This window comes from Nostoc sp. DedSLP03, assembly GCF_034530815.1.
Taxonomy (GTDB): Bacteria; Cyanobacteriota; Cyanobacteriia; order Cyanobacteriales; family Nostocaceae; genus Nostoc.
On record NZ_JAVRCK010000070.1, the window covers coordinates 1 to 46,789 of the forward strand.

Genomic DNA, 46,789 nt, shown 5'->3' on the forward strand with positions numbered 1-46,789 from the left:
ATTAGATTCCTCTCAGCCCTTATGTCAAGCCTAGTTGAGATGCTCTTACCCTGCTAATGGGGGGTAGAGACCTGGTTGGTCAATTTCACGATCGCGGGCTACTTGATGAGGTAATTGTTCAGATTGCGTCAGTTACACTTGGTAGCGGAGCATCATTGCTACCACGTAAAATCGTTACGCCCCCATTAAAACTTTTATCTGTAAAGATCTATGGTAATACCTTTGCGGAGCTTCATTATGAAGTTTCTGGCTCACACTGATTATACGAGCGTCTTATCTGTCGTTACAAATTAATCAGAGTAAACTACCCACACTGACCCGAAGCGGGTACAGTGTAGGCTTATAAAATCATTTTAGCTTTGGGTCAACAACAGCTGGATGGTACTATCCGTGTCGCCGGGAAAATCTATTACTGCTAATATCCGTTTAAACGCTGTTTTGTGTTGTCATAATTTTAATTAAATACTTTTAAAAGTTAGCTAAGAACATTTTTTATTAGTTTTTAGCAGGCTTTTGCTTTAGTGTTAACTTTTTAGATTCTGTATTTATACAAAGGAAGAATTATTATAAAAATCTATGTAAATATATAATTGAAATTCATTAGTCTTTAGCTTCTTCAAGACAACAGAAGAGAGTGTGTGAGTCGGCAGCTAGGGCTGTACTTGCAAGTACCTTAAATGATTGCTATGGAAGGGAAAATGAACTACTTTGAGGGTGTTCTCAAAATTTTGTGTCAACGCTATATCTGCTCCTTAATGCCATGCTGAGTACTCAGTTGTGACAGCTTCTCTAGAGCCTTTGCCCACAAGGGAATATGCCATCGTGCTGGGCGGGGCAGGCGATAGCGCTCAAATAGGATGATCGAGCTTATCGTCGCCATCAGAGCCAAGTGTGCGTGGATAGAAGTCAGAGGTAAGAGCATGAGCGCCCAGCAAGCGCCTATGCACCAGAAGCCTTTGACTATTCCATAGTGCAGACAGTCTCTAACTGCTGCCAGTCCGAAGACGGAAAGACGAGGTGTCCAATGGCATTGGTTTAGGCAAACCTGCTTCCACGGGCTGGACTGCCATAAAACCACCAAAACCAGGGTAAGTCCAGATGCAACAAGCCATTTGTCATCAGTAATCAGCTGAAGCAAGAGGGCAGCTAGTATCAACACCATACCTGCCAGCATCCAGATAGAAACATAGCCAATCAAGAACAAAATAACCGCACTCAAACGCCGTCGAGCCAAGCTGCGTACCCAAAGGTGACGGATTGGCTCGGCTAATAGAGGAGACATCATGGCGACTAGCATGATCAGCCAGTACCACCCCATCAGAGTCAACGAGTGGAAATTTAGAGGGCTATATCCGTTGCCCTTGCTGGCGATGAAATGGGCTGATATGCCGAAATGGTGTCCTTGCACCAACATCGCCACCCAACCTAAAAGGGTGATAGTGATGAGTAGTGGAAACGGAGGTTCAGCGAGAACTATTAGATACAAGCTTAGTCGCATGATAAATTATCCGCCTTATTGCCCCTGTCGATAAATACTCACTCGCTCCACCGTTACCTGGTCGTTGGGCGTAAGTGTATTGCGCGAGAAAAACTCGACCTTCAGATTTGATACATCAAGTCCTTGTGAAAAATGAAGTGCATCGATGATATCAGTTATTTCTAGGACTTTGGTCAATCCTTTTCCTCCATGAGGTTGGTCGCGGCGCGATGCGCTACTCACTCCGAAAAATGAAATGCTTCCAGCGTACAGTTCAGGATAATCAGCTGGGTTAGCACCATCAGGTAAATTGATGTAAATATCGAGTATAACAGCGTCATGAGCAGCACGGATATTTTCCAGATTGAGGAAGATGCGATCTGGTTCTTGTACTGAAGCATCTGAGGAGCCACGGGACTCAAGAGCAGCGAAGCTTCTCTTTATCTTCTTCAATGTGGGATTATCTACTTGAACCTTGGTTGAGGCTCTCTTTTGTAATAAATCTAATTTGACGTTGTTGGCAGCAAGGAGTTCTACATTTCCAGCGTTATCCGCATCGAAGGATTTCACAGACTCTGTATCTAACGGTGAGTCAAGGCGCTCAAGTCTCTGACGAATCCGAGTAGTACCTTTTAGGGGGTCTGATATATCATCATAATTGTAATTGAGACGGGGCACTGAGGTCTGCAATACATCCTTTGATGTAAACTTCCAACTTTGGTTATCGGGGAATGGTAGGATAAATTCACGATCTAGCGGACCATCTAGCCAAGCACTTTCTGTCGGGTTTTGATGGCGGTGATTACGCTGTAGCCAAACCTCCCAAAGGCGATCAATATTGGCGTGATGCAGCCAAAATATAGGGTCAAGACCTGCTGTATCTGGGTCACTCATTAGACCAAGGTTATTAAATTCACTCTGGGGATCAAACTCTCCCAGTATACCGCCGATATCAACATGAATGACATCGTGTGGCTGGCTCTCCAGAACTCCATGAACCTCGCCTGCATGGGAAAACGCCGTTCTCACTCCACCGAAGCCGGGTGAGCCACCTGATTCTACCCCGGTAAAATCGGTTTCTACCAAAGTCTTTTTCAGTTTAACATCCTGTGGAGGTATGACGATCGGGGAATTGGCCTGGCCGAAGGGAAGCCCATAACGTTGTTTCACGAAAAGGGGATTGGGGCTGCCATCGGGCAAAGTTTCATTAGAGAACGCTGGCGGCAATTTACGTGCATTCAGGTTCTTTGTATCACTGTAATTCCAGTAGGGTAAAGCCCAATCATTGGGGCCACCGAGTTTGATAATGGCATCGCGGACGATCGCTTCTAGTGACGCAAGATACCCACGATGCCAAGGTAAGAAGTACCAACTCCCGTGCTGACATTGCGTCCAGTAACTGTCTCGCACCGACTGTTCCGGTAGCCGATCGCTATCATTCAGGTAGCCATTATTCTTCCATTTGTTGCTCTCGAAGCCATGAATGGCGGCCAGAAACTGCCAGCTGGTTGGATCGTTGATGGGTCTAGTCTTAAGCACACCAACACCTTTGGCATACCAGTACAGAGGCTGATTGTTAAAATCTCCGCCATTCGCCCAGACGCTTTTCCTAACAAAAACCATAACGCTCCTCTTTCAGATTGATTGACTTTTGGTAGGGATAAAGCCAGAACTTAATCTGCGTATTTCCCCACTTTCTAAACCAATTACAAATAGCCAAGATAATATAAAGCAATCTACGTATCCCATAATTTGATCGGAAAGATTGCATTACTTTTACTGTGGATAATTCTTGTAGGTTGCAGATCCTACTTGACTCTATCAGTACAGTAGAAGATGATATTTGAAAAGCGATCTGTCGAGTAAAAATCGCTCTCTAATGTTTTTTACTCTGCCAGGATTGCTATTTTACTCAAGCATTTGGCATTAAATTTAACTTCTGATTCCCTTTCTAACACCCTCTTAACACCACATTACAAGAGTGTGCTTAAACAGACAATATATTTCTTTTTTTCTTAATATTTAAAGTTAAGTAAAAATAACTTTAAGTGTGATTTTATACAATTTGTAAGAAACACAAGTAAAAGCAAAAAAATGTGGAATTTGAGGAACCCAAAACTTTACTAAATAGGGCTGTTAACTGAAAAATATTTTCTCACTAAGGAATATTTTCAAATTCTATAAAGTGGGTTAAGGCTCTAATTGAGGCAATAAAACCCCATAAATTGACACTCTCTCTATTCGCTGCCTAAGAAATTAGAAAATGATAGAATATTTTTTAGTTGGATTTTCTTATTGCCCTTGTCGATAAATACTCACCCTCTCCACGGTTACGTTGTAGTTTGGCGTAAGTGTATTGCGTGAGAAAAAATCGACCTTCAGATTTGATACATCAAGTCCTTGTGAAAAATAGAGCGTATCAATAATATCAGTGATTTCTAAGACTTTAGTGACTCCTTTTCCTCCATGCTGCTCGTTACTGCGTAATGCGTTACTCACTCCGAAAAATGAGACACTTCCAGCGTACAGTTGAGGATAATCATCTGGGTTAGCACCATCAGGCAGATTGATGTAAATATCAAGTACAATAGCGTCATGAGCCGCGCTGACATTTTCCAGATTGAGGAAGATGCGGTCTGTTTCTTGTATTGAAGATTCAGCAGGCTCAAAAGCTCTGAAGCTTCTCTTAACTTTCCTCAAGATCGGATTGTTGATTTGAACCTGCGTCGAGGCTGTGCGTCCAGTTAACTCCAGCTTGACGTTGTTGGCTCCCAGAAGTTCTACATTTGGCTGGTAATTCACATTGAAGAAGCTCATATAATCTAAGTCTAAGGGCGATCCCAGCCGCTTAAGTCTCCAGCTAATCGGATTAGCACCTTTTAGTAGGGTTGATAGGTCAGCATACTTCTAATTTAACTTAGGTACGCAGGTCTGTAACACATCCTGTAGTGTGAACTTCTAGCCTTGGCTAAAGGTCAAAGCTTCAATAAATTTACGGTTTAGCCAAGCTCCTTAGCGCTCTTCCATCACTCTCATGGTTGTTCCAGACTACTATGAATATGAGGATTCTCTATTTTACTCTGCTTAGAGTGATGGAAGAGCGCTTATCCCGATTTTTCCTGCCTAAAACTGAGCAAGAAAAGAACAAAGTTGTCAAGGTTAATCTTGAACTTCCTGCTGCATAGTCTGAAACTTCTCTACCGACAATGATTGATTGAGATAGCTAAAAGCCCAGTTATGAGATGACTGGGCTTTTTTGTATACGATGTCTTATTGCCTGATAACAAATACAAGCGCATCAATTAGCCCGCGCTTAAGTCTTACATACTATGGAACATTATTCTGCTCAAAGGGTGAGGAATCGTTCTCCTCAATACTTGATACTTGAGTCTTGAATTGCAAAAACTATCAAAACAACTAAGTGATGAAAGACGATCGATTAGAGATGCAAGACCCCCGGCAGCAATATCCCGCTCCGCCCTTTCCTCAACAACCGCAGTCCGTACCAGGACTTACTCAAAAGATGCAGCCCCAACCGGATCACGGTGAGCAGAGCTACATTGGATGTGGAAAGCTTGCAGGTCGGAAGGCATTAGTCACCGGAGCAGATTCTGGTATCGGGCGTGCTGTTGCGATCGCATTTGCGCGAGAAGGTGCTGATGTCGCTATCGGCTATCTTAAGAGCGAAGAGGCTGATGCAATAGAGGTGATCCAATTGATTGAACAATCAGGGCGCAAAGCAGTTGCGCTTCCGGGTGACATCACCGACGAGCATTTTTGCCAAAAGCTGGTGACAGATGCAGTGCAATCTTTGAACGGTTTAGATATTCTGGTGAACAATGCTGGCGCACAGACATCTTACCCATCAATTAGCGACATCACGACTGAGCATTTCGATAAAGTGATGAAGACAAACCTCTACGCGCTATTTTGGATTACCAAAGCTGCCGTTCCACATCTTAAACCCGGAGCATCAATTATTAACACCACTTCGATTCAGGCATATCAACCTTCAGCGAGTCTGCTTGACTATGCGATGACCAAAGCCGGCATTGAGAATTTCAGCAAATCTCTCGCTAAACAGATGATCGAGAAGGGAGTGCGCGTTAATGCAGTCGCACCCGGTCCATTCTGGACTCCGCTACAGCCGAGTGGTGGTCAGACCCAGGAGAAGATCGAGAAATTTGGTTCTGAAGTTCCGCTCGGAAGACCTGGGCAACCTGTGGAAATTGCTCCTGTGTATGTGTTGCTTGCTTCCCAAGAAGGCAGCTACATCACCGGAGAAGTTTATGGTGTAACAGGCGGCATCGGGATTGCCTAGTTCAAAAGACATCTTGGTTGGCAAAAGTAACTTTTGCTTTCCGGTTGGGGTGCATGTTAAAGGGGAAGAGAAAATTCTAGACCTTTACCTCCGCCCCTTATCCCCAGAGGGGACCCCACCTTCCCCATTCCCCTTCTCCCCGCTTTCGTCATGAAAGCGAACTACTACGCTAAAATAACCATTCTCCGCAGCCGCTCAGGAAAAAGAATATAACTAATGGCTAACCTCAACCTCATTTCAGAATATAAAAGCTTTGGTGGCAAACTCGGTTTCTACAGTCATCACTCCTCCACTTGTAACGCCCAAATGCGCTTTACCATCTATCAACCACCACAAGCAATCTCATTTCCTGTACCGATTCTTTATTTCCTCTCTGGATTAACTTGCACGGAAGAGAATTTTATGGCGAAGGCGGGAGGAGTGCAGCGCTTTGCTGCTGAGTACGGTTTGATATTGGTTGCACCAGATACCAGTCCGCGTAATACTGGCATTGCAGGTGAGGATGATGACTGGGACTTTGGCACTGGTGCAGGTTTTTATGTTGATGCTACAGAAGAACCGTGGCGACAAAACTACCAAATGTATAGTTATATCGTCCAGGAATTACCTGCTTTAATTACTGCAAATTTCCCCACCCAACCTGATAAACAAGGTATTTTCGGTCATTCGATGGGAGGACATGGGGCACTTGTCTGTGCAATGAGAAACCCAGAACTCTACAAATCAGTATCAGCTTTTGCACCGATTACTGCACCTATGCGTTGTCCTTGGGGTCAAAAGGCTTTGGGTGGTTATCTTGGCAGCAATCAAGAAAATTGGCGTGCTTATGATGCTAGTGAATTAGTCAAGCAAGTAGGTTATCACAGTTCAATTCTTATCGATCAAGGGACTTGCGATCAATTTTTAGCTAAACAGTTACTGCCAGAGGTGTTTAAGCAAGTTTGTACAGATGTTAACCAGCCGCTAAACTTGCGTTACCAAGAAGGCTATGACCACAGTTATTATTTCATCGCCAGTTTTATTGAAGATCATATCCGCCACCATACGATCGCCTTTAAAAAACTAGACCAGAAAACAGGAATTCAGATTTGACACTTTTCTTAAGTTTTATATTGTAACCTGAGTTCGGGATCAGGAAAGGGACAGGTAGTAAGCTGAAAATAGCGTTTTTTTTACTGCTGGTAGGTGTAATATCAGCTTACCTGCTTTGTATACCAATTAGATAGTTAGAGATCTCTCCAACTTTTCAAACAGCCTCTTAGTGCATAAGCTGGGCAAAAATACTTCTATATAAGTTATGTAAGAGTAAATGCAGGTTATACGGAAGTAAATCATCGCCTTTGTAAATATATTTTGATTAATTTTTGAGAAAACTTGTTAAATATTTACTGTTTTAGCCATCAGTTTATTTCAAGTAAATTCAAGGTGTATTTGTATATGAGTTTAAAAGATAAAATAGAAGATATTTTCCCCCTCACTCCCTTACAGAAAGGACTATTATTTCATTCCTTATACGAACCAGAATCTGGCGTTTATTTTGAGCAATTTCATTGCCGTTTAGAAGGAGATGTTTCTGTAATTGCAGTGCGCCAAGCATGGCAAAGTTTAGTTGAGCGCCATTCAATTTTACGGACTGCGATTATCACCAAAGGGCAAACCGAACCCGTACAAGTTGTATTTCGCAATCTCGTATTTAAAATAGCAGAAGAAGATTGGCGTGGTTTGAGAAACTCCACGCAAAAAAACCGAGTAAGAGAATTTCTCCAAGCAGATAGACGACAAGGATTTATTCTTAATCGTCCGCCTTTGATGCGAGTAACCTTAATTCGTCTAGGTGAAGACTGCTGGGATTTAGTCTGGAGTCACCACCATATAATTTTGGATGGTTGGTCTTGGCCGATACTACTACGTGAATTCTTGATGTTGCATAAAGCAGCTAAAGAAAATGTAGAAGTTTCTCTACCAAGCGTGCGTCCGTATGGTGATTTTATAGCTTGGTTAAAACAGAAAAATCCCCAAGAGGGTGAATCATTTTGGCGTGAATATATGGGTGGCTTTGAAAGTGCTACTCCCTTATTAATCATGTCCAAAACCAAGCTAGGTAGTACTTTTAAGAATGGAGAAATCAAACATCAATTATCGCCCGAAAATACGGCTTTATTGCAGAAATTAGCCCGAAATTGTAGCGTCACCCTCAACACCGTGATTCAGGGAGCTTGGGCGATATTACTTAATCGTTATAGCCGCAACACAGACATAGTTTATGGAATTACAGTAGCGGGACGCCCCCCAGAACTACCAGAAGTAGAAGGGATGATTGGGCCTTTTATTAATACTTTGCCGTTTCGCGTCTTGATATCTGGAGAACAAACCCTTGATTCTTGGTTGCAAAACCTGCAAGCACGCACAGCCTTAATGCGTCAGTTTGAACATTCCAGCCTATCAGATATCCAAGGATGGAGTGATGTTCCACGAGGACAACCACTGTTTGAAAGTTTGCTAGCTTTTGAAAATTTTCCGGCTGATAAATCGTTAAAATCTGCTGATTTTGGGTTGAATGTTCCTGAATCGTCTTTTTTTGAAACTACCCATTATCCCTTGACCCTAGTAGTTGTTCCGGGGGATGAACTCTCACTAAAATTAAGCTACAATGCGAGTCGCTTTGATGCGGTGGCTATGGAATTATTGCTAGAGCAATTCTGCCATTTACTATTCAATATGGCAAATAATGCCCAAGCGCCTTTGCAGTCTTTAACACTAATTGGTCATGAGGAATCGGTAATTGATAATAGGCGAACTACCAATTACGAATCACCAATTACCATCAGGGAAGTGTTTGCAGAAACTGTAAGCAAATATCCAAACCGCATTGCTCTAACATTTGAGAATCAAAGCTTTACTTATGAAGAACTAGACCGCCGTTCTAACCATATTGCTCGATATCTGCAAAAGCAAGGTATTGGTTCAGATAAACGCGTGGTGATTTGCCTTGAGCGCTCTCCAGAACTGATAATAGCCATGTTGAGTGTAGTTAAGGCAGGGGGTGTTTATGTTCCTGTCGATCCGACTTATCCTGGCGATCGCATCGAGTTTACCATTTCTGACTGTGAAGCGGAACTAATTCTCACCACAACTACCATCAGTCGCCAACTTCCAGAATCCATACTGAAAATTTGTCTGGATGGAGAAGATGCGCCCTATTTAACTCAAAGCAATGAACCTTTGATAGAAGATAGCCTTGACCCAGATTCAGGGGCTTATATTATCTACACATCTGGTTCAACAGGAAAACCCAAAGGCGTGTTAGTCACCCAGCACAACGTTACCCGACTATTTTGCAGCACCCAGCACTGGTTTGAATTCAACGAGCAGGATGTTTGGACATTCTTCCATTCCTTCGCCTTCGATTTTTCCGTTTGGGAGATTTGGGGAGCTTTGCTTTATGGCGGACGACTGGTAATCGTTCCTTATTGCGTCAGCCGTAACCCCGAAAGCTTCCTTCAGCTACTTGACAATGAGCAAGTTACTGTTTTGAATCAAACTCCCTCAGCTTTTGCTCAATTACTAGCAGCAGAATCGGGTGAGAGAACCTCGCCCCTACGGTACATCATTTTTGGCGGCGAAGCCCTGAATCTACCAAGTCTGCGTCCCTGGTTTGAACGTCATGGAGAAAATCAGACGCGCTTGGTGAATATGTACGGGATTACAGAGACAACAGTCCACGTTACTTATAGACCTATTAGCAAAAAAGATGTAGACGACTCATCTGGTAGTTTAATTGGTCAACCAATCCCCGATTTAAGTCTCTATATCTTAGATTCTAATGGTAATCCCCTACCAACCGGAGTGATTGGTGAAATTTATGTTGGCGGTGCTGGAGTGGCGCGTGGTTATCTTAACCGACCAGAACTAACCGCAGAAAGGTTTGTTGAGGATACCTTCTCAGTAGATTCACTATCGCGGTTGTATCGTACTGGTGATTTGGGGCGCTTTCTCCCTAACGGCGATTTGGAATATCTCGGACGCATAGATTACCAAGTCAAAATTCGCGGCTTCCGAATTGAAATTGGCGAAATCGAAGCCGTTATTTCCCAGTTCCCTGATGTCCAGGAAACTATTGTTTTAGTTCATTTGGAAGCTCAAAGCAATCAACAACGCTTAATTGCTTATGTAGTTTGTACTCCTGGGAAGCAACCAACCATTGAAACGCTGCGAAATTATTTGCAGCAGCATTTGCCAGATTACACGATCCCGTCGCAGATTGTTTATCTGGAGCGATTACCACTGACAGCCAACGGCAAAATCGATCGCAAAGCGCTACCCGCACCAGAAATTAAACGGGAAAATCTCGAAGTTGCCTTTGTTCCTCCCGCTACACCCATTGAGGAAATTTTAGCTGACATCTGGCAACAAGTTTTAAGTGTAAATCGCGTCGGACGATTTGATAATTATTTTGTTTTGGGTGGCGATTCTATCCGCAGTATTCGCGTTGTTTCTCTCGCCCAAACTCAGGGATTAAACTTAAAAATAGAGCAAATTTTTGCTCATCCTGTGCTATCAGATTTAGCCAGATTGTTGGTACAATCGGAAGTAGTAGACAGCAATAAAATTGATGAAGAACCCTTCGCCTTAATTTCACTAGCAGATAGAGAAAAGCTCCAAAATTGGGCTGAAGATGCCTATCCTTTGGCGCAACTGCAAGCAGGAATGCTCTTTCATGGTGAATATTCACAAAGTTCTACAACTTACCATGATGTTTTCAGTTTCCGAATTCGTATACCTTTTGATCTCCAAGTTTGGGAAGCAGCTTATACCCAAATGTTTGCCAGACATCAGATATTACGGACGGCATTTTATTTAGCTGAATTTAGTCAACCGATTCAGGCAGTTGTCAAAGAAGTATCTGCCAAAGTTATTTTTGAGGATTTAACTAATTTATCACCATCAGCACAAGATGATTATCTAAAAATATTTATTGGCACAGAACGGGAGAATCGCTTCGATTACAAGAGTGCGCCATTAATGCGTTTTCATATTCACCTGCTGGATGAAAATGTGATACAAGCATCTTTGACTTTGCATCATGCCATCATGGATGGATGGAGTTTAGCTAACTTTCTATCAGAATTAACAGGCTTATACCTGCATCTACTCGATCGGGGTGTGCCTGCACTACCACCTCCACCAGCTTTAAAATACTCTAGATTTATCACCTTAGAAAAACAAGCTTTGGCTGATAGTAATCAGCAAGAATTTTGGCAAAATAAACTGGCACAAATTCCCTTCACTAGACTACCACGCTGGCCGGATGTGGTTTCCCTAGAACCAAAAATGGGGAAATTTGATCTAACTTTATCAGAGACAATTTCCCACAGTTTAAAAGCTTTATCTAAGCAATTGGGTGTGACTCTGAAAACGTTATTACTAGCAGTTCATCTCCAAGTTATTGGTTTTTACTCTGGCGACACAGAAGTGGTTACTGGATTGGTGAGCAATGGGAGGCCGACAGAAAATGACAGCGATCGCGTTTTAGGATTATTCTTAAATACATTGCCATTACGCTTATCATTAGCGAGAGGTTCTTGGGTTGACTTGATTGCAAAAACTTGGCGTGCTGAACAAGAGTTAATGCCAAATCGTCGTTTTCCTTTGGCAGAACTGCAAAGGTTAAATGAAAATCAACCTTTATATGAAACTTCTTTTAATTTTGTTCATTTCCACATTTACCAAGGACTGCTAAGTTGGCAGAAAGTGGAATTAATCCAGTCAGAATCATTGGATGAAACAAATATTCCTTTTGCTGTCAGTTGGAGTGAGGAAGTAGCTGCGGGACTTCTCTCATTTAATATCACCTACGATCGGCAAAAATTTGATGATGAGCAAATCAAGAACATTGCTAACTATTGTCAAAGAAGTTTAGAGGCACTAATTGCAAATCCACAGGCCGATCGTGAATTGGTCATAGATAGTCCAATTCCTAATGCCCAATTCTCAATTCCCAATTTCCAATCCCCAATACATGAAATTTTCACCCAACAAGCCGCAGAAAATCCCGATTCTATCGCTGTTATTTGTCAGGGAGAAAGTTGGACATATGCCCAATTAAACCAAAAAGCCAATCAGTTGGCGCGATTTTTGGTTAAGTTGGGTATTAGTGCAGAACAGCCTGTAGGTATTTGTTTGGAACGTTCTTTAGACATGGTTTGCTCTATATTGGCGGTTCTGAAAGCAGGTGGTTGTTATGTACCAATTGACCCTGATTATCCGGCTGTCCGCATTCAGTCGATGTTGGAGGATGCTAATGTTAGTTTGCTGCTGTCTCGTTCTGATTTAGAAATCTGGAATGGGAAAAACGAACCGCAGAAAAACGAGAGTACAACCAATTTTTTGGCTGATTCTTGTCAAGTTATCTGTGTTGATATTTATAGCGAAGAAATTGCAGTTCAATCTGTTGAAGATTTACAAATTCCGGTTTTGGCTGATAATATCGCCTATATCATATTTACATCTGGTTCCACTGGACGACCAAAAGGTATTGCGATTTCCCATCAGGCTTTAGCCCAGCATCAGGCTTGGTTTTTAAAGACTTTTGGAGTGAATTGTGACGATGTAGTGTTGCAAAAGACACCATTTAGCTTTGATGCTTCGGTGTGGGAATTTTGGACACCTTTGATGGTAGGAGCTAAACTCGTAATGGCGAAGCCAGGAGGTCATCAAGATCCGGCGTACTTAGTCAAAACTATTCAGCAAGAAAATGTGACTTTGCTGCAATTAGTGCCGAGTCTTTTAGAAATGCTTGTTGGTGAACCGGGATTTTCTGAATGTTCATGTCTGCGTTTAGTTTTCAGCGGTGGTGAACCACTAAAAACACGGGTGTGGGATAAGTTTAGAGATGTTGCATCTAACTTCTCTAGATTGGTGAATCTTTATGGGCCAGCGGAAACAACTATTGATGTTGCTTTCCATCGTTGTAAAGAAAACGAAATTACCGACGTTATTCCCATTGGCAAACCAGTCACTAACACTCGTTTATATATCCTAAATTCTCATCTGCAACCTGTGCCTATTGGTACACCAGGTGAATTATTTGTGGCTGGCTCTCAATTAGCTCGTGGTTACTGGAATGCTCCAAGAATAACTGCCGAAAGCTTTTTACCCGATCCATTTGTTGAAAATGCGGGCAGTCGGATGTATCGCACAGGCGATCGCGCCCGCTATTTACCTGATGGTAGGATTGAGTTTCTCGGACGTGCAGATCAACAAGTCAAGATTCGAGGTTTCCGCATCGAAACTGGCGAGATTGTGGCAGCTTTAGAAAAACAAGCTTGGATAGTTCGGGCTGTGATTAAAGCTATTGCTACTCCTGGTAAACCCAATCGACTAATTGCTTATTTGGAACTGAAAACACCGCCGACATCCTGGCAAACAGTTTTGCGATCGCAATTATCTGCGCTGCTCCCTGATTATATGATTCCTTCGGTGTTTGTTAGTCTCGATGCTTGGCCTTTACTACCAAATGGGAAAATTAACCTCAACGCCTTACCCGCTCCTCAAGATGAAAATACAGTTACTCGTGAGCAATACATTGCCCCACAAACCAAAACTGAAGAGATTTTAACTAAACTTTGGCAGCAAGTACTACAAGTATCCCGTGTGGGGATTAAAGATGACTTCTTTGAACTAGGAGGAGATTCAATTCTGGCGCTGCAAATTATTGCTAAAGCCCGGGAAGTTGGACTTTATTTCACGCCGCAAGATTTGTTTAAAAATTCCCAAGTGACAGCACTGACACCTTATATTAAAACCACAGCAAAATTCCCAAATTCTTTCTCAATTCCTGTCGGCAGTGCAGTTCCACAAACTCCGATCCAACAATGGTTTTTCCAGCAATCACTACGTCATCCTGAACACTGGAATCAGGCGCTTTTCTTGGATGTCAAACCGGAATATAATGCATCACAATTTCAAACTGCTTTAAGTCATATTGCTACCATTCACCCAGCTTTTCGCCTGCGATTTTGCCAAACTGAAGCTGGATGGATACAATGGTTAGACGATGATAGTCATATTTTCAATTTTGATATTGTTGACCTGAAAGGTACTTCCAACGTAGAACTATCAGAAAAACTACAAACAATCACCTCTGAATTTCAGGCTCAACTTAATTTAGAAAATGGCCCTCTATTTCGTGCTGTCTACTTCCAGACTGACGAAAATATATCTGATAAGCTATTACTAATTATTCATCACCTCATTGTTGATGGTGTTTCTTGGCGCGTCATTTTGCAAGATTTAGCTATAGCTTGTAATGCCTTGCAAACGGAACAGGAAATTTCTTTATCTGCTCATAGTGTCGGTTTCCCTCAATGGACTCACCATCTACACACTCTGACTGAAAATTCTGATTGGGAAGAAGAAGTAGCTTTCTGGAAAACACAACAAGTTTCTAATTCCGAATTACCTCTTGATTTTCCTGATGGCATAGCAGATAACACAGAAATTTCTGCTACCCAAATAGAATGCAATTTCAGCGAAGATGAAACTGATAGTCTCCTTTATGAATTGCCACGTACTCACAAAGTTAGGATTCAGGAAGTTTTGCTGGCAGTTATTTTAGAAGTGGTAACAGAATGGACAGGTGAATCAAAAATATTAATTGCCCTAGAAAGTCACGGACGGGAAAGCGATTCTACTGCTATTGATGTCTCTGATGCTGTGGGCTGGTTTACATCTCTTTTCCCCTGCAAACTAGAGAAAACTCAAAAGAGCAAATTCAGCAATTTAGAAAGCGTCAAAGAACAGTTGCGGAACTTGCCAAATAATGGCTTTACTTACGGTATCCTCTCTCAAAAATCCGAATTCGCGTCTATCTTACCGTCAATTCCCCAAGGCATTCTGTTTAACTATTTGGGACAATTTGATGAAAACCTTTCCCAAGCAGCACCCTTTACCCCAGCTAGCGAAGATGTCGGATTATCTCGACACCCAAAAAATAGGCGTGCTTTTCAACTAGAAATTACTAGTTTAATTGCTAACGGCAAACTCCAAATGCGGTTTGGTTTTAGCAAAGCTTTACATCGAGAAGAAACGATTCGCCGTTTAGCAGATAATTTCTCCAAACATTTACAGACTTTGTTAGCAAGTAGCCGCCATCAAGAATACAGTTTAACACCTGCTGATTTTCCCCTCGCTAACCTGAATTCCGAACAACTGGTTATTGCTTTGGCGGGAACTACTGATGTGGAAGATATTTATCCTCTGTCCCCTGTTCAGGAAGGAATACTTTTTCATGCAAATTATGAATCACAAAAAGATATTTACCTGCAACAGGTGAGTGGTGAAATTGAGGGATTTCTGAACGCAGAAAGTTTTAAAAAGGCTTGGGAATCTTGTATTAACCGCCATCCTAGTTTACGTGCTTCCTTTGTCTGGCGCGATTTACCCCGACCGTTGCAACGCATTCACCGCCAAGTTAATTTGCCCTTTGTCTGCGAAGATTGGCGCGAATGCGATATTGATGAAGTAGCAAGAAAATGGTCAAATTTGTTAACAACAGACCGCCAGCAAAGCTTGTCAACAGAAATAGCCCCACTGATGCGGATGACTTTAGTGAGAACCCAAGAACAGAAATGGCAATTTCTCTGGACTCACCATCATTTACTTTTAGATGGTTGGTCATTACCGCTGGTTTTCCGGGATGCGATCGCATTTTACCAAGCTAAAACAGAACGCCCGAATTTACCACAACCACCCATTTACCGAGACTTTATTGCTTGGTTGCACAAACAAGAATCTGGTTTGGCAGAATCTTTCTGGCGCAAAGAATTAAGCGGTTTGCAAGAAGCAACTACTTTGGGTATTAAAAAATCCTCCCCTGATGATTACCAAACCTTACAAACTACTATTCCCAAAGAAATTTACACCCAACTCCAAATATTTGCCCAGAAAAATCAAGTAACATTAAATACTTTGGTGCAAGCTGCTTGGGGCATTCTTTTGAGCCGATATAGTGGTTCTGAAGATGTGGTTTTTGGTGTCACCGTGTCCGGACGTACTACGGAATTATCAGGTTTTGCCGAGATGGTGGGTCTATTTATTAACACCTTGCCTTTGCGTCTGAAATTAGATGCAGCCACACCCTTGAAGCTGTGGTTAATAGAATTGCGCGATCGCCTCTCGGCAATTAATGAATATTCCTTCACTCGTTTAGTAGATATTCAAGGATGGAGTAACATTCCTAGAGGAGAACCGTTGTTTGAATCCATTGTGGTTTATGAAAATTACCCAGTGGAAGAAAGTCTGCGTCAAAATCCAGGAGAATTGGCGATCCATGCTGTTGAGTCTGTGGAGAAAAATCATTACCCGATCAGTCTATATGCCTTACCAGGAGATGATTTGACGCTGAAAATCGCTTTTGGGGAGCAGATTGGGAGTGCAAAAGCGCGAGGAGATATATTAGATCGTCTCACACACATACTAACCAGTTTTGTTACCGAAAAACCGCAATTCATCGGTGAAATTGGTCTGTTATCGAAAGACGAAGTAGGTGAGGTAAATCACCCAGTTACCCATTCCCGATTACCCATTACTCCAATATATGAATTATTCAGTCAGCAAGCCGCTCAGACTCCGGATGGAATTGCTGTTTTCCCCTCCCTAACCTACGCAGAATTAGAACGTAAATCTAATCAAGTTGCTCGCGCCCTGCTGCAACTTGGTGTGATGCGAGAAACCTTAGTGGCGGTTTGTTTAGAACGTCATGCAGGTTTGCCGATCGCACTGTTGGGAATTATGAAAGCAGGTGCGGCTTATGTACCACTAGATCCTACCTTCCCCCGCGATCGCCTGGAGTGGATGCTAAAAGACAGCGCCGCGGCTGTAATCGTCACTGAAGATCGAATTGTGTCAGCACTTCCAGCATCATCTGCAAAGGTTCTGTTGCTAGATTCGGTTTCGACTCAATCAGATACAGCACCACCTGCCGTTGTTGGTAACAATCACTTAGCTTACGTTATTTATACATCTGGTTCTACTGGACGACCCAAGGGAGTACAAATTCAGCATGAATCTCTGGTGAATTTCCTGTTCAGTTTCCAAGAAAAACTGGGACTGACTGCTGCTGATACTCTGGTTGCAGTCACTACAGTTTCTTTTGATATTGCTGGACTAGAACTTTTCTTACCACTAATTAGCGGTGCCAGATTAGTCTTAGCTGACAAGGATACCACCAGAGATGGATTTAAGTTAGCTCAATTACTGCAAACATCCCAAGCCACGGTGATGCAAGCTACTCCAACTACCTGGAGATTGCTCTTGGCTGCTGGTTGGCAACCAAGTGATGATTTTCGCGTTCTTTGTGGTGGAGAAGCTATCCCAGTTGATTTAGCCGCCTCTCTTCTCAACTTGAAGGTGAATCTGTGGAATGTTTACGGGCCGACGGAAACCACAATTTGGTCTACCATCAAAGAAATTAAGCTGCTACAGGATGCATATTCCATCGGTAGGGGAATCGCCAACACGTCAATTTATATTTGGGATAATGCTGGTAATCCCGTTCCAGAAGGGATTGTAGGTGAGTTGTTGATTGGGGGAGCAGGATTAGCACGGGGTTATCGCCAAAGACCGGATTTGACGGCCCAAAGATTTGTCCCCAATCCCTTGGCTGCAAATCCCGGTGAGCGATTATATCGTACTGGTGATTTGGCGCGTTGGCTACCGAATGGTGAAATTGAATTTTTGGGACGTAGCGATTACCAAGTGAAAATCCGTGGTTTCCGCATCGAACTGGGAGAAATTGAAACAGTTTTAGAAACTCATCCTGCGATCGCTCAAGCTATTGTCCAAGCTATTGACGATACTGTAGCAGGTAAAAAGCTTGTTACATATTTAGTTGTCAAATCTGAAGCTGAAAAACCCACTCTCGAAACTTTGCAATCATATATATTGGCAAAACTGCCTGATTATATGCTGCCTGACTCTTGGGTGTTTCTAGATGCGATGCCTCTAACACCTAATAATAAACTCGATCGCCTTGCTTTACCGTTACCAAATCAGTTCGATGGTCAAGTTGATTATACAGCGCCGAGAAATGCGATCGAAGAAGCATTAACCTATATTTGGCAAGAAATTCTGCAAGTCGAGAGGGTGGGAATTATAGACAACTTTTTCCAACTTGGCGGACATTCTCTATTAGCCGCTCAAGTTCATGCTCGTATTAGAAAAGTATTCTTGATTGATTTAGAATTACGGGAACTTTTTGATACGGTAACAATTGAAAAAATGGCACAACTTTTATTGACGCGAGAACCTCAAGTGGGACGCACTGAAAAAATAGCGAAAGCGTTTTTACGCATCAAAAAAATGACACCAGAAGAAAAAGCTAAACTCCTCAAATAAAATGGTCTGTCTAATTCCAAAAAACATCTCGAAACAGGAATTTTATGTATGATGAGCAAGCATGATTTTACTACAGTGAGCCACATTGAACGCATTGAAAAACCGACAAGAGAGGAATTTCAAAGGAATTTTCTTTCTCCTAGAAGACCTGTCATCATCACTGGGGTTATTAATGATTGGAATGCTCTGTCTTTATGGACTGCTAATTATCTAACTACCTTATTCAGCGATAAACAAGTTGATATAAGTGTTTCTCAAAATAGCATTTTCACAGGCGATTTGGAAAATGGATTTGCTAATTTGAAACAGAAAATACAATTTAGCGACTTCATCAACATCCTGGCTTCAAAAAATAAATCTGATAAATTCTACTATCTCCAACAACAGTCAATTCCCACAGAATTTCCCGAAATACTGCAAGATATAAAGCTCCCAGAATACTTCGATAAAAAGTTATTTGTCGATCCAACTATTTGGATTGGTTCTGGCGGCAACATATCCCCATTACATTATGATGCAATGGATAACTTATTTACTCAAGTTAGCAATTGCAAGCGTTTCCTGTTGTTTGACCCCCAACAAACATCTTTATTATATCCTTTTCCTGCTACTTCAAAAATTCCACACATGAGCCAAATAAATATTGAAAAGCCAGATTTTGAGAAATTTCCCAATTTCCAAAAAGCCAAATATTTTGAGTGTATTGTCGAACCAGGTGAAATTTTATTTATTCCGGCTTTTTGGTGGCATCAAGTATATTCCCTAGACAATTCAACTCACGAGCTAAATATTTCTGTAAATTTCTGGTCTAAGCCACCTATTAGTCAATTTTTAACTCCTCCTGGGCGGAGATTGGCAGCACAGATACCCACTCTTTTAAAGTCAGCTTTTAGTTAATGATTCTATATTAGATTTGATGCCTTAAGAATTGAGAAAACCGCGCTGTTTTTAATAGCAAAATAAACCTCACGAGGTGTACTGAAAAGATAGCGCTAGCGTTTTTACAGATGAAACAGATGACACTAGAAGAAAAAACTAGACTTCTGCAAACGAAACGTACTAAATCCTAACTTGCAGGTAGGTGAATATTGGGGAGTACGTTAATACTGAATTAGGACTTATATCAGGTCGCTAAATTACCCTTAATTCGCTCTAAACTCACTACCTACGCTAACGCGGCGCTTTCTCTCCTCTCCCTGCCGCAAGCAAAGAGAAATAGTAAATAAAGGCAAGAATCAAATGAGAAAGTTACTTGTAACTGGTTCATCAGGGCTAATCGGCTCAGAAGTTTGTTTGCATTTCGGCAAACAAGCATGGAAAATTCACGGTATAGATAATAACCAAAGATCCGTTTTCTTTGGAACTCAAGGAGATACTCGTTGGAATCAATGGCGTTTAGAATCTTTAATTAAAGGTTTTGTGCATCATGAGATAGATATTCGCGATCGCATTAGCATCCTAGAGTTAATCGAGAGTCTCAAACCAGATGCGATCGTCCACACAGCAGCACAACCAAGCCACGATTTGGCTGCGAAGATTCCTTTTGATGACTTTGATACCAATGCTGTAGGAACGTTAAATCTGTTGGAAGCGACTCGTCAATTTGTCCCAGATGCGCCTTTTGTGCATATGTCTACCAACAAAGTGTATGGAGATGCACCAAATGAAATTCCCATGTTGGAGTTAAACAAACGTTGGGACTATAGTGACTACACTTATAAGCATGGCATCCCAGAATCTTTCCGCATCGACCAATCAAAACACTCTCTTTTCGGTGCTTCAAAAGTTGCTGCTGATGTGATGGTTCAAGAATACGGTCGCTATTTTGGGCTGAAAACATGCTGTTTACGCGGCGGATGTTTGACAGGCCCTAATCATAGTGGTGTGGAATTACATGGATTTCTCAGCTTTTTGGTAAAATCCAATTTAGAAAATCGCATCTATAAAGTGTTTGGTTACAAGGGTAAGCAAGTACGAGACAATATCCACTCTTATGATGTTGCTCGTTTTATTGAAGAGTTTATCCAAGCCCCCAGAAGCGGTGAAGTTTACAATTTGGGGGGAGGAAAGGAAAATACTTGTTCCATCTTAGAAGCCTTTGACATTGTTACTTCACTGACTGGCAAAAAGATGCGGTATGAGTATGTAAATAAAAACCGCGAGGGAGACCATATATGTTATTACAGTGACCTGCGGAAAATGAAGCAGGATTATCCCAACTGGTCGATCACCAAACCCTTGCAATTGATATTCTCAGAAATTGTCGGTGCTTGGTCAGATAAACTTACGTATATTGCTTGATAAGTTTTGGCAACGAGAATCTGAATCAACCGCAATTAGGCAACATAAATCAAAGAATAACTGCATAAGTCGCGAATAATATTTCCTATATCAATGGGAAAAGCGGATTAATCAAATTTTAATTTATGAGCCGTGCTGTATTTCTGAATGTTTCAGCAGCTGGGCATGTGTTCCCAAGCTTTGGTTTAGTAGCAGAACTGATTCACAGAGGTGAAGAAGTTATTTACTATGAAATTCCTAAATTCCAGAAAGAAATTGAGGCATTTGGGGCATCTTTTCGTTTTTATCCACCACTACGACTTGAGGCAGCACCACAAGCCCATAATGATTTTTCGCTAGTAACAGCTTTGACTTGGACTGCGAAGGAAATGCTGAACACACTTTTGGAATCGGTTCGTGCGGACAAACCAGACTACATTATTCACGATTCGCTGTGTCTTTGGGGAAAACTGATAGCACAGCTACTGAACGTCCCGGCAGTTAATACTATTGCTAGCGCTGCATTTTGTCCGCGTAGCTTCTATGAATGTCCACAACTTCAGGATAAACTACCTGAATTGTTGTCAGAAACATCGCCCGATATCCAGGTGTTTCGTCAATATGAAACAGAACTGCGAGAGACTTACAAAATTCCACCCATTAAGTTTATCGATACTTTTACCAATCCAGAACCCTTAAATATTTGTTATTTACCACCGGAACTCCAGCCATACGTCGATAAATTTGACCAAAGCTTTCACTTTGTCGGCCCTTGCGATCCGGTGCGGGCGATCGCATCTGATTTCCCTATGGAACTGTTGCAAAAAGATAAGCTGATCTTGATTTCATTCGGCAGCATTCACGATCCGGGATTAGCTTTTTACAAAAGTTGCATAGAGGCGTTTCATAACATCGATGCTCAAGTTCTAATGGTACTGAGTCCTGAGATAAATCCTGCCCAACTGGGGGATGTACCTACAAATTTTATCATTCGAGCTACAGGCACAATTCCCCAACTGAAGATATTAGAACACACCAGCTTATTTATCATGCACGGTGCGGGAGGCGGCGCACGGGAAGCGGCGTGGCACTCAACCCCCACAATCGCAATTCCTCAAACCTACGAGCAAGAGATAATTTCACGTCGCCTTCAGGAGCAGGGCGCAGGAATCATGATTTTGCCCCAAGATGTCAATTCTGAACGTTTGCGAGACACGGCACTACACATCCTGAACAATGACTCATTTCAGGCAAATAGCGATCGTCTGGGTGATGCTTGTAGAGCGGCTGGAGGAGCAAAACGGGCGGTAGATGAAATTCTCGGATATGTAGCAATGAGTGGAAGTAAAGGATAAAAGAGCAGGCAAATCGTCAAGATTAAATCTCAAGTGCACCATAAAAATTAAGTTATATTCATTATGAATTTTTTAGAAACAACTGATGATTTTGAACTTTTAGAATTACTTCTAGAAGAAGAGGGTATTAACCGCGAAGAAGACAAATTTATTATTAAAAAACGCGCTCTTACAGAAACTCCGGCTTCTTTTCAACAAAGACGCTTATGGTTCCTTCATGAATTGGAACCTACTTCTTCTGCTTATAATATTTGTTCTATATTTCGTTTGGATGGTTCGCTGCAAATAGAGGCTTTGCAGCAAGCTTTTAGACAATTGCAGCAGCGACATGAAAGCCTCCGCACTACATTTACGGCAATTGATGGTGAACCTTGGCAACGGATTCATCCAAATATTTTAGCGGATTTAATTTTGGAAGATTGGAGTGATATTGCGGAAGCTGAAATCGAAAAACAAATATCTGCTGTAGCTAGCTCCGAGACACAATATTCTTTTAACTTGGAAAAAGGGCCGTTAATCAGAACCAAACTTTTACGACTCACATCAGAGCAATATGTTTTGGCTCTCACTCTTCATCATATTATTGCTGATGGTTGGTCAATAGGCGTTATTGTTGAAGAACTGGCTTCTCTGTATCATTTAGCTATCAAGGGTGATGTCACTGCCCTCGGAGAACTGAATATCCAATATGCAGATTATGCTGTTTGGCAACAAGAGAAAATTAATAATTTGGTTTTAGAGGAACAACTTGCCTATTGGGAAAAACAACTTAAAAATTTACCCGTTCTACAATTTCCTACTGACTTTCCCCGACCGCGTTTACAATCCTTTAAAGGAGATTTAGTCAGTTTTTCTATCCCTGTTTCTTTGACACAGACTATTCGCAATTTCAGCCACCAAGAAGATGCTACCCTCTTCATGACTCTCATGGCTGCTTTTGGGGTTCTGCTGGGGCATTACTGCGGACAGGAAGATATCCCCGTGGGAACTTCTATTGCCAACCGTCCAGGAATCGATGCAGAAAAACTCATCGGTTTTTTTGTTAATATGTTGGTAATTCGCGCCGACTTATCGGGAGAACCTAGTTTTCGTAATCTTTTAAAAAAAGTCAAAGAAACGATTCTGGAAAGTTTTGAACATGCAGAAGTGCCTTTTGAAGCACTCGTAGATAGATTAAATGTTGAACGAAACACTAGTATCAACCCGCTATTTCAAATTGCTTTTACTTTACTAAATGCCCCAAAACCTCATTTTCAAGCCGGGAACTTGACTGTAACTCCGATTAAAAGTCAAGATGCCGCTCGCTTCGATTTGGAACTTTTTATCTCAGAAAGTGAAAATAATCTCAGTGGTGTTTTCTCATACAATACTGATTTATTTACACGGAAAACGGTAGAACAAATCACGCGTCACTTTTGTAATTTGCTGGAAAATTTAGTGACGCAACCCGATGTGCCGATAACTCAGTTAGCGATTCTCTCAAACGAAGAATACGCTCAGTTGATGCCTGCAAACCCGCCTGAGAGTTTTCCAGTAGAATTCTGTTTGCATGAAGTTTTTAGCCAACAAGCGGCTTTGCGTCCCAACAAAACGGCACTGATTTTTGAGAATCAATCCCTCACCTACGCAGAATTAAACCAACGAGCTAATCAACTGGCACATTATCTCATCCGTTTGGGTGTGAAACCGGAATCACGAGTGGGATTGTGGATGTCTCGTTCTTTGGATTTGATGGTAGCTATCCTTGCAGTACTCAAAGCTGGTGGTACTTACGTTCCCTTTGACCCGGATTATCCTGCGGAGCGTGTCGCCTATATGCTTGAGGATAGCATGGTGTCAGTTTTGCTCACACAGGTAGAATTTGAGACGCAACTACCAAAACACCAAGCCGATCTAGTTTTTATTGATAATTGTGAAGCGGAACTTGCTCAGGAACAGGCTACCGATCCAGAAGTTAATCTCAATCCAGATAACGCCGCTTATATAATTTACACTTCCGGCTCAACTGGCAAACCCAAAGGAGTTGTTGTCACCCATCGCAACGTTGTACGTTTGATGTTGGCAACCGAACAATGGTTCCACTTTAACGAAAAAGACGTGTGGACTCTGTTTCATTCCTACGCTTTTGATTTTTCTGTTTGGGAAATGTGGGGGGCGTTGTTGTTTGGCGGACGTTTGGTTATTGTCCCCTATTTAGTGAGTCGATCGCCAGAAGAGTTTTACAACTTACTTATTGACGCTAGAGTAACAGTTTTAAACCAGACACCATCGGCTTTTCGCCAATTGATCCAAGCTGAAGAAATCATTTGTCGGGAAAGCGAATTAAATTTACGCTACGTAATTTTTGGTGGCGAAGCTTTGGATTTGTCAAGTTTGGAACCGTGGTTTGAACGTCACAGCGATGATTTTCCCCTATTGGTAAATATGTATGGGATTACAGAAACCACCGTTCACGTTACTTATCGTCCGATTCGCTGGAACGATGTCAAGAAGCGTTTGGGAAGTGTTATCGGTAAACCTATCCCGGATCTATCTTTTTATATTCTCGATGCTTATAGACAACCAGTGCCTTTGGGGGTGGTTGGGGAAATTTATGTTGGCGGTGCAGGTGTGGCGCGGGGCTATTTTAACCGCGAGGAATTAACTGCAGAGCGGATGATCGTTAACCCCGCCAACCCACAAGGAAATAACCGTCTCTACAAAACTGGTGATTTAGCGCGATATCTGCACAACGGAGAAATCGAATATTTGGGGCGTAACGACCACCAAGTTAAAATACGCGGTTTTCGGATCGAATTGGGTGAAATTGAAGGGCTTTTGCAGCGTCATCCGAGTGTGCGAGAAGCTTGCGTAATTACCCAACAGGAAAGTCAAGAAGATGTGCGACTGGTTGCTTACATCGTGCCTGAGACTGATTTGGCGAAAATACCCGATTATGAAAACTTAACACGAGAGCAAACTCAAGAATGGCAATATACTTTTGACGAAAACTATAGCGCTAGTGAAACCGAAGCTGATGTAGCTTTTAATATTATTGGTTGGAACAACAGCTATGATGGTCAGCCTATTCCTGCGCCAGAAATGCGCGAGTGGCTAAACAATACCCTGACACGCATTCAAACCTTGGCTCCAAAACGCGTTTTAGAAATTGGATGCGGTACTGGGATGATTCTTTTCAATATTGCGCCTGATGTTGAATCTTATTGGGCGACGGACTTTTCCCAACAAGCGATCGCTCGTCTAGAAAATCTCACTCAGAAACACTCTTTAAGCAATATTCGCTTGTTCCATCAGGAAGCGAAGGATTTTGCAAATATTCCTTCTGGCTATTTTGATACGATTATTATTAACTCTGTAGCACAGTATTTTCCTTCAATTGAATACTTCCAGCAAGTGATTGCCAAAGCATTACAAGCGCTAGCTCCCGGAGGAAGTTTATTTATCGGCGATAATCGCCACCTGCCGACTTTAAACGCTTTTCACGCCAGCATAGCTTGTTTCCAAGCTGCGGATGAAACTGACCGAGAAGCTTTTGCCGCCTTAGTTAGACGAGTTACTCAAAAAGAAAACGAACTCGTTCTCGATCCAGTCTTCTTTGTAAATCTATCGCAGGTTTTGCCAAATCTAGAGGGAGTGGAAGTTCACCTCAAAGCAGAAACCGCACATAATGAACTAACTAAATACCGTTATGATGTGGTTCTTCACAAAAAAGGCAGTTTTGCCAAAGCTCATACATTTGAACCTGTCTGGGAAGACTGGAAGCAAAAAAATCTGCAATCAATCAAGGGGCTAGAATTGCCCATTGCTTGGCGGGGTGTCCCCAATGCTCGTCTGTTTCAAGACGAAACTATTTTACAGTGGTATCAGGGAAATAACGGATTCGCTACAGTCGGCGAACTGCGCGAGTTATTGAACAAGCTGAATTCAGAAACAGCTGTTGACCCGCAAAAATTCTATCAACTTGCCCAACAAGCAGGTTGTCAAGTCACAATTAGCTACTCAAAAGATTTTGGTGCTAATTATTTTGACGTTTGCTTCTATACTGCAAACGGGGCAAAACCTGTGATGCCTATTACCCAAAATAGCGCCCCCCTGAAACCAACGCAATTATATTGGGTAAATCCTTTGAAAGCACGTTTTGCCAAGGCGCTGATTCCCGCACTCCAGCAATATGCACGGGAAGAACTTCCAGAATACATGATCCCTGCCGCTTTTGTGCTGCTGGAGAAGCTGACCATGACTCCCAGCGGCAAATTAGATCGACGTGCTTTACCTGCACCAGAACTTGTGGAGACAATTACCAAGGATTCTGATGTTAAATTAACAACCGCCACCCAAGAACGTTTAAGTAAAATGTGGAACGATGTACTTGGAGGCTCGCGCGTTGGACTAACGGACAATTTTTTCCAAATGGGTGGACATTCTCTACTGGCGACGAAACTGATTTCTCGAATTCGGGAAGAATTTAATTTAGCCTTACCTTTGCGAACAATTTTTGAATATCCTACCTTCGTTGGTCTTGCGGAACAAATTGATTTGCTCGTAACTAAAACCGAGAATCAGACCAATCAGAGCGTTCAGATCCCAAAAATTGCTCAACGTGACAACTTACCACTCTCTTTTTCTCAGCAAAGACTGTGGTTCCTCGACCAATTAGAGGCGAATAATCCTGCTTATAACATTGCGGTAGGCTTCCGCATGGACGGATGTTTAAACCAACAAGCGTTTGAACGCAGTTTGCAGGAGCTAGTCCAACGGCATGAGGTATTACGTACAAAATTTTCTCAGGATGCCAGTGGTAATCCCGTGCAAATTATCAACGAATTAAATGATATATCGCTGTTGATTACCGATTTCAGCCACTTGCAAGACAAAGAAGAGATACTCAAACAAGCAGCGATCTCGGAGTCGGTGCGTCCCTTTAATCTTCAAAATGGGCCCTTGCTTCGCATCTATCTCTATAAGTTGTCCGAGGATGCCCATGTGTTTGTAGCGGTGATGCATCATATTATTTCCGATGCTTGGTCATTTGGAGTAATGGTGCAGGAATTGTCTGCGATTTATACAGCATTTTGTACAGGTAAGGAATTACCTTTAGCACCACTATCTCTACAATACGGCGATTTTGCTAGCTGGCAGCGCAGTACCTTTGAGAAAACCCAACTCCCACAGCAACTTGATTATTGGAAGCAGGAACTCGCCGGAGAATTAGAACCTTTAGAATTGCCAACTGATTATCCCCGTCGAGCGATCGCTTCTTATCAAGGTCGTGAAATTCCTTTTGTGGTAGACCGCAAAAACTACGATGGCTTTAAGCAGTTCTGTGAATCTCAAGGCGCTACCCTGTTCATGGGATTGTTAGGGGTGTTTAAAACTCTGTTGATGCGTTATTCTGGACAACACGACTTGTTAGTTGGAACCCCGATCGCTAACCGCAACCGTAAAGAAATCGAACAGCTAATTGGCTTTTTTGTCAATACTCTAGTTATCAGAACCGATGTCACAGACAATCCGTCGTTTGCAGCGTTGCTGGAGCGGATTAAACAGAAAACCTTGTCAGCCTATGCCCATCAAGATTTGCCTTTTGAGAAACTGGTTGAAGAGCTGCAACCAGAGCGTTCCCTGAGCCATAACCCCTTGTTCCAAGTGATGTTTGTCTTGCAGAATGCACCGATCGGAAATTTGGAACTGCCTAATCTCAGGCTGACTCCTTTGGAAATGGAAAGCGTCACCGTCAAGTTTGATTTAACTCTGTCGATGATGGAGACAGAAAAGGGACTTGAGGGCGCGTGGGAATATAATACTGATTTGTTTGCACCAGCAACTATTGAGCGCCTGGAGAAGCATTTTCAGACTTTGCTAGCAGCCATTGTTGCCAATCCTCAGTTGCATCTGACAGAATTGCCTCTACTGCCAGCAAGCGAGCAACATCAGTTGTTAGTGGAATGGAACGAAACTCAGAAGTCTTATTCCCAAGATTTATCTATCCATCAGTTGTTTGAAACTCAGGTGCAACAAAGACCAGAGGCTCTAGCAGTAGTATTTAACGAGCAACAGCTTACCTACCACGAGTTAAACGAGCGGGCAAATCATTTGGCGCACTACCTGCAATCCTTGGGCGTAGGGCCAGAGGTGCTAGTGGGTCTGTGCATGGAGCGCTCTTTAGAAATGATTGTTGGGCTGTTGGGAATCCTGAAAGCTGGCGGGGCTTATCTGCCTTTAGACCCACAATTACCCCAGCAACGTTTGACCTTCATGCTAGAGGATTCCCAAACCTCGGTGTTGTTAACTCAGAATTATTTGCTACCAGAACTTCCAGAATATCAAGGACGTATAGTTTTCTTAGATACAAGCTGGCAAGAAATTTCTTACCAAAGTAAGGAGAATCTAGTTAGTCAGGTTAACCCCGATAATTTGGCTTATTTGATTTACACCTCTGGGTCTACTGGCAAGCCCAAAGGAGTTATGATTCAACATCAGTCTTTAGTCAATTATACGCAGGGGCGGATTCTGGAATGCGGCTTCAGTAGTGGAGAGCGTTTTCTCCAGTTTGCATCTATTAGTTTCGATGTCGCAGTTGCGGAAATTTATTCTTGCCTGGTATCCGGCGGAACCTTAATATTGCGTACCAATGAAATGTTGAGTTCCGTGGCAACTTTCATGCAAAACTGTCAAGATTATGGCGTGACGGTATTGGATGTGCCAACAGCATACTGGCAACAAGTGACTTTTGAATTAACACTTGGAAATTTGCTACTACCTGAGTGCTTGCGTTTGGTCGTGATTGGAGGTGAGCGGGCACTTCCAGAACAAGTAAATGCCTGGAAAAAGTGTGTGGGTGAATATCCCCAACTGCTGAACGAATACGGGCCTACGGAAGCTACAGTATCAGCAACCATCTGTAATTTGTCAGAATTAGAACTCGATCGGCGAGAGATCCCCATTGGGAAACCATTACAAAACTTACTCGTGTATCTGCTAGATCGAGAACTGCAACCCGTTCCTATTGGTATTCCAGGCGAGGTATATATCGGCGGTGTTGGTTTGGCTAGAGGCTACTACGATCGCCCGGATTTAACAGCATCCAAGTTCATCCCTAACCCATTTAGCGATCGAGAGGGTGCCCGCCTTTATAAAACAGGCGACTTAGCCCGCTATCTACCCGATGGCAAGATTGAATTTTTGAACCGCCTTGACAATCAGGTAAAAATTCGCGGTTTCCGGATCGAACTAGGAGAAATCGAAACTTTGTTGAGCCAGCATCCAGATGTGCGGGAAATAACAGTTATCGATCGGGAAGACCAACCAGGTAACAAGCAGCTTGTCGCTTACGTTGTCCCCCATCTGAATCCACCTAGCGCGATCGCACTGCGCCAGTTTTTGAAACAAAAGTTGCCTGAGTACATGGTGCCGTCAGCATTTGTATTCTTAGAGGCTATACCTTTAACGCCTAACGGCAAGGTTAACAGAAAAATATTACCTGCGCCAAGCACTGATGGTAAAGCACGTTTGAGCAAACGGATTCCACCGCGCACACCGTTAGAACATAAATTGGTGGAACTGTGGGAAGAAGCACTTCAGGTAAGTTTGATTGGTGTTACCGATAATTTTTTTGAACTGGGCGGACATTCTCTGTTGGCGATCCGTTTGATAGCCCAAATCGAAAAGCAATTAGGGTACAGCCTTCCTGTCGTCAGCTTTTTCCGTGAGGGAACTGTGGAAAAGATTGCCCTCCACTTAGAAGGCGAGAGCAAACCGAGTAATACTGATGTTCTACTAACCCTACAACCTAAAGGCGATCGCTTGCCTCTATTTCTCGTACATCCAGGAGCGGGTTATGCCTTGTCATACTCAATTTTTGCAAGCATTTTCGGCAAAAACCAACCGCTTTACGCCTTCCAAGCACCTGGTTTAGATGGCGAACAACAGCCTTTAGATTCCATTGAGGCAATGGCTTCTACTTACATTAAAGCGATGCGAGAAATAGTTCCAAACGGCCCCTATTTGCTAGGGGGCTACTCTTTTGGCGGACTCGTTGCCTTTGAAATAGCATCTCAATTGGAAGCCGCAGGAGAAAAAATTGAAAATCTCTTAATTATTGATACCCATCCCCCCTTACCCAACATGGAAAAAGAGGCATCGTTAGATGACGAAGCCGCTCTCCTTGCCTTTATGGTGAAACAGATTGGACTTCACTTTAACGAATCTGTAAATATTTCCTCAGAAGAACTTGCAGTTTTAGATACACAAAAACGATTTGAGCATGTGTTGCAATTGTTGCAACATCATGAAATCGTTCCTCCTAATTCTGGAAAGAATCTCGTGCGGGGATTGCTTAACGTTTTCAAAGCCAACACGCAGACGAGTCTTTGCTATCAACCAAAACCAATTAAATCTCCTCTATCCCTGTTCAAAACTGTTGCACTCACACAACAGTTTCCCGCTGATGACAGTGTAGGTTGGCAGAAATTAACCAGCAAGCAGGTGCGCATTTGCAGCATCACCGGAGAGCATGAGAGTCTAATGAAAGAACCTGATGTCAAAGGCTTGACCGCAGCTATTCAAGAAATTTTGCTGGGTAATACTAATTCAAAAAATGTTTGCGACAATAAACTTTGAAGTTTTTCCTCACTTCAGAAAAATCAGCGAATCTTCATTCTTGTAACTGAGGTGAATATATGAATAAGATAACTGGTGAACGAGTTTGCCTAGCTGAGAAATTGAGGCTGATCGACAGATATTGGAATCCGAAAATCGTTGGGGAACTCAATGGTCAGTTTATCAAGTTGGCCAAGTTTAAGGGTGAGTTCGTTTGGCATCGCCATGACAACGAGGATGAGTTTTTCCTCGTGCTCAAAGGGGAGCTAAAGATCAAGTTAGAAAATCGTGAGATTGTTCTTCGAGAAGGGGATTTCACGATTATAGCTCGAAGTATTCAGCATCTTCCCTTTGCTGAAGAGGAAGTTCATGTCCTTATATTTGAGCCAAAATCCACGCTAAATACTGGAGAGGTGACGAATGAGCTTACTGTTGACTGCGAATGGCTCTGAATACCCAATAAGTGAGAGATCGAAACCTGGTTGACTGACAAAAATTTAAGCGACCGACTCCCACAGGGGGTTAGAGCGCCGTAAAGTTGGAATAAAAAAGGGAGGTAAAAACTTTCCAAACAGGCAATCAAGTGTGCTTTATACCCAAAACTTGGGCAAAGGGGTGTTATACCATTTCACGAAGTGTTTGATACAAATAATCAATCTCTAATTCTTTCCCCCTGCTCCCCTGCTGCCTATTTGTATCAATCTTAAAGTGAAACGGTATTAGAGTGGCAAGCAATTTTTTAAAACTCCGCTCCCCCATCTACTTCGATGACTCTTCCGGTAAAATAATCGCACTCAAGAATAAAACGCATAGCCTGCCAGATTTCATAAGGCTGACCCATGCGGCCCAAAGGTATTTTAGAAATCATATCTGCCTGAGATTCTTTGGATACATGACCGAGTATAGGTGTCTCTGTCAATCCCGGAGCTATGCCACCAACGCGAAAGCCTCTATTTGCCAATTCCAGCGCCCAAGTGCGTGTTAATGCGTCTAGACCCGCCTTGGAAGCACTATAATTCGATTGACCGGGATTACCCGATCGCGTTATGGAAGAAATGTTTATGATTACACTTTGAGAAATATTTCTCTCCATAGCGGTGGCGGCAAATTCTCGCGTCATATAAAAGGGTCCTGTGAGATTGACATCAATTACTCGCTTCCATTGTGCTGTTGGCAGCTTACGCAACCAACCTTCTTCGTCACAAGAAACGAGTAAACCATCTCGCAGAATACCAGCATTGTTAACCAACGTGTTAGCAGATCCAAGTTTTTCAAAAGCCAATTCCACAAAGCTTTTCACCAGCGATTCATTGGCTACGTCAACATGTACTCCGTAGATTTTTCCAGGCAGATTAGCACTTTCGACTTCCAATTCTTGAAGACGATCTACGTCGATATCGCCGCCAACAACTAGGGCACCTGCACGGGCAAGTTCCAGAGCGATACAACGCCCAATTCCACTAGCAGCGCCAGTAACTATTGCTCGAACATCTTCTAATTTCATAAAAATTCCTAATTTATAATATCTGAGGTGAGAGGATATTCGCTCTTGGTGGTAATGGATAATAGGAAAACAGTTAACAATTCCAAATTCAAAATGACGCTCGGGGACTCGCTAACGCTGCGCTAACAAAACTCAAAATTAAAGACATTTTAGACGGTGATTTAAACCCCGACTGAAATGGGTGCTACATGTAGATTGCAGGTTCTTAAACCCTTTAATTTACGATAACCAGATTGCAGATTAGTGTTACCAAAATTCAGGTAATGAGCCATTACTGGATTAATTAGGACAAACGCAACTATTCCTTGGGATATACACAAATTGCATCTGCCTTTCAGATGATTTTTCTTTAACTTGAGCCAATAAAATTAATACCCATTAAGAATCGCATGACGCTTCGCTGTTCTTTGGGCCCACAGAAAAACCAAGCCGCCCAAAACAAAATAAACTACCCCATTGAGTCCAGCAAGAGCAAGCAGAGAAAAATCTAAACCGCGATCGCGTGCGATTAAATCACGAAGAACACCTGAACCTACAGTCATTGGTAATACTAGTTTGACACCTTGGAGCGATCCATTCCAGGTTTCAATGGGAAGAGCAAGCAAAAACAATAGTGCAAACTGAATCAGCCCAGATAGTTGCTGTATGCGTTTAAACAGTAGGGTTAAAGCAGCCATCATTAAGGATATACCATAAGCTCCTAGTAAGACCGTAATCAGCGGCAGAAGGGCAAGGGGCGAAAAGTGTAGGTAACGTCCCGTAAGAATCATCGTGAGTAGTAGAATACCCACTATCAGCACTAAATATAATGTCAGATTTGCCATTGCTCGGATCAATAAGACATTTAAGGTGCCGAATGGTGACAAGAATATTTGTTCTAGAGTTCCGGTTTGCGCTTCAATTTGTAGTTCCATCGCAATACCTTGGAGAATAAAAACCACCAGTGTCCAAAGCACATAGCCAGCTAGGATTGTATCCAGTCGATCGCCAAATTGGATGTTAGGGCCTGCAATGTAGTGCGCGCCAAAAAACATTCCATAAAAAAAGAAAGAGGTGACAAGGATACCACTAATTGAATCAACAGGGTAGCGAATAAATTCTTTCCAGATACGTTTAAATTCCGCTTGGAATAAATTAAACATAATTGTGTTCTCGCACTAACTTTAAGAATATTTGAGTCAGGTCAGATTGTTCCTGTTTCACGAATAATAAAGGCAGGGGTTCCAGAAGTGTCAATACTCGATACAGTCCTTGTTTGCTTCCAGCATAAACAATTTGTCCAGCCTCAACGATTGCTCCTAATGCCTCAATTTTGCTGATTTGCATTTGGTTTAGTGCGCCTTCAACTGCGATAATATAAGTCGAGCCAGAAAAACGCTTAATAATATCAAAAGTTGATTCCTCAGCAATAATCTTGCCATTTTGAATTATGGCTACTCGGTCTGAAATTTCCTCTGCTAAATCAAGTTGATGGGTTGTCAGGAGGACTGCACATCCTTCAAGAGCTATTTCTCGCACCAAAGCTTTGACATTCTGACTAGCTTCAACATCTAAGCCTAAAGTTGGTTCATCCAAAAGTAGAAGCTTGGGCTTGTGAACTAAAGCTACTGCAATAGCTAACTTCTGTTGCATTCCACGAGAAAGTGCTTTAACTGGTGTGCGACGTTTGTGAATCAAACCAAATCGATCTAGCAACCTCATTGCTTGTTCATGGGTTGCTTTTGGGCTGCTACCTCTCAATACTCCAAAGTACTCCAGATTTTCCTGTGGTGTCAGCCGCCAGTAGAGGTTGCGGCTTCCTTCGAGTACTGCACCAAGCGATCGCAATGCTTGCGGATTGCGCTGGGGATCGCAACCTGCGATTCTTACCGAACCTGAGTCGGGTTGAATTAAACCTGCAATCATCTTAATACTGGTTGTTTTACCTGCTCCATTCGGGCCAAGAAAAGCTAGCACTTCTCCCGCATTGATCTTAAAAGATACCCCACGTAATGCTTCTATTCGCTTTCTACGTTGTTGGTATGTCTTTTGCAGGTTGCAAACCTCAAGTATTGACATGGTATTTCTAATTAAGATTGTGTTTGCCAATGTTTCATAGTTAACCCCAGAATGAGAATTAAAAATATCTAGTCTGCTCTATAAATTCTAAATATTTTAGGGCTTTGAACGGCTCAATTTGGTTGGAGTGAAGAACGAATACTCCAATAAAAATTTGCAAAAACACTAAAAATATTACTCAATATTCGATAACGTGGGGTAAGCCAATGGCTAGTCATGTGGTGGATGGTATAAGATTTTTCTGTAACTTCACTTTTGAAGATTTTACCATCCATTTCCATCGGGGCACCTGGTTCAAAAATGTATCCCGGACAAACATTAACTGTCGGACTTTCATGGAATTTGCCAGCCAATACACAATAATTCAATAAAATTGGCCCGGTGCTGTAGCCCACATAATAAGGCATAGAATTTTTGAAAGAAAAACCGATATTTGGCTGGTTTTGGTGTTGGCGTTGCTGCATTTCCTCGAAAACCTGCAACCAAAGCGGATGTTTCGGAATGCTGCCCATGATGGCGTTACTAAACTCAATAAGTTTAGAAAGAATCAATTCAAAGTTTTCCAACAAATCGTCAATCGGCTTGAGGCATTCAACATCCATGTCAATATAAAATCCCCCATAGTAGTGAAGTATAAAATATCGGATAGCGTCGCAACGCTGAATTCGATAGGGATAAGAATCGTAAACATCCAAAAACCAAGAATAATTCTCTTTAATTAAATTACGGCATTGTGTTTCATCCCAAAAGCGATGTTCCCAATCAGGATGACGATCGAGAATAGTTTGGTGATAACGACGATAGTTTTCTGGAGCCGCTGCTTCACCTGCGAAAAAAATCTGATGGATAATTTTTGGAACCTTGCTCATAAATTAAATTGCAATAAATTTTTAAATAAAGTGAAATACTATTAGGAAAAAGCTGGCGAAGCAGTATCCGTCTGAAAACTGTTTACTGATTTAAGAATCAACCCAAAATTACTGGCTGTTGGGGGAACACCTTTGGTGTAAGTAGAGCAAGTTTTCTAGAAAGAGTCTCAAGAAGCAGCGATTCGGCTGAGTGTAAAAAAAAGTGATCGCCAGGAAACATGTGCAGTGAGAAATCAGCACTCGTTTGTTCTCGCCAATATTCGAGGCGATCGCACGTACTTCTAGAGTCCTGCAAACCACCAAAGGCAGTAATAGAGCAGTTAAGGGGAAGTTCGGGAAGATAAAGATAGTTTTCAATCATCGTAAAATCTGCCCGCAACATCGGAAGCAGCAGTTGCATGAGTTCGTTGTTCTCCAGAATTGCTTTAGGAGTACCGTTAAGACGGCGCAGTTCTTCTATAAATTCAAGTTCGCTTAGGGCGTGGATGGGCGAAACGTCATCAGGAACGTGAGGTGCGCCGCGACCGGAAACAAACAGATGTGCTGGAAAAAGACTGTACTTTTTGCGAATCTTACGAGCCAGATCGAAGCTGATTAAAGTCCCCATACTGTGACCGAAAAAGGCAAATGGCTTGTCCAAATATGGATATATCGCTTCGGCGATCGCTTCTGTAAGCAGCGACATCTCAGTAAAAGGCTTATCCATCAACCGAACTCCCCGTCCGGGAAGTTCAATCGGACAAACTTCAATATTCTGCGGTAAACTGCTCGTCCATGTGCGAAAGGTTAATGCTTTACCCCCTGCATAGGGAAAACAGAATAGGCGCAGGCTGGCTTGAGGATTTGGCTTGGGAAACATTACCCAAGGATTAGAAAAGTGTTTGGCGTTCATCGGTACAACTACAAAACATTTCATTCTTGGGATTCGGGGTAAATTGAGAAAAAAGGGCATGGAAAAAGCGTAGCTTATACCAATTTTCCAAATTAAAGATACGGATCTAAAAGATAGAAATCCAGTTAAAACCTGAGTACCGGTGCTGTTGCCTTGCATCCGTTTATTACGAATTTAGAATTGGTATTATTGTATGATTTATTACTTTTAGTGCTTGTCTCCCACTCCCTCTTTAACTCATCAATTGTTTAGCTTCTTACTTCTGCCATGACTTTACGCAAGCTTAAAGGACGCATATCTGTCCATACTTCTTCTACATACGCCAAACATTCTTCTTTAGAGCCTTCTTTACCTGTAGCTTTCCACCCTAATGGGAGTTCATTTTTCCATTTCGGCCAAATGGAATATTGTTCCTCATGGTTTACAACAACAAGATATATAATCTCGCTTTGTTGTTCGTTTTCTTGGTTGAACATATGAAACCTTATCCTTAGTTACAAAAGTGTTTACTTGATTGAGTAGTACAACCAATATTCGAGCACACTAACTTTTATGAATATTATTTTTTTACTTCATTGTTAGGACTCAGAACTTCCCTGACGTTGCTTTGTCAACCACTTTAAAAATGCTTCTCGGCTTTCTGTTGCTTTTTTAACCTTTTGTTGGACATCAATTTTTGGTTCCTTTTTGAACATATCAATAGTTTTGGCTGTTAAAACAAATTTAGATTCGAGTCTAATTACAGTAGGAATGGCTAAATAATCAACCTGCCATATATTTGAAGGTCTCCAACGAACCTTTGATTTATCACATCCCATTTCTGTGAAATTTGGCGGTTTTTGCACCGCATGATAGCTGCAATTAACCTCAACAGCAACTTCCTTAAATTTGATAATTTCAGCTTCTAGTTCAGCAGCCAAAATATTGATCTGCCCAGTCAAAGCTGATAGTTTTTGGACTCCTTATTCAACTTTGTTTTTTAAAGTTTCTTGTTCTTGTTTTCTGTTTTCCTCTGTTAATTGCTGGCAATACTTATGTAATTCCACTACCTCTGTTTGTAACTCAGTTAAAATGTTCACTTGACAAAATTGCGATTACTCAAAAAACCCTGATTTTTGGGAGTGTTCAACAGAGAGAAGTCCAACCGCAGATTTTTTTCTCTCATAATGATTGACACGTCTTATTAGAAATGTTTATCCATATACTCCATATATTTTAATGACTGATAAATCTCGCTGATTGATTTGATAGCTTTGCTTGCAATTCCAAAAAGCTTGTTAGCGATCGATGATTTACTTGGTAATGGTTAATCGCGTAACCTTGCTACATATCTATAGTGGTGGGTGAAACTTACTTATGCAGTTATATCATGTCCGGCTAATTAGTTATGATTCCCAAATTTATGTAGAAAGCCCAAAAAACCCTCCCCTCTGCGGTCTTCATGATAGATAAGTACTTTAACCGGATATGATATTATGGTGGATTCGGTTGACGAATTCCAGTCAAAAATCTCTACTTGATATGCACGCAAACACAGTGCAACTACGAGCTTTGAGATATCTGACCGTTTTCTAAACAGGACTTACCTTGTTTAGTAGGCGACCATCTTCCATATGAATAATGCGATCGGCTATATCTAAAATGCGGTTATCGTGGGTAACAAGTAGGATGGTGCAATATTGTTCCTTTGCTAGTCTTTGCATAATTTGCACTACATCACGCCCAGATTGACTGTCTAGAGATGCTGTGGGTTCATCTGCTAAAACTAACTTTGGCTGACTTACTAACGCACGAGCGATCGCTACTCTTTGCTTTTGTCCGCCAGATAGATTGTTTGGGTAATAATTCACATACTCGCCTAGCCCGACTGCTTCTAGTATTGCTATAGAACGTGTTTTGCGTTCATTAACTGTGAGATTTTTATGTAATTTCAGCGACATACAAACGTTTTCCCAAGCTGTGAGACATTGAAGCAAATTATGTGCCTGGAAGATAAAGCCAATTTGACTACGTATCTGAATCAACTTTTTTTTACTAGCACCATTCAATTCTTGCCCAATAACTTGTAAACTGCCTGCTTGTAGAGAACGTAATGCTCCAATCAGTGTCAGCAAGGTAGTTTTCCCGCTGCCTGATGGGCCTGTAAGAATTACTATTTCACCCGGATGAACTTCTAGATTAATATCTATAAGTACAGGCTTTTGTAAGTCTCCTTTGCCAAAGCTTTGATTGAGATTCTCAATGGAAATAATCGCAGAAGAGAGTTTTTGGTTTGAAATTTCGAGTTGTGAGTTAAAAGTTTTTAGTGCCATTTTTGAACCAAAAAATTTTTGATTTCAAGAAATTTGTGTGAGTTTTCAGATTTGAATACTAAAGCTATCATTTGCAATTCAAAATTTAATACTAAAACACATCAGCGGGATCGGCAGAACGAAGTTTGTTAGAGGTGATTGCAGCGGAAGCAATACACATAAACATTGTCAAAATGAAAACAGTGACAGCAATATTCAGACTCATTACCAGTTGCAGACGAGTAATTACAGACAGAAAGCTGTACATACCAAATGAAGTGACAAATCCAGGGATGAAGCCTAAGATTCCGAGAATCGCTGCTTCTTGGAAAATCACCCCCAACAGTGCTAAGTCAGAATAACCCATTGCTTTCAGGGTGGCATACTGTGCTAAGTGGTCACTGATATCGGCATAGAGAACTTGATAGACAATAACGACACCTACAATAAATCCCATAATCGCACCAAAGCTGAAAATAGGCCCAGTTGGGTTCGTGTTTTGAAACTGTAGCTCCTTGGCAATTAGTTCCTCATGAGTATATGCCTTGACACCAGGAATATTTGCCACAATCCCAGCCTTCACTGCTTCTCGATTAGTTCCTGGATTCAAGGTAATTATCCCCACACTGACCTGATTGAGTGCATTCTCTCCAAACAAATCAGCATAATTATCTTCACTCATCATCAGGTTGCCTTCTCCGAGAAAAAAAGAGTTACCAAGATTAAACAATCCCACAACAGCAATCCGATGATTTTTAAGCAAGGCTTTGACTTCACCTTTTTGGGCAAATAATTGAGGAATGGGCCCAAAGGAAGGTTTTGCAAGGCGGTCAAACAAGACGCTGTGAGGAATTTTTAATTTTTCACGCTGTTGATTTATTTCTGGGATATTAAAGACTATTTGACTGGGATTAAAGGCAAACACTCTTGCTTGAAACGAGGTTTGTTCTTTGGAGTACGCCCAAGTGCTTTGATTTATATAAACTGGAATCGTTGAAGCAACTCCTTTAATCCCACCTGCTTGGTAAAGACGAATGCGATCGAATCCATTAGCACCTAAAAATTCTGTACTAGGATTGAGCAAAAACAAATCACCTTTCAAACTAGCGGGTAATGTTGTAGCACCTTCAGTAAACAGTGTGCGAAATCCCAGTTGCATAAATATCAGAACATTGGCAAATGCGATGCCACCCATTGCAACAGCAAGACGAGTTTTTTGATGCGATAACTGCGCCCACGCTAAAGGACGCTGAGTCTGAAGATGGTTAAACAAAGATTTTAACATCGGAATTTTCCTGATTTTTATTATTAGTTAATGGCAAGCAATCCGTGGAAGTACAAAATATTCACTCAATTTTTGGATTTGAAATTTTTTCTGCAATCTAAAAGCTAAAATCTCAAATTGGCACAGTCAAAAAATCCGCAAACAAATTAGATATTTGAATGCAAACCAACTTTATTTATTCTGAGGGAGGTATTTGTTCTTGGACTTTGGCTGCATTGTTATTTGTGGCAATATCAAGCTTGACGCGAACTTGCATGTTAGTTAGTGCAGCGACCTTAGGACTATCTTTGGGAGTGATGCGAACTTTAACAGCAATCACCCGTGCATTTTGATCGGTTGTGGGACTACCAGTGTCATTACCGCTGGCACTGCTGCTGTCAGCATCTTGAAGGGTTTGCTTGCCAATTTGCAAACCAATCTGTTCGACAACGCCCTGAATCTCGCCTGTAAAACCGCCATATTCGCTGGATATCACAGCTTGTTGTCCCATACGGACTTTGTTAATATCAGTTTCGGAAATCTCGGCGATCGCATACATCCGGTTAGTTTGAGCTAGTTCCACAATGCCCTGACTGGTATTAACTTGCTCTCCAATACGCGTATTTATTTTCAGAATTTGTCCTGCAATAGGTACTCGTACCTTTGCATCTTCTAAATCCGCCTTTCTTTGGTTAACGGCAATCTTAGCTTTATCCAGTTGCGCCCGGGCAATTTCAATATCCACTGGACGCACCTCTTGCAATTGTGCTAGTTTTGCCCGTTCTTGGGCTATAGAGGATTGCAGGGTTTTTTCGGTTTGCTCCAAATCAGCTTTGCGTTCAGCTAAAGTAGCTTGGGTTGTTGCCAACTCGCGTTGTGCTGAATCTCGATCGGCACGAGAAATGGCACCATTACTTGCTAACGCTTGTCGTCGTTGATAGGTGAGTTGGGCTTCACGGAGAGTCGCTTCTGTGCTGGCGATCGCTGCTTTTTTCTGCTTAATTTCACCTATCCGTTGGGCTTTTGAGCTGGCGATCGCCGCCCTTTGCATCGCTAGTTGTGCCTTTTTGGCATCTCCCTGCTGTATTTTAGCAAGTTCTGCCTGTTTTAGCCGCACATCTGTCTGTGCATCAGATAAATCTGCTTCTCTACGCTCAATACCTTGTAGAATTGCAATCACCTGATTGGCATTTACAAAGTCGCCTTCTTTAACTAGAATTTTGTTGACGCGGCTATCTTGGGCATTTGGTACTGAGAGTTTAATAACTTCGCCTTCTGGTTCAATTCGCCCCAAGGCTACAACAGATGTTACTAATGCAGGTTCTACAGAAGTCTCTTGGATATGATTTTGCTTCTGCATATTGCAGGCAGTACACACACTGATTGAACATAGAAGAAGTGTTAATAGCTGAAATTTTCTCATAAGTTTAATTCAACTCCTGCCTGAAAAATACCAGTATTTATGAGGCTATTTTTAGTTAATTTATTAACTGCGATCGCTGATAATTTCATCAGGTGTTTTCTAGTAATTTATTCTATAACTAATGTATTTAATAAACCACTTTCTTGATATTCCCTATAGTCATCTAATTTTATGACTTTAGTCCTGAAACCTGTCCGAAATATAAATATAGGCAAAAAAATGGTAGAACGCAGATTTGAGCGTCTACCTTGCGTTTGTGCCTCAAGATAACTGCACTTCTAGATTTTACATGAGTTCGATGAACTTCTCCCTCCCAGCCTGCCTCTGGGAAACGGAAAGGGAGTGAGCAACGAAAAATTCAGCTTTTTACTCCCCTCTCCGACACGGAGAGGGGTTGTGGGAGAGGTCAAATAAGACTTATCGAACTCACGTTAGATTTAGAGTCCAACAAGAATTACTAATTCGTAATTCGTAATTAAACCGATAGTGCAGCCAGCGTTCGGGATTTGCGAGAACGTCATTAGCAATTATGAATTATGAATCGTGACGTTGCATAGTTGCAGGATGATTTGGTAACTTCCAAAATTCCCCCTGCCTCCCCTGCTTTCACCAAATCCCACTGTTCTGCAACGCTCTTTTTTATACTTCCAAATCTGCTAACAGAGAATCGAGTTGGCTTTCTGTCATCTCAACCATACGAAAGTCACTAGCAGTATAGAATAATTCCTCAGAAACGGTATTATCTTTTAGATAAGCGCGGAGGTTGTGCAGATAGCTTTCTGCAAGGCGGCGTATGGTTTCAGGGTGATGAATATTCTTGCTGTATGTCCAGTCAACATACATACATTCGCTTTGAATGCGAGCGTTAACAGCTAAAAGGTGGGGACGTTTTTGTTTACCAAACATTCCCGAACCTGTGGGAACATTGCTGAGGTTGAAAAGATTGTTACTATTTTGCTGGCTATCAATTTGCCCCAGATAATTAAAACTAATCTGCGCTTTGTTAGTATTTGCTAGTGTTTCGCCGATAGCTTTCTCCTGACTGAGATAACGTAGCAAGCCAAAGCTTTGTCCGTGATGGGGAATAGCTCGCATTTGTTTTTTCATTTCCTTGAGCATGTTTTCTCGGTTAGGATTCTTGCTTGGTTTCTTGAGAAGAACGGGGTAGAGCGAGGTAAACCAACCTACGGTTCTTGATAAATCAAGCCCGCTTGCAAGTATCTCTCGTCCGTGCCCTTCCAAATCAATCAGTACATGGGATGAACCGTTCCATTGAGTCAGCGTATCGAGTAGTGCGGTTAAGAGTATTTCTTGTACACTGGCGTGATAAATTGCGGTTGCTTCTTTCAGCAGAGCCTGGGTTTCGACTGTTGTTATTTGGGTAGATTCCGCACTTAAGCTGTCTACGGTGTTACTACCAAAGTCATCAACAGGTAATGAAGTGCTGGGACTTGAGAGTGTTTCTTGCCAAAATAAAATATCTTTGGCGATTTCTGGAGAATTTGCCAGGGTTTCCAGAGATGTTGCCCACTGCCTGTAAGAGGAGGTTTTCGCGGGTAAGGAAATAGGTTGGCCTATTACAGCTTGTTGATAAGCTAGGGTTAAGTCCTCAATCAGAATGCGCCAAGAGACTCCATCAAATACAAGGTGATGTCCAAACAAAAACAGGACGTTGCCATACTCTTCTAAGTTTTTGATATAGAGAACTCGCAGTAAGGGAGGACTTTCTAAATTCAAGTCTCTTTGTTCTTCTTCGACAACAACTTCTAGAACATCTTGTTGGTAACAAGGTTGATGGCTGCTAAAGTCTTCAATGCGTAATGGAGGTTTTGTTGCAGAGCCGAAGTAAGATTGTTCCCAGACGCTCTGATTTTTGCGGAAATGCGATCGCAAAATATCGTGATGGGCAACCACAGCTTTCAAAGCAATCTCAAGGGCATTGATGTTCAGAGGTTCGCTGGCACTCAGGGCTACTACTTGGTTCCAGTGGTGCGGGTGGGGCAAGTTTTGTTCAAAGAACCAACGCTGAATCGGAGCAAGGGGAATGCTAGCGGTTAACGGTTCAGCATTTTCAACTTGCTGATGTAAGGGTTTGGCAACAGCCGCCAGTCTTCTCAGGGTTTGTGTTTCAAAAATGTCTTTGGGGTTAATGTCCAATCCAGCTTTACGGGCGCCAGAGGTGACTCGCAAACTAACGATTGAGTCTCCCCCCAACTCGAAGAAATTATCATCGGGATTGACGGTTTCTAGCCCCAACACTTCTATCCAGACTTGGGCTAATATCTCCTCTGTTTGAGTTTTTGGTATGGTTGGGGTTGTTGATATTTCCGGTGCGGGAAGGGCTTGGCGATCGATTTTGCCGTTGGGAGTGAGGGGCCATTGTGTGACTAACACCACGGCACTGGGAATCATATAAGCTGGTAAAACCTCTGTCAAATAATCCCGTAATTCGTTGGTAGTAGATGGGTTTTCCTTGGGTGTCAGAGCGTAAGCTACTATGCGCTTGCGTTCTGGCATATCTTGGCGCAGCAGCACCACTGCACTGTCTACCGTGGCGTATCTGGTTAAAGCAGCTTCAATTTCCCCTAATTCAATCCGATAACCGTTAAATTTTACCTGAGCATCTTGCCGACCTTTAAACCGGATGTTTCCTTGCAAGTCGTAAACGCCGCGATCGCCTGTTTTGTAAAGTCTAGCTCCCGGTGTTTTGGCAAAGGGATGGGGAATAAAAGCTTCTGCTGTTAAGCTGGGGCGATGTAAGTAGCCTCGTGCTAAACTGATTCCTCCAATATAGATTTCCCCAATTACACCCAAAGGCACTGGTTCTAAAAAAGAGTCCAAGAGGTAAATATCGACATTAGCGATCGCTTTGCCAATGCTGGGTTCACCAAGTAAATGGGAGCAATTCATCAAGCTGGCGCAGACTGTTGCTTCTGTGGGGCCGTAGGCGTTAAATACTTGGCGTTCCTCTCCACGCCAGCGGCAAAGTAAATCCCCAGAAGCTGCTTCCCCAGCCACAATCAGGTTTTGCAATTGCGGTAAATTCGTAGGTTCAATGGCGGCGAGTAGCGACGGGGGAAGGGTAACATGAGTAATTTGCCAATTGGTTAATGCTTGCCAAAGAGCAGGACTAGGAGAACGATTTGCCTTTTCTTGCAGATATAGAGTTGCGCCGCTACCCAAGGCCATAAAAATCTCAGAAATTGCAGCATCAAAATTCAGAGAAGCAAATTGGTAAACGCGACTCTCGGCTGTGACACCAAAACTCGCAGTTTGATTGCGTACCAGATTTTGAATACCTGCATGAGACACTAAAACGCCTTTCGGTTTCCCTGTGGAACCAGAGGTGTAAATAATGTAGGCAAGATTTTCTAGTCTAACTTGTAAATTAGGACGGTTAGTGTCATGAGGTATTGATAATTTCTCTTCATCTCCAATAATTATCACTTTAATATCAGCTGGAAATAATCCTGGCGGCGGGGCTTCTTTTGTTAAAATCAGAGAAGTTTGGCTATCTTCCACAATGAATTGCAGCCGCGTTTCGGGATAGCTGCGATCGAGGGGGAGAAATGCCGCCCCTGCTTTCAACACGGCCAGTAGGGCAATAATAAAGTCTAGGTCAGGGTGAAAATATAAACCTACAATTGATTCATAGCCAATGCCTGTTGATATTAAGGTGGCGGCTAATTGATTGGTAAGTTTTTCTAATTCGCCATAAGAAATTGCACCATCATCACAAACTAACGCCATAGCATTAGGGTGTAAATCTGCCCAGTCTTCAAATAACTGATGAGCTGTACGAAAATCTCCCCAAGCAATAGCATTAGCATTCCCTTCATTAATCGTGCGATCGCGCTCTCGATCTGATAAAGCCTGGATGTTTCCCAACATCAAATTCGGGTGTTCAGCCAGATTTATTATAATATTTCGCAGACGTGACAGCAGAGTTTTCGCAGCTGTTGCAGACAGGAATTTTGTTTGATAATTCAGTTTGAATCGCAGTCCCCTATCTGGAATTACACCTACTGTTAAGGGGTAATTAGTTCGTTCATAAAACTGGATATCATCAACTCGAAAATGCTGTCCCTGCTCTTTTAAACTTTGGTCAACGGGGTAATTTTCAAAGACTAAAATACTCTCAAATAACGATTCTCCCGCCGCCAGCGAAATTTCCTTTTGGATATCTGTCAGTTTGCTATATCCATATTCTCGCATCTGCACATGATGCTGTTGAATCTTTTCTAGCCAAGCCGCAACAGTTAGCGAAGGTTCTAAGGCAACACGCATGGGGAGGGTATTGATAAACAACCCAACCATGTTCTCCACTCCTGTAATTTCCGGGGGTCGCCCGGAAACAGTTACACCAAAAACCACGTCTTCTCCCGCACCGTATTTTTGCAACAGCAGCGCCCAAGCGCCTTGAGTCAAAGTATTGAGTGTCAAGTGGCAGTTTTGCGCCATCTGCTGCAACGTGGTAAATTCTTTGTCACTCAAACGTAGTTCAGCTTCTTGATAATCAGGCAAATCCTGGAGAACTTCAGTATCCTCTAGTTCCCAAGATATCGGAGTCGGACTTGCTAAATCTGCGAATTGTTCTCGCCAAAATTGCTCAGATGAGTGATTATCCCGCGATGCCAGCCATTGAATATAGTTGCGGTAAGGTGGAATTGAAGTTAAAGAGTGGGCAACACCTTGGAGTTTCGATTTATAAACCTCAAGTACCTCTTTAAAAATGAGTGGAATCGACCAGCCGTCAAGCAGTATATGGTGATGACTCCAAACCCATCGCCAGCTAACATCATCCATCTGGATGATTGTAAAGCGCATTAAAGGTGGTTTATCCAGTTGAAATCCATTCTTTCTATCTCTGGCAAGATATTGTTTGAATTGATCTTCTTGCTGTGCGGCGGGTAAATTGCGCCAGTCTTGTTGCTGGATGGGGAATTTCACAGAAGTGCTGACAACTTGCACGGGGATATCTTGGTTTTCCCAAACAAATGCAGTGCAAAGAATCGGGTGTCGGTCTACAACAACCTGCCAAGCATTAGCAAAAGCACGGACATCTAAATCACCTGTGATTTTACCAGTTACTTGCTCAAAATACACACCATCTTCTGGAGAGTATAGGGTGTGAAATAGCATCCCTTCTTGCAAAGGGGAAAGTGGATAAATATCTGCTAAGTTTGGGAAATTGACTTGAATAACATCCAAAAAAGATTGATTTAGTCGAACTAAGGGAAAGTCTGAATGTGTGAATTTATAAATATTTGAATCGTTGCAATGTCTGAGTATTTGCAGCAAGTTTTCCTGAAAATTATCAGCCCATTGAGAAACTGTTTCTTCTTGATGTAAATTAGCACTGTACAACCAATTAACCTGTAATTCTCCGTCAACAATAATGCTGAGAACCTCAATCAATTGAGGACGCAACCCTTCTGGGTCATGTGAAAGTCCAGAATCTTCATTTAGCAAGCGAAATAAATTGTTTTGTCCGCTGTCTCGCACTTGACCGAGATAGTTGAAGCTGATTTCAGGAGTACAGTCAAGAGCAATTGGTTCGGATTGTAGGTATTTTAAAAGACCATAACCAATACCCCTTTGCGGAACAGAACGAATTTTTTCTTTAACGTCTTTAATAAAAAATCCTTCATCGGTACTTGATGATAAGTCAAGACGCAAAGGATAAAGTGTTGTAAACCAACCAAGGGTATTACTGATATCCAAATCTGGGGATATTTCTTCCCTTCCATGCCCTTCCATGAGAATTTGGATGTTGTGACCTTTGGTTATATTGCTGATAGTTTTACTAACAGCAGCTAGCAGCAATTCTTGAGGTTGGGTGCGGTAAGCTTTGTTTGCTTTGGTGAGTAGAGCGTTTGTTTGAGCTTTAGTTAATTTCCGCGAGATTGTTCTCACAGAAGACTCGAAGTTTTGCGCCTCAGCTTGAGGGAAATCAAGAGGTAATCGAGCGGTTTTATCTTTGATAACATTCAGCCAAAACTGTTTTTCCTTTTGAATAGCTGAAGATTTAGCAAAAGATTGTAGAAATTCACTCCAATCT

General features: G+C 42.1%; 23 protein-coding genes. 9 read left to right on the plus strand and 14 right to left on the minus strand.

Annotation, left to right across the window (positions count from 1 at the left end; all coding sequences use genetic code 11):
* Positions 1–56: 56 nt before the first annotated feature.
* Positions 57–260, plus strand: coding sequence for a dihydrofolate reductase family protein (locus RM368_RS27125; protein WP_322696922.1), 204 nt, complete (start codon positions 57–59; stop codon positions 258–260).
* 479 nt (positions 261–739) lie between these two features.
* Here RM368_RS27125 and RM368_RS27130 read toward each other — a convergent pair whose 3' ends face one another.
* From RM368_RS27130 to RM368_RS27140, 3 genes are all read right to left on the minus strand, one after another.
* Positions 740–1,498: a DUF2182 domain-containing protein gene (locus RM368_RS27130; RefSeq protein ID WP_322696923.1), complete on the minus strand. Its 759-nt coding sequence runs from the start codon at positions 1,496–1,498 to the stop codon at positions 740–742.
* 15 nt (positions 1,499–1,513) lie between these two features.
* A complete protein-coding gene (locus RM368_RS27135; protein ID WP_322696924.1) occupies positions 1,514–3,100 on the minus strand; it encodes a tyrosinase family protein in 1,587 nt (528 codons plus the stop codon).
* 669 nt (positions 3,101–3,769) lie between these two features.
* Positions 3,770–4,294, minus strand: coding sequence for a hypothetical protein (locus RM368_RS27140; protein WP_322696925.1), 525 nt, complete (start codon positions 4,292–4,294; stop codon positions 3,770–3,772).
* Positions 4,295–4,901: 607 nt separating this feature from the next.
* Here RM368_RS27140 and RM368_RS27145 point away from each other — a divergent pair.
* The 8 genes from RM368_RS27145 to RM368_RS27180 all read left to right on the plus strand — a co-directional run bounded on the left by RM368_RS27145 (position 4,902) and on the right by RM368_RS27180 (position 30,879).
* Positions 4,902–5,798, plus strand: a complete 897-nt coding sequence (locus tag RM368_RS27145) for an SDR family oxidoreductase (protein ID WP_322696926.1) — start codon at positions 4,902–4,904, stop codon at positions 5,796–5,798.
* Positions 5,799–6,014: 216 nt separating this feature from the next.
* Complete coding sequence (gene fghA, locus RM368_RS27150) at positions 6,015–6,890, plus strand: S-formylglutathione hydrolase (protein ID WP_322696927.1); 876 nt, start codon at positions 6,015–6,017, stop codon at positions 6,888–6,890.
* 345 nt (positions 6,891–7,235) lie between these two features.
* Positions 7,236–18,194, plus strand: a complete 10,959-nt coding sequence (locus tag RM368_RS27155) for a non-ribosomal peptide synthetase (protein WP_322696928.1) — start codon at positions 7,236–7,238, stop codon at positions 18,192–18,194.
* 48 nt (positions 18,195–18,242) lie between these two features.
* Positions 18,243–19,091: a cupin-like domain-containing protein gene (locus RM368_RS27160; protein ID WP_322696929.1), complete on the plus strand. Its 849-nt coding sequence runs from the start codon at positions 18,243–18,245 to the stop codon at positions 19,089–19,091.
* A 342-nt stretch (positions 19,092–19,433) separates the two neighbouring features.
* Positions 19,434–20,495 carry an NAD-dependent epimerase/dehydratase family protein gene (locus RM368_RS27165; protein ID WP_322696930.1) on the plus strand — a complete coding sequence of 354 codons (1,062 nt, stop codon included), beginning with the start codon at positions 19,434–19,436 and terminating at the stop codon, positions 20,493–20,495.
* Between the two features lie 125 nt (positions 20,496–20,620).
* A complete protein-coding gene (locus RM368_RS27170; RefSeq protein ID WP_322696931.1) occupies positions 20,621–21,829 on the plus strand; it encodes a macrolide family glycosyltransferase in 1,209 nt (402 codons plus the stop codon).
* A gap of 63 nt (positions 21,830–21,892) precedes the next feature.
* Positions 21,893–30,448: a non-ribosomal peptide synthetase gene (locus RM368_RS27175; protein ID WP_322696932.1), complete on the plus strand. Its 8,556-nt coding sequence runs from the start codon at positions 21,893–21,895 to the stop codon at positions 30,446–30,448.
* A 59-nt stretch (positions 30,449–30,507) separates the two neighbouring features.
* Entirely contained in the window at positions 30,508–30,879 is a 372-nt protein-coding gene (locus tag RM368_RS27180; protein WP_322696933.1) for a cupin domain-containing protein, read from the plus strand.
* Between the two features lie 287 nt (positions 30,880–31,166).
* Here RM368_RS27180 and RM368_RS27185 read toward each other — a convergent pair whose 3' ends face one another.
* The 11 genes from RM368_RS27185 to RM368_RS27235 all read right to left on the minus strand — a co-directional run.
* On the minus strand, positions 31,167–31,931 hold the full coding sequence (locus RM368_RS27185; protein WP_322696934.1) for an SDR family oxidoreductase: 765 nt from the start codon (positions 31,929–31,931) through the stop codon (positions 31,167–31,169).
* A gap of 368 nt (positions 31,932–32,299) precedes the next feature.
* Positions 32,300–33,073 (minus strand): ABC transporter permease, encoded by a 774-nt coding sequence (locus RM368_RS27190; protein ID WP_322696935.1) that lies wholly within the window; start codon positions 33,071–33,073, stop codon positions 32,300–32,302.
* Entirely contained in the window at positions 33,066–33,989 is a 924-nt protein-coding gene (locus RM368_RS27195) for an ABC transporter ATP-binding protein (RefSeq protein ID WP_322696936.1), read from the minus strand. The genes RM368_RS27190 and RM368_RS27195 overlap by 8 nt, the downstream gene beginning before the upstream one ends.
* A 113-nt stretch (positions 33,990–34,102) precedes the next feature.
* The gene (locus RM368_RS27200; protein ID WP_322696937.1) at positions 34,103–34,858 is read right to left on the minus strand and encodes a glycosyltransferase family 32 protein; all 756 of its coding nucleotides are present in this window, start codon (positions 34,856–34,858) and stop codon (positions 34,103–34,105) included.
* Between the two features lie 97 nt (positions 34,859–34,955).
* Positions 34,956–35,750 (minus strand): thioesterase II family protein, encoded by a 795-nt coding sequence (locus RM368_RS27205; protein WP_322696938.1) that lies wholly within the window; start codon positions 35,748–35,750, stop codon positions 34,956–34,958.
* A gap of 248 nt (positions 35,751–35,998) precedes the next feature.
* The gene (locus RM368_RS27210) at positions 35,999–36,226 is read right to left on the minus strand and encodes an MbtH family protein (protein WP_322696939.1); all 228 of its coding nucleotides are present in this window, start codon (positions 36,224–36,226) and stop codon (positions 35,999–36,001) included.
* A 102-nt stretch (positions 36,227–36,328) separates the two neighbouring features.
* Positions 36,329–36,670 (minus strand): hypothetical protein, encoded by a 342-nt coding sequence (locus RM368_RS27215; RefSeq protein ID WP_322696940.1) that lies wholly within the window; start codon positions 36,668–36,670, stop codon positions 36,329–36,331.
* 651 nt (positions 36,671–37,321) lie between these two features.
* On the minus strand, positions 37,322–38,062 hold the full coding sequence (locus RM368_RS27220; RefSeq protein ID WP_322696941.1) for a DevA family ABC transporter ATP-binding protein: 741 nt from the start codon (positions 38,060–38,062) through the stop codon (positions 37,322–37,324).
* Between the two features lie 91 nt (positions 38,063–38,153).
* Complete coding sequence (gene devC, locus RM368_RS27225) at positions 38,154–39,326, minus strand: ABC transporter permease DevC (protein ID WP_322696942.1); 1,173 nt, start codon at positions 39,324–39,326, stop codon at positions 38,154–38,156.
* Positions 39,327–39,501: 175 nt separating this feature from the next.
* Entirely contained in the window at positions 39,502–40,665 is a 1,164-nt protein-coding gene (locus RM368_RS27230; protein WP_322696943.1) for an HlyD family efflux transporter periplasmic adaptor subunit, read from the minus strand.
* A 702-nt stretch (positions 40,666–41,367) separates the two neighbouring features.
* On the minus strand, positions 41,368–46,789 hold a 5,422-nt coding region (locus RM368_RS27235), incomplete at its 5' end, for a non-ribosomal peptide synthetase (protein ID WP_322696944.1).

What these genes read in the sequence shown, in the direction of transcription:
- RM368_RS27125 (WP_322696922.1), top strand. Translation starts at nt 57, where the DNA reads ATGGGGGGTAGAGACCTGGTTGGTCAATTTCACGATCGCGGGCTACTT.
- RM368_RS27130 (WP_322696923.1), bottom strand. Translation starts at nt 1,498, where the DNA reads ATGCGACTAAGCTTGTATCTAATAGTTCTCGCTGAACCTCCGTTTCCA.
- RM368_RS27135 (WP_322696924.1), bottom strand. Translation starts at nt 3,100, where the DNA reads ATGGTTTTTGTTAGGAAAAGCGTCTGGGCGAATGGCGGAGATTTTAAC.
- RM368_RS27140 (WP_322696925.1), bottom strand. Translation starts at nt 4,294, where the DNA reads ATGAGCTTCTTCAATGTGAATTACCAGCCAAATGTAGAACTTCTGGGA.
- RM368_RS27145 (WP_322696926.1), top strand. Translation starts at nt 4,902, where the DNA reads ATGAAAGACGATCGATTAGAGATGCAAGACCCCCGGCAGCAATATCCC.
- fghA (WP_322696927.1), top strand. Translation starts at nt 6,015, where the DNA reads ATGGCTAACCTCAACCTCATTTCAGAATATAAAAGCTTTGGTGGCAAA.
- RM368_RS27155 (WP_322696928.1), top strand. Translation starts at nt 7,236, where the DNA reads ATGAGTTTAAAAGATAAAATAGAAGATATTTTCCCCCTCACTCCCTTA.
- RM368_RS27160 (WP_322696929.1), top strand. Translation starts at nt 18,243, where the DNA reads ATGATGAGCAAGCATGATTTTACTACAGTGAGCCACATTGAACGCATT.
- RM368_RS27165 (WP_322696930.1), top strand. Translation starts at nt 19,434, where the DNA reads ATGAGAAAGTTACTTGTAACTGGTTCATCAGGGCTAATCGGCTCAGAA.
- RM368_RS27170 (WP_322696931.1), top strand. Translation starts at nt 20,621, where the DNA reads ATGAGCCGTGCTGTATTTCTGAATGTTTCAGCAGCTGGGCATGTGTTC.
- RM368_RS27175 (WP_322696932.1), top strand. Translation starts at nt 21,893, where the DNA reads ATGAATTTTTTAGAAACAACTGATGATTTTGAACTTTTAGAATTACTT.
- RM368_RS27180 (WP_322696933.1), top strand. Translation starts at nt 30,508, where the DNA reads ATGAATAAGATAACTGGTGAACGAGTTTGCCTAGCTGAGAAATTGAGG.
- RM368_RS27185 (WP_322696934.1), bottom strand. Translation starts at nt 31,931, where the DNA reads ATGAAATTAGAAGATGTTCGAGCAATAGTTACTGGCGCTGCTAGTGGA.
- RM368_RS27190 (WP_322696935.1), bottom strand. Translation starts at nt 33,073, where the DNA reads ATGTTTAATTTATTCCAAGCGGAATTTAAACGTATCTGGAAAGAATTT.
- RM368_RS27195 (WP_322696936.1), bottom strand. Translation starts at nt 33,989, where the DNA reads ATGTCAATACTTGAGGTTTGCAACCTGCAAAAGACATACCAACAACGT.
- RM368_RS27200 (WP_322696937.1), bottom strand. Translation starts at nt 34,858, where the DNA reads ATGAGCAAGGTTCCAAAAATTATCCATCAGATTTTTTTCGCAGGTGAA.
- RM368_RS27205 (WP_322696938.1), bottom strand. Translation starts at nt 35,750, where the DNA reads ATGAACGCCAAACACTTTTCTAATCCTTGGGTAATGTTTCCCAAGCCA.
- RM368_RS27210 (WP_322696939.1), bottom strand. Translation starts at nt 36,226, where the DNA reads ATGTTCAACCAAGAAAACGAACAACAAAGCGAGATTATATATCTTGTT.
- RM368_RS27220 (WP_322696941.1), bottom strand. Translation starts at nt 38,062, where the DNA reads ATGGCACTAAAAACTTTTAACTCACAACTCGAAATTTCAAACCAAAAA.
- devC (WP_322696942.1), bottom strand. Translation starts at nt 39,326, where the DNA reads ATGTTAAAATCTTTGTTTAACCATCTTCAGACTCAGCGTCCTTTAGCG.
- RM368_RS27230 (WP_322696943.1), bottom strand. Translation starts at nt 40,665, where the DNA reads ATGCAGAAGCAAAATCATATCCAAGAGACTTCTGTAGAACCTGCATTA.